This window comes from Microbacterium marinilacus (assembly GCF_019753765.1).
Lineage (GTDB): Bacteria > Actinomycetota > Actinomycetes > Actinomycetales > Microbacteriaceae > Microbacterium > Microbacterium marinilacus.
This window is the reverse complement of sequence record NZ_JAIJZW010000001.1, coordinates 555,787-610,854: the sequence shown is the minus strand read 5'-3', so window position 1 is coordinate 610,854 and position 55,068 is coordinate 555,787. Positions and strand designations below refer to the sequence as shown.

The 55,068-nt window shown below is 72.5% G+C and carries 58 protein-coding genes and 1 tRNA gene (2 of these 59 cut by a window edge); 17 read left to right on the top strand and 42 right to left on the bottom strand.

The annotated features are described in order from the left end of the window. From K5S26_RS02770 to K5S26_RS02760, 3 genes are all read right to left on the bottom strand, one after another. Window positions 1-136, bottom strand: partial view of a hypothetical protein gene (locus K5S26_RS02770; RefSeq protein ID WP_221855733.1) — the 5' portion only. 557 nt of this gene lie to the left of the window's left edge; only the first 136 of its 693 coding nucleotides appear in the window; its start codon is at window positions 134-136; the stop codon falls past the left edge of the window. Then, window positions 133-681 (bottom strand): hypothetical protein, encoded by a 549-nt coding sequence (locus tag K5S26_RS02765; RefSeq protein WP_221855731.1) that lies wholly within the window; start codon window positions 679-681, stop codon window positions 133-135. Before K5S26_RS02765 ends, K5S26_RS02770 begins: the two co-directional genes overlap by 4 nt. A 192-nt stretch (window positions 682-873) precedes the next feature. Beyond that, window positions 874-1,467: a dihydrofolate reductase family protein gene (locus K5S26_RS02760; protein WP_221855729.1), complete on the bottom strand. Its 594-nt coding sequence runs from the start codon at window positions 1,465-1,467 to the stop codon at window positions 874-876. 126 nt (window positions 1,468-1,593) lie between these two features. Between K5S26_RS02760 and K5S26_RS02755 the strand changes: the two genes are divergently transcribed. The 3 genes from K5S26_RS02755 to K5S26_RS02745 are packed head-to-tail and all read left to right on the top strand — an operon-like array spanning window position 1,594 to window position 4,377. After that, window positions 1,594-2,271: a response regulator transcription factor gene (locus K5S26_RS02755; protein ID WP_221855727.1), complete on the top strand. Its 678-nt coding sequence runs from the start codon at window positions 1,594-1,596 to the stop codon at window positions 2,269-2,271. Next, window positions 2,261-3,583: a sensor histidine kinase gene (locus tag K5S26_RS02750; protein ID WP_221855725.1), complete on the top strand. Its 1,323-nt coding sequence runs from the start codon at window positions 2,261-2,263 to the stop codon at window positions 3,581-3,583. Before K5S26_RS02755 ends, K5S26_RS02750 begins: the two co-directional genes overlap by 11 nt. A 56-nt stretch (window positions 3,584-3,639) precedes the next feature. After that, window positions 3,640-4,377: a PepSY domain-containing protein gene (locus tag K5S26_RS02745; RefSeq protein WP_221855723.1), complete on the top strand. Its 738-nt coding sequence runs from the start codon at window positions 3,640-3,642 to the stop codon at window positions 4,375-4,377. A 124-nt stretch (window positions 4,378-4,501) separates the two neighbouring features. On the opposite strand, the gene K5S26_RS02740 is transcribed toward K5S26_RS02745, so the two are convergent. After that, entirely contained in the window at window positions 4,502-5,359 is an 858-nt protein-coding gene (locus K5S26_RS02740; protein WP_281427092.1) for an aldo/keto reductase, read from the bottom strand. A 75-nt stretch (window positions 5,360-5,434) separates the two neighbouring features. On the opposite strand from K5S26_RS02740, the gene K5S26_RS02735 reads away from it, so the two are divergent. Together K5S26_RS02735 and K5S26_RS02730 are read left to right on the top strand one after the other, a co-directional pair. Beyond that, window positions 5,435-5,773 carry a MerR family transcriptional regulator gene (locus K5S26_RS02735; protein ID WP_221855719.1) on the top strand — a complete coding sequence of 113 codons (339 nt, stop codon included), beginning with the start codon at window positions 5,435-5,437 and terminating at the stop codon, window positions 5,771-5,773. Between the two features lie 121 nt (window positions 5,774-5,894). Next, on the top strand, window positions 5,895-6,590 hold the full coding sequence (locus K5S26_RS02730) for a hypothetical protein (protein ID WP_221855717.1): 696 nt from the start codon (window positions 5,895-5,897) through the stop codon (window positions 6,588-6,590). Window positions 6,591-6,626: 36 nt separating this feature from the next. Here the strand turns inward: K5S26_RS02730 and ychF are convergent, their stop codons facing one another. The 4 genes from ychF to K5S26_RS02710 form a co-directional block, all read right to left on the bottom strand. Then, on the bottom strand, window positions 6,627-7,700 hold the full coding sequence (gene ychF / locus K5S26_RS02725) for a redox-regulated ATPase YchF (protein ID WP_221855715.1): 1,074 nt from the start codon (window positions 7,698-7,700) through the stop codon (window positions 6,627-6,629). Between the two features lie 181 nt (window positions 7,701-7,881). Beyond that, on the bottom strand, window positions 7,882-9,813 hold the full coding sequence (locus tag K5S26_RS02720; RefSeq protein WP_221855713.1) for a YhgE/Pip domain-containing protein: 1,932 nt from the start codon (window positions 9,811-9,813) through the stop codon (window positions 7,882-7,884). Beyond that, window positions 9,810-10,682 carry a hypothetical protein gene (locus K5S26_RS02715; protein ID WP_221855711.1) on the bottom strand — a complete coding sequence of 291 codons (873 nt, stop codon included), beginning with the start codon at window positions 10,680-10,682 and terminating at the stop codon, window positions 9,810-9,812. Before K5S26_RS02715 ends, K5S26_RS02720 begins: the two co-directional genes overlap by 4 nt. Next, window positions 10,679-11,323, bottom strand: coding sequence for a TetR/AcrR family transcriptional regulator (locus K5S26_RS02710; protein WP_221855709.1), 645 nt, complete (start codon window positions 11,321-11,323; stop codon window positions 10,679-10,681). Before K5S26_RS02710 ends, K5S26_RS02715 begins: the two co-directional genes overlap by 4 nt. 109 nt (window positions 11,324-11,432) lie before the next feature. Here K5S26_RS02710 and K5S26_RS02705 point away from each other — a divergent pair, with 109 nt between their 5' ends. After that, entirely contained in the window at window positions 11,433-12,017 is a 585-nt protein-coding gene (locus K5S26_RS02705; RefSeq protein WP_221855708.1) for a 3'-5' exonuclease, read from the top strand. 28 nt (window positions 12,018-12,045) lie between these two features. Next, window positions 12,046-13,359 carry a DNA recombination protein RmuC gene (locus K5S26_RS02700; RefSeq protein WP_221855706.1) on the top strand — a complete coding sequence of 438 codons (1,314 nt, stop codon included), beginning with the start codon at window positions 12,046-12,048 and terminating at the stop codon, window positions 13,357-13,359. On the opposite strand, the gene K5S26_RS02695 is transcribed toward K5S26_RS02700, so the two are convergent. Both K5S26_RS02695 and glpX read right to left on the bottom strand, forming a co-directional pair. Then, complete coding sequence (locus tag K5S26_RS02695; protein WP_221855704.1) at window positions 13,340-13,561, bottom strand: UDP-N-acetylmuramyl pentapeptide phosphotransferase; 222 nt, start codon at window positions 13,559-13,561, stop codon at window positions 13,340-13,342. The two genes, K5S26_RS02700 and K5S26_RS02695, sit on opposite strands and share 20 nt — an antisense overlap. 161 nt (window positions 13,562-13,722) lie before the next feature. Further along, window positions 13,723-14,703, bottom strand: a complete 981-nt coding sequence (gene glpX, locus K5S26_RS02690; protein WP_221855702.1) for a class II fructose-bisphosphatase — start codon at window positions 14,701-14,703, stop codon at window positions 13,723-13,725. Window positions 14,704-14,881: 178 nt separating this feature from the next. On the opposite strand from glpX, the gene fbaA reads away from it, so the two are divergent. Further along, the gene (gene fbaA / locus K5S26_RS02685; RefSeq protein WP_221855700.1) at window positions 14,882-15,910 is read left to right on the top strand and encodes a class II fructose-bisphosphate aldolase; all 1,029 of its coding nucleotides are present in this window, start codon (window positions 14,882-14,884) and stop codon (window positions 15,908-15,910) included. Between the two features lie 51 nt (window positions 15,911-15,961). On the opposite strand, the gene K5S26_RS02680 is transcribed toward fbaA, so the two are convergent. The 7 genes from K5S26_RS02680 to K5S26_RS02650 form a co-directional block, all read right to left on the bottom strand. Next, window positions 15,962-16,744, bottom strand: coding sequence for an ABC transporter ATP-binding protein (locus K5S26_RS02680; protein WP_221855699.1), 783 nt, complete (start codon window positions 16,742-16,744; stop codon window positions 15,962-15,964). Next, a complete protein-coding gene (locus K5S26_RS02675) occupies window positions 16,741-17,814 on the bottom strand; it encodes a FecCD family ABC transporter permease (RefSeq protein ID WP_246603416.1) in 1,074 nt (357 codons plus the stop codon). Before K5S26_RS02675 ends, K5S26_RS02680 begins: the two co-directional genes overlap by 4 nt. Further along, window positions 17,811-18,569: a class I SAM-dependent methyltransferase gene (locus K5S26_RS02670; RefSeq protein WP_221855697.1), complete on the bottom strand. Its 759-nt coding sequence runs from the start codon at window positions 18,567-18,569 to the stop codon at window positions 17,811-17,813. Before K5S26_RS02670 ends, K5S26_RS02675 begins: the two co-directional genes overlap by 4 nt. Then, window positions 18,566-19,582, bottom strand: coding sequence for an ABC transporter substrate-binding protein (locus K5S26_RS02665; protein WP_221855695.1), 1,017 nt, complete (start codon window positions 19,580-19,582; stop codon window positions 18,566-18,568). The genes K5S26_RS02670 and K5S26_RS02665 overlap by 4 nt, the downstream gene beginning before the upstream one ends. Window positions 19,583-19,670: 88 nt before the next feature. After that, window positions 19,671-20,615, bottom strand: a complete 945-nt coding sequence (locus K5S26_RS02660; RefSeq protein WP_221855694.1) for a D-alanyl-D-alanine carboxypeptidase family protein — start codon at window positions 20,613-20,615, stop codon at window positions 19,671-19,673. Between the two features lie 107 nt (window positions 20,616-20,722). Further along, a complete protein-coding gene (locus K5S26_RS02655; protein ID WP_221855692.1) occupies window positions 20,723-21,274 on the bottom strand; it encodes a DUF6264 family protein in 552 nt (183 codons plus the stop codon). Continuing rightward, complete coding sequence (locus K5S26_RS02650; protein ID WP_221856033.1) at window positions 21,271-22,296, bottom strand: 4-hydroxy-3-methylbut-2-enyl diphosphate reductase; 1,026 nt, start codon at window positions 22,294-22,296, stop codon at window positions 21,271-21,273. Before K5S26_RS02650 ends, K5S26_RS02655 begins: the two co-directional genes overlap by 4 nt. 128 nt (window positions 22,297-22,424) lie before the next feature. Between K5S26_RS02650 and xseA the strand changes: the two genes are divergently transcribed. The 5 genes from xseA to K5S26_RS02625 are packed head-to-tail and all read left to right on the top strand — an operon-like array spanning window position 22,425 to window position 26,763. Continuing rightward, entirely contained in the window at window positions 22,425-23,744 is a 1,320-nt protein-coding gene (gene xseA, locus K5S26_RS02645; RefSeq protein WP_221855690.1) for an exodeoxyribonuclease VII large subunit, read from the top strand. 10 nt (window positions 23,745-23,754) lie between these two features. After that, window positions 23,755-24,012 carry an exodeoxyribonuclease VII small subunit gene (locus K5S26_RS02640; protein ID WP_221855688.1) on the top strand — a complete coding sequence of 86 codons (258 nt, stop codon included), beginning with the start codon at window positions 23,755-23,757 and terminating at the stop codon, window positions 24,010-24,012. Continuing rightward, window positions 24,012-24,668, top strand: a complete 657-nt coding sequence (locus tag K5S26_RS02635; protein ID WP_221855686.1) for a DUF4245 family protein — start codon at window positions 24,012-24,014, stop codon at window positions 24,666-24,668. The genes K5S26_RS02640 and K5S26_RS02635 overlap by 1 nt, the downstream gene beginning before the upstream one ends. Beyond that, a complete protein-coding gene (locus tag K5S26_RS02630) occupies window positions 24,665-25,318 on the top strand; it encodes a carbonic anhydrase (RefSeq protein WP_221855684.1) in 654 nt (217 codons plus the stop codon). Before K5S26_RS02635 ends, K5S26_RS02630 begins: the two co-directional genes overlap by 4 nt. A 35-nt stretch (window positions 25,319-25,353) precedes the next feature. Beyond that, window positions 25,354-26,763 (top strand): class II fumarate hydratase, encoded by a 1,410-nt coding sequence (locus tag K5S26_RS02625; protein WP_221855682.1) that lies wholly within the window; start codon window positions 25,354-25,356, stop codon window positions 26,761-26,763. 107 nt (window positions 26,764-26,870) lie between these two features. Here K5S26_RS02625 and K5S26_RS02620 read toward each other — a convergent pair whose 3' ends face one another. The 10 genes from K5S26_RS02620 to K5S26_RS02575 all read right to left on the bottom strand — a co-directional run bounded on the left by K5S26_RS02620 (window position 26,871) and on the right by K5S26_RS02575 (window position 38,715). Next, window positions 26,871-27,506 carry a histidine phosphatase family protein gene (locus K5S26_RS02620; protein ID WP_221855680.1) on the bottom strand — a complete coding sequence of 212 codons (636 nt, stop codon included), beginning with the start codon at window positions 27,504-27,506 and terminating at the stop codon, window positions 26,871-26,873. Then, complete coding sequence (locus K5S26_RS02615) at window positions 27,503-28,579, bottom strand: ABC transporter ATP-binding protein (RefSeq protein ID WP_221855678.1); 1,077 nt, start codon at window positions 28,577-28,579, stop codon at window positions 27,503-27,505. Before K5S26_RS02615 ends, K5S26_RS02620 begins: the two co-directional genes overlap by 4 nt. Continuing rightward, window positions 28,576-30,318, bottom strand: coding sequence for an ABC transporter permease (locus tag K5S26_RS02610; protein WP_308122729.1), 1,743 nt, complete (start codon window positions 30,316-30,318; stop codon window positions 28,576-28,578). The genes K5S26_RS02615 and K5S26_RS02610 overlap by 4 nt, the downstream gene beginning before the upstream one ends. Next, window positions 30,315-31,484 carry an extracellular solute-binding protein gene (locus K5S26_RS02605; protein WP_221855676.1) on the bottom strand — a complete coding sequence of 390 codons (1,170 nt, stop codon included), beginning with the start codon at window positions 31,482-31,484 and terminating at the stop codon, window positions 30,315-30,317. The genes K5S26_RS02610 and K5S26_RS02605 overlap by 4 nt, the downstream gene beginning before the upstream one ends. Before the next feature lie 67 nt (window positions 31,485-31,551). Beyond that, window positions 31,552-32,382, bottom strand: coding sequence for a MurR/RpiR family transcriptional regulator (locus K5S26_RS02600; RefSeq protein ID WP_221855674.1), 831 nt, complete (start codon window positions 32,380-32,382; stop codon window positions 31,552-31,554). A 132-nt stretch (window positions 32,383-32,514) separates the two neighbouring features. Continuing rightward, complete coding sequence (locus K5S26_RS02595; RefSeq protein WP_308122728.1) at window positions 32,515-32,745, bottom strand: YbdD/YjiX family protein; 231 nt, start codon at window positions 32,743-32,745, stop codon at window positions 32,515-32,517. Then, window positions 32,735-34,978 carry a carbon starvation CstA family protein gene (locus K5S26_RS02590; RefSeq protein WP_221855672.1) on the bottom strand — a complete coding sequence of 748 codons (2,244 nt, stop codon included), beginning with the start codon at window positions 34,976-34,978 and terminating at the stop codon, window positions 32,735-32,737. Before K5S26_RS02590 ends, K5S26_RS02595 begins: the two co-directional genes overlap by 11 nt. Before the next feature lie 154 nt (window positions 34,979-35,132). After that, window positions 35,133-36,419, bottom strand: coding sequence for an RNA 5'-3' helicase PhoH2 (gene phoH2, locus K5S26_RS02585; RefSeq protein ID WP_246603532.1), 1,287 nt, complete (start codon window positions 36,417-36,419; stop codon window positions 35,133-35,135). 322 nt (window positions 36,420-36,741) lie between these two features. Beyond that, window positions 36,742-37,866: an aminotransferase class V-fold PLP-dependent enzyme gene (locus K5S26_RS02580; RefSeq protein WP_308122727.1), complete on the bottom strand. Its 1,125-nt coding sequence runs from the start codon at window positions 37,864-37,866 to the stop codon at window positions 36,742-36,744. A 63-nt stretch (window positions 37,867-37,929) separates the two neighbouring features. Beyond that, entirely contained in the window at window positions 37,930-38,715 is a 786-nt protein-coding gene (locus tag K5S26_RS02575) for an isoprenyl transferase (RefSeq protein WP_308122726.1), read from the bottom strand. A gap of 125 nt (window positions 38,716-38,840) precedes the next feature. Here K5S26_RS02575 and trhA point away from each other — a divergent pair, with 125 nt between their 5' ends. Continuing rightward, window positions 38,841-39,578: a PAQR family membrane homeostasis protein TrhA gene (trhA, locus tag K5S26_RS02570; protein WP_221855669.1), complete on the top strand. Its 738-nt coding sequence runs from the start codon at window positions 38,841-38,843 to the stop codon at window positions 39,576-39,578. A gap of 13 nt (window positions 39,579-39,591) precedes the next feature. Here the strand turns inward: trhA and K5S26_RS02565 are convergent, their stop codons facing one another. Then, window positions 39,592-39,831: a hypothetical protein gene (locus K5S26_RS02565; protein WP_221855666.1), complete on the bottom strand. Its 240-nt coding sequence runs from the start codon at window positions 39,829-39,831 to the stop codon at window positions 39,592-39,594. A 56-nt stretch (window positions 39,832-39,887) separates the two neighbouring features. Between K5S26_RS02565 and K5S26_RS02560 the strand changes: the two genes are divergently transcribed. Continuing rightward, window positions 39,888-40,283 (top strand): DUF4307 domain-containing protein, encoded by a 396-nt coding sequence (locus K5S26_RS02560; protein ID WP_221855665.1) that lies wholly within the window; start codon window positions 39,888-39,890, stop codon window positions 40,281-40,283. An 82-nt stretch (window positions 40,284-40,365) separates the two neighbouring features. Next, a complete protein-coding gene (greA, locus tag K5S26_RS02555) occupies window positions 40,366-40,869 on the top strand; it encodes a transcription elongation factor GreA (RefSeq protein ID WP_221855663.1) in 504 nt (167 codons plus the stop codon). A gap of 84 nt (window positions 40,870-40,953) precedes the next feature. Here the strand turns inward: greA and ilvA are convergent, their stop codons facing one another. After that, complete coding sequence (ilvA, locus tag K5S26_RS02550; RefSeq protein WP_308122725.1) at window positions 40,954-42,222, bottom strand: threonine ammonia-lyase; 1,269 nt, start codon at window positions 42,220-42,222, stop codon at window positions 40,954-40,956. After that, window positions 42,219-43,463 carry an AI-2E family transporter gene (locus tag K5S26_RS02545; protein ID WP_221855661.1) on the bottom strand — a complete coding sequence of 415 codons (1,245 nt, stop codon included), beginning with the start codon at window positions 43,461-43,463 and terminating at the stop codon, window positions 42,219-42,221. Before K5S26_RS02545 ends, ilvA begins: the two co-directional genes overlap by 4 nt. A gap of 95 nt (window positions 43,464-43,558) precedes the next feature. On the opposite strand from K5S26_RS02545, the gene K5S26_RS02540 reads away from it, so the two are divergent. After that, window positions 43,559-44,824, top strand: coding sequence for a winged helix-turn-helix domain-containing protein (locus K5S26_RS02540; protein ID WP_308122724.1), 1,266 nt, complete (start codon window positions 43,559-43,561; stop codon window positions 44,822-44,824). A 111-nt stretch (window positions 44,825-44,935) separates the two neighbouring features. Here K5S26_RS02540 and K5S26_RS02535 read toward each other — a convergent pair whose 3' ends face one another. The 12 genes from K5S26_RS02535 to K5S26_RS02480 form a co-directional block, all read right to left on the bottom strand. Beyond that, on the bottom strand, window positions 44,936-45,502 hold the full coding sequence (locus tag K5S26_RS02535; RefSeq protein ID WP_221855658.1) for a LemA family protein: 567 nt from the start codon (window positions 45,500-45,502) through the stop codon (window positions 44,936-44,938). A 120-nt stretch (window positions 45,503-45,622) separates the two neighbouring features. Further along, window positions 45,623-45,696: transfer RNA gene (locus K5S26_RS02530), tRNA-Leu, on the bottom strand. Window positions 45,697-45,770: 74 nt separating this feature from the next. Next, on the bottom strand, window positions 45,771-47,177 hold the full coding sequence (locus tag K5S26_RS02525) for an NAD(P)/FAD-dependent oxidoreductase (protein ID WP_221855656.1): 1,407 nt from the start codon (window positions 47,175-47,177) through the stop codon (window positions 45,771-45,773). Between the two features lie 19 nt (window positions 47,178-47,196). Beyond that, the gene (locus K5S26_RS02520) at window positions 47,197-48,537 is read right to left on the bottom strand and encodes a S8 family serine peptidase (RefSeq protein ID WP_221855654.1); all 1,341 of its coding nucleotides are present in this window, start codon (window positions 48,535-48,537) and stop codon (window positions 47,197-47,199) included. After that, entirely contained in the window at window positions 48,534-49,052 is a 519-nt protein-coding gene (locus K5S26_RS02515; protein ID WP_221855652.1) for a DUF501 domain-containing protein, read from the bottom strand. Before K5S26_RS02515 ends, K5S26_RS02520 begins: the two co-directional genes overlap by 4 nt. Window positions 49,053-49,138: 86 nt before the next feature. Next, complete coding sequence (locus K5S26_RS02510; protein ID WP_308122723.1) at window positions 49,139-49,690, bottom strand: FtsB family cell division protein; 552 nt, start codon at window positions 49,688-49,690, stop codon at window positions 49,139-49,141. 88 nt (window positions 49,691-49,778) lie between these two features. Then, the gene (gene eno, locus K5S26_RS02505; RefSeq protein ID WP_221855650.1) at window positions 49,779-51,056 is read right to left on the bottom strand and encodes a phosphopyruvate hydratase; all 1,278 of its coding nucleotides are present in this window, start codon (window positions 51,054-51,056) and stop codon (window positions 49,779-49,781) included. Window positions 51,057-51,110: 54 nt separating this feature from the next. After that, window positions 51,111-51,815: an O-methyltransferase gene (locus tag K5S26_RS02500; RefSeq protein ID WP_221855648.1), complete on the bottom strand. Its 705-nt coding sequence runs from the start codon at window positions 51,813-51,815 to the stop codon at window positions 51,111-51,113. 32 nt (window positions 51,816-51,847) lie between these two features. Beyond that, window positions 51,848-52,882, bottom strand: a complete 1,035-nt coding sequence (locus K5S26_RS02495; protein ID WP_221855646.1) for a DUF1648 domain-containing protein — start codon at window positions 52,880-52,882, stop codon at window positions 51,848-51,850. 25 nt (window positions 52,883-52,907) lie between these two features. Then, complete coding sequence (locus K5S26_RS02490; RefSeq protein WP_221855644.1) at window positions 52,908-53,258, bottom strand: GntR family transcriptional regulator; 351 nt, start codon at window positions 53,256-53,258, stop codon at window positions 52,908-52,910. Window positions 53,259-53,352: 94 nt separating this feature from the next. After that, window positions 53,353-54,639 (bottom strand): histidine--tRNA ligase, encoded by a 1,287-nt coding sequence (gene hisS, locus K5S26_RS02485; RefSeq protein WP_246603415.1) that lies wholly within the window; start codon window positions 54,637-54,639, stop codon window positions 53,353-53,355. A 103-nt stretch (window positions 54,640-54,742) separates the two neighbouring features. Continuing rightward, window positions 54,743-55,068, bottom strand: the 3' portion of a protein-coding gene (locus K5S26_RS02480; protein WP_221855642.1) for a nucleoside triphosphate pyrophosphohydrolase. The gene runs 334 nt beyond the window's last position; the window shows 326 of its 660 coding nt (coding positions 335-660); its start codon lies off the right edge, out of view; it ends in the stop codon at window positions 54,743-54,745.

Genomic DNA, 55,068 nt, shown 5'->3' with positions numbered 1-55,068 from the left:
TCGCGGTGCGGCGGCGCAGCCAGCGCGCCGTCGCGCCGGCGGGTGCGCCGGGCACCGACACTCCCCCGGCGGCCTCCAGCTGCTGCAGGATCCGCCCGACCCGGGGGCCGACCGCTCTCCGATCGTCCGTCGTCATCCGTCCCCCTCCAACGCACGCAGGGAGGTGACGATCTCCGTCAGCTCGTCACGCGACAGCTCGCCCCTGTCGCTGCGCAGCACGAGCGAGGGGTAGGAGGCGTCGTCGGGGTCGTCCAGGGAGATGATCGCGACGGGCTCCTCGAAGTCGCGGCAGAGGTTGGTGCACTCCGTGTACTGCTGCACGAACACCTGGGCGGGGCCGAGCCGGGTCTGCACCTCTGCCGCTTCCCGGGGCTCGGCGACGTCCTCCAGCGACACGTACACGCCGTGGGAGCCGTTCGCTCGAGGCCCCTGCTCGAGGCCGGCGCATGCGGACGAGTGCGCCTCCAGCGTGAGATCGCTGCCGAACGAGTACCTCGCGGTCGCGCACCCGTCGGCATCAGGACGGGCGGAGACCCGCGTGATGGTGAGGCGGTCGGGCACCCTGAGGTCGATCGCGAACCGCGGGTCGCTGATCTCGACATGACGACCGCTCGAGACCCAGAGCCGACCACCCAGCAGAGCGGGAAGGACCAGGGACAGCACGACCAGGAGGACGCCCACGGCGAGCGCTGCGCCGATCCACCACCGACGTCTGTGTGGCGCGGATCGCGGAGGGCCGTCCTGAACGTGCGTCATGGCGACTGATCGGTGTCCTCTCCGCTCGAGAACGTTACGGCGACCCGTGCGGCGGCGGGCCCGCAGAGAGCGTATCGAACGGGCGAGCGTCGGCCGGAGGCGGCAGACGTGCCCGGATCAGGACGCCTCAGGCCACGCGGACGATGCGTCGGCCGATCGGTAGTGGAGCAGGACGGTGCCGTTCTCGAAGGCGCGCCGCTGCGCGAGCTGGAGATCCAGACGCGCACCGTCGGGTATGGCGCGCAGGCCGCCTCCGACGACCTTCGGGACGATCACGAGCCGGTAGTCGCTGACCACGCCGGCGCGGATCGCTGCTGCGGCCGTGGTGGGCCCGAAGATCTCGACCTCGCCGCGCGACTCGTCGACGATGTCGTGGAGCGCGGACAGGCTCAGGTCGCCGACGACGCGCGCACGGTGCGACGCGTCGCCTCGGGCGGCGAGCGTGGAGGACGCCACGACGAGGTCCAGCCCGCGCCATCGCCGCGCGAACTCGTGCTCGTCGTCGCTCCAGGAGCCGTCGTCCGGGTCGGTCTCCCAGTACCGCATGAGCTCGTACGTGCGACGCCCCAGCACCTCGGTCGACACCGCGTCGAGCCGGTCGACGTGGAACCGGAACACGTCGTCGCCCGGCGCCGCCCATTGGAAGTCCCCGTCGGCGTCGGCGGCATAGCCGTCGATCGACATGATCGCGGTGTAGCTGAGAGTGCCCATGCCACATGGTCACGCCGCGCGCCGCCGACCGCAATGGGTCGCGTCACCGGGCCCGTGCGCGGGGCGCGCCCGGTGCTTCAGCCCCGCTTCAGCACGGCTTCAGCGGCGCTCGGCCACACTGGGGGCATGCGGATCCTGGTTGTCGACGACGAGAGACGTCTCGCCGAGGGCGTCCGGCGCGGGCTGGAGGCGGAGGGGTTCGCCGTCGACGTCGCGCACGACGGCGTCGACGGGCTCTGGCGCGCACGCGAGAGGGCGTACGACGCGATCGCCCTCGACCTCATGATGCCGGGCATGAGCGGATGGAAGGTCTGCGCGGCGCTCCGCGCGGAAGGCAACTGGACGCCGGTGCTGATGCTCACCGCCAAGGACGGCGAGTGGGATCAGCTCGAGGCGTTCGAGAGCGGTGCCGACGACTACGTCACCAAGCCGTTCTCCTTCGCCGTGCTCGTCGCCCGCCTGCGCGCGCTGATCCGGCGCGGCGGCGTCGAACGTCCGGTGGTGCTCGAGGCCGGCGACCTCCGCGTCGATCCCGGCGCCCACCGCGTCTGGCGGGGCGATGCCGAGGTGCCCCTCACCGCGCGCGAGTTCGCCGTGCTGGAGCAGCTCGTCCGGCGCCGCGGCGACGTCGTGTCCAAGCGCGAGCTGATCGAGAGCGTGTGGGACGACGACTTCGAGGGCGACCCGAACATCGTCGAGGTCTACGTGGGGCACCTGCGTCGCAAGGTGGACCGCCCGTTCGGGCGATCGGCCATCGAGACGATCCGCGGCGTCGGATACCGTCTGGCGTCCGATGGGGGCTGAGCGGAGGTTCGGCTCCGTCCGGGCGCGCACCACGCTCGGCGCGACGCTGGTCGTGGCCGTGGCGCTGGCCGTCGGTGCGGCGGCGTTCTTCCTCGTGCTGAGGGGCAGCGTGCTCGCCGGTGCGGAGCGGACGGCCGAGGCACGCGCCGAGCAGCTCGCCCAGGCGGTCGAGGCGGACGGCGCCGACGCCGTGTCCGTCCTCGACGACGAGGTCGTCCAGCTCCTCGACGACGCCGGCGACGTGGTGGCGACGTCCGACGAGGCCGAGGGGGTGCGGCTGCCGCCCGGCGATCCGTCGCTGGTCACGGTCGACGAGGAGACCGTGCTGCTCGCCTCGGAGGACGTCGAGTCGGTGCGCGGGCTGGACGGGGACGGTCACGTCGTCGTGGGCGTCCCCATCGACGACGAGCTGGAGACGCTGACGACGGTGGGGGTCATGCTCGCCGTTGCCGTGCCGCTCATCGTCGCGCTCGTCGCGGCCACCACCTGGTTCGTCACGGGACGGGCGCTGCGACCGGTGACGCGCATCCGGCGGGAAGTCGACGGCATCACCGCCGACCGCTTGGACCGGCGTGTCCCCGTGCCGGAGTCGTCGGACGAGATCGCGGCGCTCGCCACCACCATGAACGTCATGCTCGACCGGCTCGACCGCTCCGCGCAGGCGCAGCGCGCCTTCGTCTCCGACGCCTCCCATGAGCTGCGATCGCCGCTCGCGACCATCCGCCAGCATGCGGAGCTCGCGCAGACGTACCCGCAGACCACGTCGGTGTCGGAGCTGGCCGAGGTCGTCCACGAGGAAGGGCTGCGCCTGCAGGGCATCGTGGACGCGCTGCTGCTGCTCGCCCGGCTCAGCGAGGGCGCGGAGGACACCTCCGAGGCCGTGGACGTCGACGATCTGGCCCTCGCGGAGGCCTCCCGGCTGCGGGCGCGGGGTCTCGAGATCGACTCGGCGGGCATCGGGGCCGCACGCGTCTGCGGAAGCGGGCGCCTGCTGGGCCAGGTGCTGCGCAACCTGTGCGACAACGCCGCGCGGCACGCCGCGGGCCGGGTGTCCATCGCCACCCGCGAGGCGGACGGCGAGGTGGTCATCACCGTCGAGGATGACGGGGCGGGCATCCCCGAGGCGGAGCGCGAGCGGGTGTTCGAGCGCTTCGTGCGGCTCGACGAGGCGCGAGCGCGCGACGCGGGCGGCAGCGGGCTCGGTCTCGCGATCGTGCAGGGCATCGCGTCAGCCGGCGGCGGCACGGTCGAGGTCGGCGACTCGCGCTGGGGCGGCGCGCGCTTCACCGTGACGCTGCCCGCGCTTCCCTGAAGACGTCTTCAGGGCGTTTCAGAACCGCTTCAGCACTGTCGGCGCACGATCGGACCATGAGCGATCACGACAGCACCTCCCCCATCACCCCCGAGACCTCGGCCACGGCACCGACCGACGCCGGCACGCAGCAGAGCACGCAGGAGCCGGCGCCACGCCGCCGGCGCGGACTCCTCATCGCGGGGGCCGTCGTCGTGGGTGCGCTGCTCGCGGGCGGCGGCGTCGCCGCCGGCGCGGCCCTCGCCGACCACGATGACGACGACGATCACGTCACGCGCTCGTCCCAGGACGACGATGGCCAGGCGCCCCGCGACGACGATCGCGACGACGACGGTGACGGCGCCGGATCCGCGGGGTCGGCGACCGGCTCGGTGGAGGCGTACGGCGCCGCCTCGGCCGCGGACGTCGTCGACGCGGTCGAGGCCGCCTCGTCGGTCGCCGAGGGCGACCCCGTGAACGTCGAGGCGCAGCGCGACGGCGCGTGGGAGGTCGCGTTCGAGACGACCGCGGGCGACGAGACCGAGGCCCGTGTCTCGGCGGACGGCACGGCCGAGGTCATCGCCACGGAGGCGGCGGACGCCGACGAACGCGCGCCCGAGAACGTGCTCGACGCCGACGCCATCGCGTCCCTCGTCGAAGCGGCCCTCGCGGACACCGACGGCACGGTCGTCGAGGTCGGCAGCGACGACGGCACGACCCCCTGGGATGTCACGGTGCTCACCGCCGACGGTCTTGAGGTCGAGCTCGACCTCGACGCCGACTTCGCGATAACCGCCCGCGACACGGACGACTGACCCGCGGCCTCGTCCTCGGACGAGACCGAACCCGCGCGGCGAGACAGAGACCCCCGCGCGAGACCCCCGCCGTCACGGCCGGTCTCGCGCGGGGGTCTCTGTCTCGCGGCCGGCGGACGCGCGGTCAGCGCGACGACAGCGCCCGCAGCTCGTCGGCGGAGAGCGTCAGGTCGTGCGCTTCGAGGTTGCTGCGCAGGTGCGACTCCGACGTCGTGCCGGGTATCGCGATCACGTGCTCCCCCTGGGCGAGGAGCCAGGCGAGCGCCACCTGCGACGCCTCCGCGCCCCGCGCCGCCGCCACCTCGGCGACCCGCGCGTCCTGCTCGACCGTCCCCATCGCCAGCGGGAAGAAGGCGACGAAGGTGGTCCCCGTGGTCGACGTCGCCCGCAGCACGTCGGCGGACGACCGGTCGCCGACGCTGTATGGGTTCTGCACGGCGTCGATCCGGGTGATCCCGCGGGCGCGGTCCAGCAGCTCCGCGTCGATCCCCGACAGGCCTACCCCGCCGATCGCGCCCGCATCGCGCGCCTCGGCGAGGACGCCCAGCTGGTCCTCCAGCGGGAAGGACTCGTCGACGCGGTGCAGGTAGACGAGGTCGATCCGTTCGCGACGCAACCGTCGCCGACCGAGCTCGAGTTGCTGCCGCAGGTAGGCGGGATGCCCGAGCGGCACCCACTCGGACGCGGACGGTCGCACGTTGCCGATCTTCGTGGCGACGACGACCTCGGGCAGCGTGGCCAGCGCCTCCCCGACGAGCTCCTCCCCCGCGCCCAGCGCATACGCGTCGGCCGTGTCGACGTGGTCGACTCCCACGTCGATGGCATGGCGGAGGAAGCGGATCAGCTCGTGCCTGTCGGTCGGCGGCTGCCACACGGGCGCCGTCGGTCCGCGCCGCTGATCCGGACGGTCAGCCAGGCGCATGGTCCCGAGTCCTATGCGGGAGACGTGCCGTCCGGGAATGAGTTCGTGTCTGTTCGTCATGCGGCAAGCGTCGGCCCTTCACACGGTGTGAAGGTCAAGCGGAATCGTCCGGCTGCGCCCGACGTTGCCGACGACATGCTCATCGGACAGCTCGCCGAACGCACCGGCTCCAGCCGCCGGTCCTTGCGCTATTACGAGGAGCAGGGTCTCATCGCCGCCTCACGGGACCGCAACGGGTACCGCTCTTACCCGGCGGGGACCGAGCAGTCCGTCCGACGCATCCGCGTGCTCCTGGGTGCGGGGATCCCCGTCAGGGTGATCCGCGATGTCCTCGACTGCGTGTGCGGCGGCGACGCGGAGATCGAGCCGTGCATGGAGCCCGCGTTGCGCGAGGAGCTGCGCCGCGCCGACGAGCGGATCGACGAGCACCTCGCACGCCGTGACGAGCTGCGGAAGGTGCTCGAGGCGTTCTGAGCCGGGCGATGAGCCGTCCGTGGATGCGAGGCCTCGTGCCATGCTTGGATCGTCCAGGACGCTGGCGGAGGGTGAGCATGCGACTGTGACGATGAGTCGTGTCGTCGAAGGAGCAGCTCGCGTGTCCCGCAACGCCAAGATCACCACGGCGCTGATCGCCCTGGCCTTCGCCACGGTGGCGCTGACCGGCTGCACCGCCACCGCAGCGCCCGAGTCCGCCGAGGAGTCACCCGCTGCCTCCCCCGCTGCGGCTGCCGCCGCGAGCGAGCCGACTCCCGCGGCTACTCCGACGCCGGAATCCACCGAGCCGGAAACCTGCCTCAGCTTGTCTTCGGTCACGGGCACCGACGATTTGTTCCTGGAGCGAAAGAAGCCCCTCAAGGATCTGGGCGTGCGGGAGTTCGCGCAAGGCGAGGTGACGCTCGACGAGGACGGCGTCCCCGTGACGTACACCGTCGAGCCCGGCGACGTCGAGGCCGTGATCGCTGAGCGGCTCTGCGCGTACCCGGTTCTCGCCTCGATGAACCACGAGCACTACGTCTACCCGGGGCTGGTGCTCTGGCTCAACCCCGACCCCGAAACCCCGTCGCTGGACTTCTACGCGCCGAGGGACGCGGAGGCCGGGTTCAAGCAGATCCCGTACCAGGAGGCCATCACGGCGGCGGGCGTGGCGGCGGACGCGGGCGACATCGACACCGTGCGAGCGATCTGGAACGACACGCCCTTGGGCATGTTCACGGACCAGGAGGCCATCGACACGATCCAGCAGGTGGTCGACTCCGGCGACCCTGACGCCCTGCGCCAGCTGTTCTCCTGAACCCCGCGGGGCTCCCGCCCGACGGCGTAGTTGCCGTCACACGTTGAAGCGGAACTCCACCACGTCGCCGTCGGCCATGACGTAGTCCTTGCCCTCGATGCGCACGCGGCCCTTCGACTTGGCCTCGGCCATCGAGCCCGCCTCGTCGAGGTCGGCGAATGAGACGACCTCGGCCTTGATGAAGCCGCGCTCGAAGTCGGTGTGGATGACGCCGGCGGCCTGCGGGGCGGTCGCGCCCTTGCGGATCGTCCAGGCGCGCGACTCCTTGGGGCCCGCGGTCAGGTAGGTCTGCAGGCCGAGCGTCTCGAAGCCGACGCGGGCGAGCTGGTCGAGGCCCGACTCCTGCTGGCCGAGGGACTGCAGCAGCTCGAGCGCCTCCTCGGCGTCGAGGTCGATCAGCTCCGACTCGACCTTCGCGTCGAGGAAGACCGCCTTGGCGGGGGCGACGAGCTCGGCGAGCTGCGTCATGCGCGCGTCGTCGGTGAGCACGCCCTCGTCGACGTTGAAGACGAACAGGGCGGGCTTGGCGGTCAGCAGGCCCAGCTCGCGGATCGGCGTGACGTCGAAGCCCGCCTGGAAGAGCGTCTTGCCCGAGTCGAGCACGTCCTTCGCCGCCTGCGCCGCCTCGAGCACGGCCGCGTCGGCCTTCTTGCCCTTGACCTCCTTCTCGAGGCGCGGCAGCGCCTTCTCGAGCGTCTGGAGGTCGGCGAGGATCAGCTCGGTGTTGATGGTCTCCATGTCGGAGGCCGGGTCGACCTTGCCGTCGACGTGCACGACGTCCGCGTCGGCGAAGCCGCGCACGACCTGCGCGATCGCGTCGGCCTCGCGGATGTTCGCGAGGAACTGGTTGCCCAGGCCCTCGCCCTCGCTTGCACCGCGCACGATGCCCGCGATGTCGACGAACGACACCGGCGCCGGCAGGACGCGCTGCGACCCGAAGATCTCCGCCAGCCGGGTCAGCCGCGGGTCGGGCAGCTCGACCACGCCGACGTTCGGCTCGATCGTCGCGAACGGGTAGTTCGCGGCGAGCACCGTGTTCTTGGTCAGGGCGTTGAAGAGGGTCGACTTGCCGACGTTCGGGAGTCCGACGATTCCGATGGTGAGAGCCACGGGAGTCCAGTCTACGCGGGCCGCGCCGCCCCTCCCCGCGCCGCTTGCCCCTCGCGAGTGCCATTCGGCACTCGGACCGGATCCGTGAGTGCCATATGGCACTCGGGCAGGCTCGGCGAGTGCCATATGGCACTCACCGACAGGCCGCGCCTCGCGCCCGTGCGCACCTCGGGCGACTGACTCAGCCGATGAGCGACGGCCTCAGGTCGCGCATCGTCCGGGTGCGGGTCATCCGCAGCGTGCTGAGGTAGGCGACCACCAGAGACCCGATCAGCCACACCGCCAGGAACAGCGCATCGGCCTGCGCCCGTTCGAGGTCTCCGCCGTACATCAGCTGGCGGATGCCGTCGACGGCATGGCTCATCGGCAGCGCCTCGTGCAGCGTGCGCAGCAGCGGCGGCAGCGTCTGCCACGGGAACGTGCCGCCCGCGCTGACGAGCTGCAGCACCATGAGCACCAGGCCGAGGAACTGTCCGACGCTGCCCAGCAGCAGGTTGAGGGTCAGGATGATCGCCGCGTACGTCGCCGACGTCAGCGCCATGAACCCCACCATCCCCCACGGGTGCGCCACGGAGTAGCCGAGCGCGACGGTGATGATGCCGAACACGGCCACCATCTGGACGGCGCCCAGCACGGCCGGCGTCGTCCACGCGGCGGCGGCGATCGGCAGCGGCCGGCGCAGCGCCGTCACCGCGCGCTTGGAGTACGGCTTGACGATCAGGAAGAGCGCGTAGATCCCGATCCAGGCGGACAGGCTGATGAAGAACGGGGCCATCCCTGCGCCGTACGACGAGGCCTCGGCGACGTCGGCGTCCTGCACCCGCACCGGATCCGCGATCGCCGCGGCAGCGGTGCTCCGCTCGTCCTCGTCCTGGTCGGGGATGCGGTCGAGCCCCGACGCGAGACCGTCGCGCAGCTCCGCGGCGCCGGAGTCGAGATCCGCGAGACCGCTGGCGAGGGTGTCGCTGCCGTCGGCCAGCTGCCGCGTGCCGCTCGAGAGCGACGCCGCCCCCTGATCGGCGCTCGCGATGCCGTCGGCGAGCGCCGGCGTCGCCGCGGCGAGCTGCGCGGTCCCGTCCGCCACCGCGGCGCTGCCGTCGGCGAGCGCTGCGATATCGTCCGCCGCCGACTGCACGCGATCGTTCGCGCTCTCGAGGTCGTCGCGCACCGGGGTCACGATGCCGAGCACGGCCTTCACCTGGTCGGACGTCAGCCCGACGCCGTCGAGGCGGGAGCGGATGTCGTCGTCGCTGGGCGCGTCGGCGACGGCGCGGGCCACCTCGTCGGCGATGGGCTGCACGGTGCCGGACAGCTGGGCGTTGCCGTCGGCGACCTGGCGAGCGCCGTCGGCGAGCTGCTGCGTCTGCGCGGGCAGGTCGCGGGTGTTGTCGTCCAGCGTGGCGAGCCCCGCGGCGAGCGCGGCGGCGCCGTCGGCCGCGGTGCCCGCGCCGTCGGCGAGCGTGTCGGCGCCGCTCTTGGCCGAGTCGGCCCCGTCGGCGAGCTGACGGGCGCCGTCCGCGGCGTCGGCGATGCTCGACCGGATCGTCGCGATGCCGTCCAGGAGGGTGCGTGCGGCCTCCTCGCCGACCTCGCGGGTCAGGCTCGCCTTCACCGCGGCGGTGACCTGGTCGGCGATCGTTCCCGCGAGGTAGCTGTTGGCGTCGTTGGTGGTCAGCTCGATGACCGCCTGGCGAGGATCGTCGCCGGCGGCGGAGACGAGGTCGTCGGAGAACTCGGGGCCGAGCGTCACGACGAAGTCGTACGTGCCGACGCGCAGCCCGTCGCGGGCGGCGTCCGCCGACACCACGTCCCAGCCGACCGTGCCGTCGTCGAGCAGCTGGTCGCGCACCTCGTCGCCGTAGACGACCAGCTCGTCGTCGGACTCGTCCGATCCGTCGCCGGCGAGCTCGGCGTCGCTGCTCGTGGTGCCCTCGTCCTGCACGACGAGGGCGACCGGCACGTCGTGCAGGTTGCCGTACGGATCGTCGTTGCCCCAGAGGTAGAGGCCGGCGTAGAGGACGGGCACGAGCATGAGCGCCGTCAGCGCGACCGCCGCCATGGGCGTCGCCACGAGGCGCTTGAGCTCGGTACGGACCAGTGTGAGGAACGTCACGATGTCCCCTCCTCGGGGTCGGTGCGCGGCGGTGCGGGGTCGGCGACGCCGTCCGTGCTGTTCTGCTCGATGGGGGCGTCGGCGGCGCGGCCTTCGTCGTCCGGTGCGTCGTCCTCCTCGTCTCGGGCGTCGGGCGCGTCGTCGCCGAGCGCCTCGGGAGCCGCGTCCGGCGCGACCGTCGCCGTGCCGCTCTCCGGCGGGGCCTCCTCGAACGCGACCTCATCCGGGGCGGCCGGCTCACGGCCAGGCGCGTCCAGGTCGAGGGCATGCGGCAACGGCCGGGTGTCGACGTCCACCCCGAGCGCCTCGATCGCCGCCCGTCCCGCGAGCACCAGCACCGCCAGTCCCCGGCTCGCGAGGTCGTCGGCCACTGCGCGCCATGCGACGGGGTCGCCGCCGTGGCGGTCCGGCGAGACGATGACGACCGCCTCGACGCCCGGGCGCAGCGTCGCCGCCTCGGCCAGCACGCGCAGACGCACGGCGGCGGGCACGTCGTGGACGCGTGTGCGGGCCTCGCCCGCCGCGCCCCACTGCGACAGCAGCCGGGCGGTGGCCGCGCGTGCGCCCCGGACTCCGGCGTAGCGCAGCTCCTCGCGCACGACGTCCGCAAGGCGCAGGTCGTCGGGCGGCGCGCTCACGTCGGGCGCGTCCACGAGCGCGACGGCGTTGCGCAGCCGACGGTGGTCGGCCTCGCCGTCGATCGTGACCTCCCCGGTGTCGGGGCTCATCCGCCCGCTCAGCACCAGGCCCAGCACGGTGGGCCGCTGGCCGCCCTCGACGGGCACCACGCGCACCTGACCGCCGCGCACGTGCACGGTGGTCTCGGGCAGCGCGCGCCCCTTGGAGATGCCACGCGCCGAAAGCCTCACGGCCTCCCCCGGCGCACGGACGTGCGCGGCTCCGCGCCGACGGCGTCGGCGACGGCCGCCGCGTCGCGCCACGACAGGCCGGCGATGCCGAGGGCCATCACGATCACGAGGCGACGGGCGGCAGCGTCGTCCGCCTCCTGCCGGACGACCTCGTCCAGCACGTCGAGCGCCTGACGCTCGATGAGCCGCGAGACCGTCTGGACGTCCGCGTCCGCCCGGAAGACGCCCCGCTCGACGCCACGCGAGACCGCCGCGCGCAGGGAGGCTCGGATGGGCTCGAGCCCGCGCGCCACGGTGTGCTCGAGGGGACCGCCGACCACCATGCGCGCGACGAGCTTGACGTGCGCGACCTCGGTCCACAGCGCCGAGCCGATCTTCGCGACGTGGACGGCGGGGTCGTCGTCGCCCACGTCGGCGAGGGCCTCGGCGATCCGCGCCGCTCCGCGGCTCGCCAGCTCGGTCAGAAGCTCGTCGCGCGAGGCGAAGTGCCCGTAGACCGAGCGCCTGCTGAGGCCGGCCGCCGAGGCGACGGCGTCGATCGACGCGTCCGGGTCCCGCCGCATGACGGCGGCGGCGGCCGAAAGGATCGCCTCGCGGTTGGCGAGAGCGTCGCGGCGGGGTCGGCGGGTCGGCGTGGGCACCAGGCCAGCGTAATAACTTGCACACTAACGTGCAACTTCATTCGGCGATCTGCCAGCTGCCGCGGCGCGCCTCCCGCCCGCGGAGCGTCGGCGGACGGACGCTGGGCACATGCCGCTGGACTTCACCGCGATCGACTTCGAGACAGCGAACGGATCGAGGGCCTCGGCGTGCCAGGTGGGCCTGACCCGCGTGCGCGACGGCCGCGTGGTCGAGACGGCCGGGTGGCTCATCCGCCCGCCGGCCGGCCACGACCTGTTCCAGGAGTGGAACACGCGCATCCACGGCATCACAGCCGAGGACGTCGTCGACGCCCTCGGCTGGGACGAGCAGATCGAGGACCTCATCGGCTTCGCCGGAGAGGATGTCCTGGTGGCGCACAACGCCAGCTTCGACATGGGCGTGCTGCGCGCGGCCTGCGAGGTCACCGCCTTCGCGCTGCCCTCCTACCGCTATCTCTGCACGCTGCAGGTCGCGCGCAAGGCGTACACGCTGCCGTCGTACCGCCTGCCGGTGGCGGCCGAGGCCGCTGGCTTCGTCGGCTTCTCCCACCACGACGCGATCGCCGACGCCCTCGCGTGCGCGCACATCGTCATCGACGCCGCACGTCGCGCCGGCGCAGCCGATGTCGGCGCCCTCGCCGCGGCGCTGGGCGTACGCACCTCGCAGCTCGCCCCGGCCGCCGTCGCGGCATGATGTCGGTGGCCCCGGGCATGCTGAGGCCATGGACGCACTCGCACTGATCGCGCTGGCCGTCGCCCTCCTCGCCGGCGGCGCGCTGGGCTGGCTCGCGCGCGCCGCGCGTTCGACCCGCGAGGCCTCCGAGACGCGCGCCGCGCTGGCGGCACGCGACGCCGAGGTGGTCGCGCTGCGCGAGGCTGTCGACCGCCAAGAAGACCTGCGGCGGGATGCCGTCGCGCACGCGCAGGCCGAGCGCGCCTCGGCGGAGGAGCGGGCACGGCGTGAGTCCGCCGTGCTGACGGCCCTCTCCCCCGTGCGCGACAGCCTGCAGCGCATGCAGCAGCGCGTCGACGAGATGGAGCGCGAGCGACACGGCCAGTTCGGCTCGATCGCCGAGCAGCTGCGTCGCGCCCAGGCGTCGGACGAGGCGCTGCGCGCCACCACCGAGTCGCTCGCGGGCGCACTGCGCTCCACCACCGTCCGCGGCGTCTGGGGCGAGGCACAGCTCCGCCGCGTGGTGGAGGCCGCAGGCCTGCTCCGGCACGTCGACTTCGACGTCCAGGCGTCCCTCACTACCGAGGGATCAGCCGGCCGCCCCGACATGGTGGTGCGGCTGCCGGGAGACAAGGCGATCGCGATCGACGCGAAGGCTCCTCTCGACGCGTTCCTCGATGCGGCCGCGATCCCGGACACGGCCACCGGCGACGACGCGCGACGACGGCGGGAGCTGCTGAGCCGTCACGTCAAGGCGGTGCGCGCGCACGTCGACGCCCTCGCCAAGAAGGCCTATTGGGAGGGCCTGCCCTCGAGCCCCGAGTTCGTGGTCTGCTTCCTGCCCAGCGAGTCGATCCTGGCTGTGGCCCTCGATGAGGACCCGACGCTGCTCGAGCACGCGTTCGCCAGGCGCGTCGCCCTCGCCTCTCCCGTGAACCTCTGGGCCGTGCTGAAGACCGTCGCCTACGCCTGGACCCAGCAGGAGGTGTCCGACGAGGCGCGCACGCTGTTCGCCCTCGGCAACGAGCTGTACGGGCGGCTCGGCACGCTCGCTCAGCACGCCGACGATCTGCGTCGCTCGATCGATCGCACGGTCGACGCGTACAACCGCTTCGCCGGATCGCTGGAGTCGCGCGTGCTCGTCACGGCCCGACGCTTCCCCGGGATCGATCAGACGAAGCTCGACGCGGCGGCTGCGCCCTCGCCGATCCACACCTCCACGCGACGCATGGCGGCACCCGAGCTGGTCGAGGGACTGCAGCCGGAGCCGGTCGTCGACACGGCGAACGCGGAGTCGATCGGCGAGCTCCTGGACCCGTCGCGACTCGGCGACGACGAGTCGGTCAGCCGGGGAAGAAGCTGAGCAGGGCGGTCACCGCGCCCGAGAAGACGAGGAAGGCGCCGACGAACCACCAGGCGCTGGCCTCCTGGCCCGGAGGGCGGCGGACGCGCAGCAGCACGTCGGGCCGGCGAGCCGGATCCGTGACCGTCGGCTGAGCGGCAGGTCGCGGCGCCGTCTGGCGCGGCGCCTGAACGCGTTGAACCGGCGCATGCTGTACGGACATGCCTCGCCCCCTGCCGTGTCGGTGCGCCCCGTCCGGGGGCGTTCTCAGCCGGGAACCATTCTTCCAGACCGAACCTCCGAAGTCGGTCACAGGTGCATCACACGGCGCGCCGCGCCGACGCCTCCGATGCGGCGGCGCGGGCGCTCAGGACGCGCGTGGGCTCAGAGCCACTTCGAGACGAGGTGGTCCGAGGAGACACGCCGCATCGTGCCCGAGTGGCTGCGCAGCACGACGCTCTCGGTGTAGACGTAGTCGCCCTGACGGCGCACGCCGGCGACGAGCTGGCCGTCGGTCACGCCCGTGGCGACGAACAGGGTGTTGTTGCCGGCCACGAGCTCCTCGGCCTCGTACACGTAGTCCATCCGCAGACCCGCGTCGATCCCCTTCTGGCGCTCCTCGTCGTCGCGCGGCCAGAGCCGCCCCTGGATGTGCCCGCCGAGGGCCTTGATCGCGCACGCGGTCACGATGCCCTCCGGGCTGCCGCCCACGCCCACGCACATGTCGATGCGCGCGTCGTGCCGCGCCGCGTTGATGCCGCCCGCCACGTCGCCGTCGCTCATCAGGCGCGTGCCCGCCCCGGCCTCGCGGATCTCACGGATGAGCTGCTCGTGACGCGGGCGGTTGAGCACCGAGACGACCAGCTCGTCGACCGGCTTGCCGAGCGCCCCTGCCAGCAGGCGGATGTTCTCGCCGATGGGCAGGCGGATGTCGACGACGCCGACGCCCGCGGGGCCTGTGACGAGCTTGTCCATGTAGAAGACGGTCGAGGCGTCCAGCATCGTGCCGCGGTCGGACATCGCGATCACCGACAGGGCGTTCTGCCGTCCGGCCGCGGTGAGCGACGTGCCGTCGATCGGGTCGACCGCGATGTCGTACGCGCGCCCCTCGCCCGTGCCCACGTGCTCGCCGTTGTAGAGCATGGGGGCGTTGTCCTTCTCGCCCTCACCGATGACGACCACCCCGTCGAAGTCGACCGTCGACAGGAACGCGCGCATGCCGTCCACCGCCGCACCGTCCGCCGCCTCCTTGTCACCGCGGCCGATGAACGGCACCGCGCGGATCGCGGCGGCCTCGGTGGCGCGCACCAGCTCGAGGGCGATGTTGCGATCCGGGTGGAGGGGGGACATGTCAGAGGTCTGCATGGTTCCACGCTAAGCCGGGCGAGCCGGATCGGCCCGGCGCGCCGCCCGGCAGGATTGCCGTTTCTTTCGGAATCGAAAATCTCGTGCCGGGCGGGACGGGGCGCGGCGGCCTCGGTGGAACGCCGGCGCCGCGCCGATAGACTGGCCGGGCTTCATCGACCGAACTCAAGGAGTCGTCATGCCTTTCGCCACCCCGGATCAGTACGCGGAGATGCTCGACCGAGCGAAGGCCGGCGGCTTCGCGTATCCGGCGATCAACGTCTCGAGCTCCCAGACCGTCAACGCCGTGCTGCAGGGGCTGCAGGAGGCCGGCAGCGACGGCATCCTGCAGGTCACGACGGGCGGCGCCGACTACTTCGCCGGCCACACCGTGAAGAACCGCGCGATCGGCGCGATCGCGATGGCCGAGTACGTCAAGCGCGTGGCCGCGTCCTACGACATCACCGTGGCGGTGCACACCGACCACTGCCCGAAGGACGCGCTCGACAGCTTCCTGCTGCCGATCCTCGCGGCCTCCGAGGAGCAGGTGAAGGCGGGCGGCCAGGCGATCTTCCACTCGCACATGTGGGACGGCTCGGCCGTTCCCCTCGACGAGAACATCGAGATCGCCTCCGAGCTGCTGCCGCGGCTGCACAACATCAACGCGATCCTCGAGATCGAGGTCGGCGTCGTCGGCGGCGAGGAGGACGGCGTCAAGCACGAGGGCTCGAACGAGGCCCTGTACACGACCGTCGCGGACGTCGCGAAGGCGGTCGAGGCCCTCGGGCTCGGCGAGAAGGGCCGCTACATCTCCGCCCTCACCTTCGGAAACGTCCACGGCGTGTACAAGCCGGGCGGCGTGAAGCTCCGCCCCGAGCTGCTCGGCGAGATCCAGGAGGGCATCGCCGCACAGTTCGGCACGGACGCCAAGCCGCTCGACCTCGTCTTCCACGGCGGCTCCGGCTCGACCGAGGACGAGATCGCGACCGCCGTCCGCAACGGCGTCGTGAAGATGAACATCGACACCGACACCCAGTACGCCTTCACCCGCTCGATCGCGGGCTACATGCTCACGAACTACGAGGGCGTGCTGAAGGTCGACGGCGAGGTCGGCAACAAGAAGCAGTACGACCCCCGCGCATGGGGCAAGGTCGCCGAGTCGGCCATGGCCGCCCGCGTGGTGGACGCCACGAAGCAGCTCGGCTCGCACGGCAAGTCGCAGGCCTGACGCCGCCACGACGGATGCCCCGGTGCCGCAAGGCCCGGGGCATCCGTCGTCTCATCCCGTGGGGGCGAGGAACGTCGCCGTCGGGGCGCCCGTGTGCGGGGACGTCTCGACCACGGCGCGCACCGCGTAGACGCGCTCGATGAGCCGCGCGTCGAGCGTCTCGGTCGCCGGCCCCGCGGCGACCACTCGCCCGGCCTCCAGCACGGCGACGTCGTGACAGAACCGCGCGGCGAGGTTCAGCTCGTGCAGCGCGGCCACGACGGTGATGCCGAGCCCGCGCAGCAATGCGAGGATCTCGAGCTGGAACCGCACGTCCAGGTGGTTCGTCGGCTCGTCGAGCAGCAGCACGTCCGGCTCCTGGGCCAGGGCGCGCGCGACGTGCACCCGCTGCCGCTCGCCGCCGGAGAGCCCCGACCATCGGCGGGATCGGAGCGACGCGAGCCCCATCGTCTCCAGCGCCGTCTCCACGGCGGCGGAGTCGCTTCTGCTCGCGGCGCCGAACGCGCGCCGGTAGGGAGTCCGCCCCAGCATCACGATCTCGAAGACCGACAGGTCGGTGTGGAGGTCGTGGTGCTGCTCGACGACGGCCACCCGGCGGGCCGTCGCGCGGCGGATGGCGGCGTGGACGGGGCGTCCGTCGAGCGTCACGCGCCCCGCGTCCGGGCGCGTGACGCCCGCGAGGGCGCGCAGCAGCGTCGTCTTGCCGGCGCCGTTCGGGCCGAGCACGCCGAGGAAGCGTCCCGGCCGGATCTCCAGGTCGACCTCGTCGAGCAGGGCGCGTCCCTTCACGGCGACCGTCACCCCGTGGGCGCGCAGCGCCCCGGGCGCCGTCATCGCGCCGCCGCCCCTCGGAGGACGATCGCGAACGCCGGCGCCCCGAGCAGGGCGGTGATCACGCCGACCGGGAGCTCGTGCGGTGCGAACGCCGTGCGGGCGAACGCGTCCACCCAGATGAGGAAGATCGCGCCGGTCAGCGCAGAGAGCGGGATGAGCAGGCGATGCCCGGGCCCGGCGAGGATCCGCACGACGTGCGGGATGAGCAGCCCCACGAACCCGATCGCTCCGGACGCCGCGACGGCGGCGGCGGTGACCAGTGCCGCGGCCGTCATCAGAGTGATCCGCGCGGCCGTCACTCGGATGCCGAGCGCCGCCGCGGCGTCCCAGCCGAGCTCGAAGGCGTCCATGGCGGGGGCGAGCGCCGCGCAGACCGCGCAGCCGGCGAGCACGATCCCGGCCGCGAGCAGGGTCTGCGGCCATCGCGCGCCGCCGAGCGAGCCCAGCAGCCAGAACGTGAAGCCGCGCGTCGAGTCGGCATCGCCCCCGAGCATGAGCACCAGCGAGGTCACCGCGGAGAAGAACTGCGAGACCAGGACGCCCGTGAGCACGACGCGCGCGGGGTTGGCGACGCGCCCGCCGCCGATCAGCACGAGGACGATGCCGAAGGCGAGCACGGCGCCTGCGAAGGCTCCGGTCGACAGCGCGACGGCGCCCGTCCCCCACCCCAGGATCAGGACCGCCACGGCTCCGGTGGACGCGCCGGACGAGACACCGAGCAGGTAGGGCTCCGCCAGCGGGTTGCGCGTGACCGACTGCAGCACCGCGCCGCAGACCGCGAGGCCCGCTCCGACCACGCCCGCGAGCAGCACGCGCGGCACGCGCGACTGCCACACGAGCGAGTCGACGAGCGGAGCGGCGGGCGGGCTCGGCGCCAGCGCCTCCAGCCCGAGGTGCCGCAGGACGATCCCGACGACGTCCAGCGGCCCGATGTCGGCCGTTCCCACGAGCACCGCGGCGACGAGCGTCGCGACGAGGCCCGCCGAGGCCAGCACGGCCACCGCCGGCCCCCTCGCCCGCCGAGGATGCGCGGTCACCGCCTCCGCGGCGACGGCGGTCGCGACGGTCATCGTCGCGCGAGGACGACGTAGTCGTCGTAGAGCTGCCAGACCGTGCCCGTCTCGCGGAACCCGGCGGCGCGCAGCGCTTCCAGGTGCAGGGCGAGCGGGCTGTCGGGCGGGGCGGGCCGGTCGCGGAAACGCCGGTCGCGTTCGTCCGCGTGGGCGGCGAGCTCGGGCACCGTGAGCGCCTCGTACCACCACTCGTCCCACGTCGGCACGCCCGCCGCACGCGCGGCCTCCTGTGTGCGCGCGTCGTCTCCCGCGGCCAGCGCGCTCAGCAACGGCTGGGTCGCCTCGTCGAACCGCAGGTGATCGGCGTCCAGCACGACGCCGTCCTCCCTCACGAGGCCCGCCAGCTCGGCGTACACGGCGACGAGCCCGGCCGGCGGCAGCCAGTGCAGCGCCGTGGACGAGACGGCGGCATCGATCCGCTCGACGGGCAGCGCCGACGACCAGCCGGGCGACGCGAGGTCCGCGTCGACCGGCATGAAGCGATCGCCGAAGGGCTCGAGGGCGATCGCCGCCAGCCGCAGCTGCACCGGGTCGTAGTCCACCCCGACGACCACGGCATCGGGAAAGCGCTCGAGGATGCGCGCCGCAAGGCTGCCCGGTCCGCAGCCGAGGTCGACCACGACGAGGGCGCCGTCCTTGCCCGGGCCGGCGGCGAGGACGTCCAGCATCACCTGGAAGCGCTCGTCCCGATCCGTGATGTAGGCGGCCTGCTGGGCGTCCCACCGGCGCACCAGCGACGAGAAGACGCTCATCGGCCGGCCTCCTGGAGGTCGACGATGCCCTGCGCGACGGCCGGGACCGCCTTGACGCTGTTGATCGACGGGTCCATGTACTGGCCGGGCACCACGATGAACCGCTCCTCGCGCACCGCCTCGAGCTGCGACATCAGCGGGTCGCTCGTGAGGAAATCGACCTTCTCCTCCACCGTGTCACCGGGGTATCCGCGGGTGAGGTCGGCCAGGACGATGTAGTCCGGCTGCCGCGCCGCGACCTCGTCCCAGCTCACCTCGGGCCACTTGTTCGTCGCGTCGTCGAAGAGGTTGCGCACGCCCAGCAGCTCCGAGACGTGCTGCGGCAGGCCGCCCGGCCCGGCGACGGAGGGCGTCGCGGCGGAGGCTGCGGTCGAGTAGAACCAGACGACGGACGGCTCGCCGTCGATCGCCTCGGCGATCTCGAGCCCGTCCTGCACGGTCTGCTCCTGCTGCGCCACGAGCTCGTCGCCCGCCGGCACGACGTCGAGGATGCGCGCGATGTCGCGGATCTCGTCGTTCAGGAGCTCGAAGGAGGCGTCGGCGACGGACGCGTGGTAGGTGCAGTCGAACTCGGTGAGGTACGTCGGGACGCCGAGCTCGTGCAGCTCGGACCGCTCCCCCGCGTTGTCGGCGGTGAGGAAGGACGCGTAGGACGAGTAGACGAAGTCGGGCTGCGCCTCGAGCAGCCCCTCGTGCGTGAGGATGCCGTCGCTCAGCAGCGGGATGGCCTCGTACTCGCTGCGGATGTCGTCGGGCACCGGGTCGGTCTGGTACGCGGTGCCCGCGATGCGGTCTGCCGCTCCCAGGCGGATCAGCAGCTCGGTGGCCGACTGGTTCAGCGACACGACCCGCTGCGGGGCCTGCGGCACCTCGACGGTCTCCCCGCAGTTGTCGTACTCGAGCGGATAGCCGGATGCCGTCGCCGCCGTGTCCCCGTGAGCGTCCGCCGCGGGCGCACAGCCCGCCACGAGGGCTCCGACGGCGAGCGCACCTCCGACACTAATGATTCTCATTCTCATTTGCACGGATGCGAATCTATCACCTCTGCCCTCCCTCGCCCGACGGCCGGCCGGCGCGCACATGCGGCACCGCGCCGGACGCTCAGCGCTCCGCGGTCAGGCTCTCCTCGACCGCCGCGTAGAGGGCGCGCGACTCGGTGAACCGGGCGTCGTCGTCCTCCTGCGCGAGCACGACGACGTAGACCCGCACGACGCCCCCGGCGACCGCGACGTCCTTCGCCGAGAGCAGGTTGCTGCCGTCGAGTGTGCCGGTCTTGATGCCCACCACCCCCGGGTCCGCCAGCAGGTCGTTCGTGTTCTCCACGAGCCCCGCCCCCGGCAGCTCGACCTCCGACGTCGCGACGATCTCCGCGACGACGGGGTTCGCCATCGCCAGCCTGCCGAGCTCGATGAGGGCCGACGGGGTCGCGGTGTTGCCGGGGTCGATCCCGGTCGGCTCGACGACCTCGATCCCGGTCAGGCCCTTCTCGGCGAGGTAGGCCTCGGCCGCCCGCGCGTAGGCGGCGTCGTCGCCCCAGACGTCCGCGACCAGGATGTCGGCGTAGTTGCAGGCAGAGCCCAGCAGCATCCCCTGCAGCAGCTGATGCTGCGTGAGCACACCGCCGACAGGCACCGGCAGCGCCGACTCGTCGCGGGCCAGGTACTCCTCGTACGAGTCGTTCCACCGCTCGACGAAGCGATAGTCCGGCCCGGCCTCGCCCACCGCGAGCGGCTTCTCCTCGAGCACCATGAGCGCGGTGAGCAGCTTGGTGATGCTCGCCATCGCGTGCGGGTCGTCGGCGTGGGTCAGGACGTCGCCGTCGCCGACCGCGATCGCCGCACCGCCCTCGGCGGGCCACGGGATGTCGGAGGACTCGAGCGCAAGAGCGGCGCCCGCCCCGCCGCCTCCCGCCGCCTGCTCCGTGTCCCGGGAGCCGACCGCGGAGTTCGCGAACGTCGCGATGCCGGCGCCGAGCACGACCGCCAGCACGACGAACGAGAGGAAGCGCGCCAGGCGCTGCCGGCGACGACTGCTGAAGGGACTCATGCGACACCCAGTCTCACAGAGTGGGAGCGGTTCGGACGGGACGACTCACCGCCAGGCGCCCAGTCGCCGTGCGCGGACATCCGGACGCCGCGCGCTCCCGGAGGGACTCAGCCGCCGTTCTGACGCAGGATCGCGTCGAAGACGCCCGGGTCTCCGAGCAGTCCCACCGCGACCAGCACGCCCGCGAGGCCGTTGAAGACGATGCCGCCTGCCAGCGGGATCCAGAAGACGATCCATCCGCGACGGTGCGCGAGCCAGGTGAGCCACGCGGTCAGCAGCCATCCCCCGACGAGCAGCACGGCCGACGCGATCCCCCAGCCCCCGGTCGTGGTCACGCCGAGATCGCCCGCGTCGAGCCCCATCGCCGCGAGCAGCGGGGTGGGATCGAGCAGCGCGGGGATGGCGCTCGTCAGGCTGAGCAGGCCGTAGACGAGCAGCGCGACCGCCGCGGCGCGGTCGAACAGGCGCCCGGGCGCGACCGCGCCCGCCTGTCGGCCGGGGCGGCCGGTCGTGGGCGGAGCGGCGGGCGCCGGCGCCACCGGAGGCACGGGCTCGGGCAGCGGCTGGCGGATGCGCGCCCGCTGCTCATCGGGCGTCGCGTACTCGCCGTACTGCGGACGGGGACGCTGCTCCCCCGCAGGCGACGCCGCGTCGCTCATGCCCTGCCCCGTCCTCCGAGCGCCCGCTCGTCGCGACGCCCGGCGGCGTCCTGACGCAGCTCCTTGGGCAGGGAGAACATCAGGTCCTCCTCGGCCGTGCGGACCTGCTCGACGTCACGGTAGCCGGCGCCGGCGAGATCGTTCAGGACCTCCTGCACGAGCACCTCGGGCACGGAGGCGCCGCTCGTGACGCCCACGGTCTCGACGCCCTCCAGCCACTCCTGGCGCACCTCGTCCGCGTAGTCGACGCGGTAGGCGGACTTGGCGCCGTGCTCGAGCGCGACCTCGACGAGGCGCACGCTGTTGGACGAGTTCGCGGAGCCGACGACGATCACGAGGTCCGCGCCCTTGGCGACCTTTTTGATCGCGACCTGCCGGTTCTGCGTGGCGTAGCAGATGTCATCGGAGGGCGGGTCCTGCAGCTGCGGGAAGCGCGTGCGAAGGCGACGCACGGTCTCCATCGTCTCGTCGACGGACAGCGTGGTCTGCGACAGCCACACGACCTTGTTCGGGTCGGCGACCTCGACCCTGTCGGCCTCCTCGGGCGAGTTCACGATCGTCACATGATCGGGCGCCTCGCCCGCCGTGCCCTCGACCTCCTCGTGCCCGTCGTGGCCGATCAGCAGGATCTGGTAGTCGTCGCGGGCGAAGCGCACGGCCTCGCGGTGCACCTTGGTCACCAGCGGGCAGGTCGCGTCGATCGCCTGCAGCCCGCGGTCGGAGGCGGCGTTCACCACCGCGGGCGAGACGCCGTGCGCGCTGAACACGACGTGCGCGCCGGAGGGGACCTCGTCGACCTCCTCGACGAAGATCGCGCCCTGCGCCTCGAGCTCGGTGACCACGTGGATGTTGTGCACGATCTGCTTGCGCACGTACACCGGCGCCCCGTAGCGCTCCAGCGCCTTCTCGACGGCGACGACGGCGCGGTCGACGCCCGCGCAGTACCCGCGCGGCGCCGCCAGCAGCACCCGCTTGTGTCCGGGCACCGGGATATCCTGAAGCGGCTCGGTCCGCGCCGGCAGACGGCGTGCCGGAACGGCCGGGACGGGCAGCGAGATGGCGGTTGCGCTCACATCTCGATTCTACGGTCGGCCCCCTGTACGAGGCCCGAGCGCGACCGGACCGCAACGCACACGAGACCGGAGGTGGCATGACGACGTTCCAGCCGGCCGAGGTGCCCGGCCAGGCACCGCCCCCGGACAGTGTCTCGCCGCGCGACTCCCGCGCCGACGCGCCGACGTCGATCGGCCGCCTCAACCAGACCATCAAGGGCTTCATCGAGCGGTGGGGATCCGTCTGGGTCGAGGGCGAGATCACGTCCTGGAACGTGCGGGCCGGCGCCGTCTACGCGCGCCTGAAGGACCTGCAGGGCGACGCGCAGATCTCGATCCGCATCTGGTCGAGCGCCCGGGGGCGCATCCCCGCCGATCTGAAGGTCGGCGACCACGTGGTCGCCTGCGTGAAGGCCGACTACTACGTCCGCGGCGGCGACTTCTCCTTCCAGGTCTCGGCGATGAAGCACGTCGGCCTCGGCGAGCAGCTCGAGCGCCTGGAGCGGCTGCGCGCCCAGCTGCGGGCCGAGGGCCTGTTCGACGCGGCCCGCAAGAGGCCGCTGCCGTTCCTGCCGCACTGCATCGGCCTCATCACGGGCGAGCGCAGCGACGCCGAGAAGGACGTGCACCGCAACGCCGAGCTGCGCTGGCCGCAGGTGCGCTTCCGCACCGTGCACGCGGCCGTGCAGGGAGACCGCTGCGTGCCCGAGACCCTCGCCGCGCTGCAGCGGCTCGACGCCGACCCGGAGGTCGACGTGATCGTCATCGCCCGCGGCGGCGGCGACCCGCAGACCCTCCTGGGCTTCAGCGACGAGCGTCTGCTGCGTGCGGTCGCCGCGGCGCAGACGCCCGTCGTCAGCGCCATCGGGCACGAGAACGACCATCCGCTGCTCGACGACGTCGCCGACCTGCGCGCGTCCACTCCCACGGACGCCGCCAAGCGGGTCGTGCCCGACGTGGGCGAGCAACGCGCGATCGTGGCGCAGCTCCGATCGCGCCTGACCACGCGCCTCACGCAACGGATCTCCCACGACATCGCGCAGCTCGAGCAGCTGCGCTCGCGCCCGGTGCTGCGCTCGCCCGAGCACATGGTCCGCTCGCGCACGCAGGACGTGTGGCAGCTCGTCTCGCGCGGCCGCGACCTGGTCGAGCGTCGCATCGACCAGGGCCGGCTGCGGGCGGCGGAGCTGCGGGCCTCGTTGCGCGCGCTCTCGCCGGCGGCGACCCTGGCGCGCGGCTACGCGATCGCGCACGCGGACGGAGGCGTCATCCTGCGCGACGCTGCCCAGGCCCCGGAGGGCACGCGCCTCGTGGTGACGCTGGATCGCGGCTCGATCGGCGCCACGTCCACGGGCGAGCTCGCCGAGGCGGGCGGGCACCCCGCCGGGGCGTCGGAGACGTCGGAGCCCGGAAAGTAGGATGGGAGCCGTGACCCCGGAGCCCGACCTTTCCTCCTCGGCGCCTGCAGCGCCGGCGCCGGCCGACGTCGCCTCCCTCTCGTTCGAGGAGGCACGCGACGAGCTGGTCCGCGTCGTCTCCGAGCTCGAGCAGGGCGCACCGACGCTCGAGCACTCGCTCGCGCTCTGGGAGCGTGGCGAGGCGCTGGCGGCACGCTGCGACGAGTGGCTGCTCGGAGCGAAGCGCCGGCTCGAGCAGGCCCAGGCGGAGACCGGGGACGACGACTGATGGCGCGCGAGCCCCGCATCGTCGCCGAGCTCGGCCGGCCGGAGACGCCGGAGGAGACCGCGGCCCGCAAGGCGGCGAACTCGAAGGCCTACCGAGAGAGCCAGAGCTTCCGCAGCCTGATCATCGCTCTGCTCGCGACCGTGGTGGTGGTCGCCGTCATCTTCCTCGCCGTGCCGCGCGGCGGCCCCGCCGCAGAGCAGAGCGTCGACCCGAAGCCCGCGGCCGAGCTCGCGGCGGAGTCGTACGACCGCACGGTGATCGTGCCGGACGTGCCGGAGCCGACGGGCCGCGAGGGCAACGGCTGGTTCGTCAACGCCGCCAAGGTGGTGCCGGGCTCGCCGGCCGCATGGGAGATCCTCTACGTGCCCGGCGACGACAGCTTCCTGCGCTTCGTGCAGGGGTTCGACGCCGACGAGACGTGGGCGTCGCAGCAGCTGGGCGGCACCGCCCCGTCGGGCGAGGTCGTGGTCGACGGCGTCGAATGGCAGGAGTACGAGGTCGACCCCCGCACCAACGCGAACGTGACGTACGCGCTCGGCACGCAGGCCGGCTCGGACCACATCCTGCTGTACGGGACGTCGAGCGCCGAGAAGACCGCCGAGGTCGCCGAGATGATCGCGCCGCAGGTGCGTGCGCTGACGGAGGAGCAGGGATGACGAGGGACGTGACGCCGAGCGAGGCCTGGGCCGAGATGATGGCGGGCAACGCCCGCTTCGTCGCCGGCTCGCCCGAGCATCCCCACCAGGACGTCGAGCGCCGCAACGAGGTCGCGGCGGCGCAGACCCCGCGCGCGGCGCTGTTCGGCTGCTCCGACTCGCGGCTCTCCGCCGAGATCATCTTCGACATGGGCCTCGGAGACCTGTTCGTCGTGCGCAACGCCGGCCAGGTCGCCGGCGACTCGATCGTCGGCAGCCTCGAGTACGCGGTCGAGGTGCTCAAGGTGCCGCTGATCGTCGTGCTCGGGCACGACGAGTGCGGGGCCGTGCGCGCCGCGATCGAGAGCACCCATGCCGACGCGCCGGTCCTGCCGCCGTCGATCTGGCGCCTCATCGCGCCGATCGTGCCCGCGGTGCGGCGCGTGCTGCGCGGCGGCGCCGCCGACGGCGTCACCCCGGAGACCGTGGACGCCGAGCTGGTCGGACGCGAGCACCTGCGCGACACCGTCACGGCCCTGCTCCAGCGCTCCGAGCTCATCAGCACGGCCATCGCCGAGCGGCGCCTGGCGATCGTCGGCGCCAACTACCGCCTGGCCGAGGGCTCCGTCGTGCCCGACGTCATCCTCGGCACCGAGAACGACGCCGCCTGACCCATAGCCCCGATCCCAACCCGGAGGACAACGAAGTGACCGAGATCGAGTACCGCATCGAGCACGACACGATGGGCGAGGTGCGCGTGCCCGCGAGCGCGCTGTACCGCGCGCAGACGCAGCGCGCCGTCGAGAACTTCCCCATCTCCGGCAAGGGCCTCGAGTCCACGCAGATCGCGGCGCTGGCCCGCATCAAGAAGGCCGCTGCCCTCGCCAACAAGCACCTCGGCACGCTCGACGGCGCCATCGCCGACGCCATCGCCGCGGCCGCCGACGACGTGATCACCGGCGAGTACGACACGCACTTCCCGGTGGACACCTACCAGACCGGCTCGGGCACGTCGTCGAACATGAACATGAACGAGGTGCTCGCCACCCTCGCGACGCAGAAGCTCGGCGCCACGGAGTCCCCCGCGGACGTGCACCCGAACGACCACGTCAACGCCTCGCAGTCGTCCAACGACGTGTTCCCGACCTCGGTGCACGTCGCCGTGACGCAGGCGCTCATCGAGGACCTCGTCCCGGCCCTCGACCATCTGGCCCAGGCGTTCGAGACGAAGGCCGAGCTGTGGAAGGACGCCGTCAAGTCGGGCCGCACCCACCTGATGGACGCCACCCCTGTCACGCTCGGCCAGGAGTTCGGCGGCTACGCCCGTCAGATGCGCCTCGGCATCGAGCGCGTCCGGGCGGCGCTCCCCCGCGTCGCCGAGGTGCCGCTCGGCGGCACGGCCGTGGGAACCGGCATCAACACCCCGCTCGGCTTCCCGCAGAAGGTCATCGAGCTGCTCGCCGCCGAGACCGGCCTGCCGATCACCGAGGCCGTGGACCACTTCGAGGCGCAGGCCAACCGCGACGGGCTCGTCGAGGCGTCGGGCGCGCTGCGCACGATCGCCGTGTCGCTCACCAAGATCAACAACGACCTGCGCTGGATGGGGTCGGGTCCGAACACCGGTCTCGGCGAGCTGCACATCCCGGACCTGCAGCCCGGCTCGTCGATCATGCCGGGCAAGGTCAACCCGGTCGTGCCGGAGGCCGTCCTGATGGTCGCGGCGCGCGTGATCGGCAACGACGCCACCGTCGCGTGGGCCGGCGCCTCGGGCTCGTTCGAGCTCAACGTCGCCATCCCCGTGATGGGAACGGCCCTGCTCGAGTCGATCCGGCTGCTCGCGAACGCCTCGCGCGTGCTCGCCGACAAGACCGTCGCGGGCCTGGAGGCGAACGTGGAGCGCGCCGCCGCGTTCGCGGGCATGAGCCCGTCGATCGTGACGCCGCTCAACAAGCTGATCGGCTACGAGGCCGCCGCGAAGATCGCCAAGCACGCGGTCGCCAAGGGCATCACGGTGCGTGAGGCGGTCATCGACCTCGGCTATGTCGAGCGTGGCGACCTCACCGAGGCGCAGCTGGACGAGAAGCTCGATCTCCTCTCCATGACGCACGCCGGCTGAGGCCCTCGGCCACCGCGCACGCGGATCACGGGGCCCGGGGGACGACGTCCTCCGGGCCCCGTCGCGCGCCACGCGAGCGGGGCGGGCGCACCGTCGCCGGGTCGCGCTCAGACGGCGTTGAACTGACGGAGCCGGCCACCGGTGAGGTCGCCGGCGCCGGCGGCCGGCACGTCGAGCACGGTGAGGCTGGGCGCGGCCACGGGATGGATGCGGTCCGCGGTGAGGCCGATGCAGCCGGCGAGGGCCGCGCGGATCGTCCCGCCGTGCGTGACCACCAGCACCGGGCCGCTGAGCGCCGCCGCGCGGCGGACGGCCCGCCCGACCCGGTCGCGCGTCTCGCGGCGCGTCTCCCCTCCCGGCGGCACGATCTCGCCGGCCCGCCACCGCGCGTAGTCCGCCCCGACGGCCTCCGGGGTGAGTCCCTCCCACGTGCCCAGGCCGTGCTCGGCCCAGTCCTCGTCGACGACCGGCCGCGGCGCGGCGATCCCGGCGGCGCCCAGCGCGTCCGCCAGCAGCCCGGCGGTGGTGCGGGCGCGCAGCAGCGGGGAGGCGACGATGCTGCGGGGCCGCCACCGAACGACCGCGCCGCCGAGCTCGACGACGTCGCGACGTCCGGCATCGGACAGGTCGATGTCGGTGCGTCCCTGCAGACGCCGCTCGTGGGTCCACGCCGTGGCGCCGTGACGCACCAGCAGCAGCGTCGTCGGCTCGGGGTCCTGGGCGGCGGGGCGACCGGCCGTCACGACCCGGCCCGCAGACGCTCGCCGTCGGCCCCGAAGAACGCGACGGGCTCGTCCGGCAGGCGGAGCCGGGTGGCACTGCCGGGCTCCGCCTGCGTCCGGCTGACGACCGTGACCCGCGCGCCCGTGCCGGCCCCGCCGCCGATGTGCCCGGTGACGAGATGCGCGCCGGCCGACGGGGTCGACTCGACGACGTCGAAAGGCAGCGCCCCCTCCCCGTCGAGCGCGACCTCCTCGGGTCGATACATCGCGTGCAGCGCGGGAACCCCGGCGGGCACCCGGGCGATCGGCACGCCGGCGTGCACGAGCGCGCCGCGGGCCACGTGCCCGGACAGCAGCACCGCCGGAGGGTTGCCCATGAACGAGGCGACGAACGCCGTCTCCGGGCGTTCGAGCAGTTCGGTGGGCGTGCCGAACTGCTCGACGCTTCCCTCCTTCATGACCGCGATGTGGGTCGCGAGCGCGAGCGCCTCGATCTGATCGTGCGTGACGTACACGCTCGTCGCGCCGCTGGCGCGGTGCACGCGACCGAGCTCGGCACGCGTCTCCACGCGCAGGCGCGCGTCGAGGTTCGACAACGGCTCGTCGAAGAGCACCACCTCGGGGCGCGGGGCGATCGTGCGGGCGATCGCCACCCGCTGCTGCTGGCCTCCGGAGATCTGCGCGGGAGGACGGTCGGCGAGGTGGTCGATCTCGAGCGACTGGAGCACCTCGGACACCCGGGCGGACCGCTGCGACCGCGACCATCCCGCCACTGCCAGGGGCCAGTCGACGTTCTGACGAACGGTCATGTGCGGCCAGAGCGCGTAGCTCTGGAAGACCATCCCCAGGCCGCGCTTCTCGGCGGGGACGCTGTGCCCGCGGTCGCCGTCGGCGACGACGCGGTCGCCGAAGCGGACGACGCCGCTCGAGGGCTCCTCGAGCCCCGCGAGCATGCGCAGCACGGTGGTCTTCCCACAGCCGGAGGGGCCGAGCAGCACGACGAAGGCGCCGGAGGGCACCTCGAGCGTCACGTCGCGGACGGCGGTGGACGAGCCGAACCTCTTGCCGAGGCCCTGGACGCTGATGGTGGTCATGTGCTGCTCCGGTCGATGCGGCCGTCGGGTCTGCGGTCTGCGAGCCGCCGCGCGAGCAGCGTCGCCCCGACCGAGATGACGGCGATGACGAGGGTGATGGCGTTGGCCTGCTGCGCGAAGCCCTCCGACGCGTACCGGAAGGTCATCATCGACAGCAGCGGGGTGGCGGGGGTGACGAGCAGCACCACGACCGAGAGGTCGCGCACCATCGTCACGAACACGAGGACGCCGCCGTTCGCGAGCCCTCGGGACACGAGAGGCACGGTGATCCGCCCGAACCGCCGCACACGCGAGGCCCCGGAGAGCACCGCCGCCTCGTCGAGCTCGACGGACACCTGACCGAAGGCCGCCGAAGCCGCCTGGAAGGCGAACGGCAGGCTCGCCGCGACGCCGGCGAGCGCGATGATCCAGAACGTGCCGTACAACGAGCCGAACGGGCCGACCGGCGCGCCGAACTGCGCGATGAACGCGGCGCCGAGCGCGACGCCCGGGATGAGGAACGGCACGTAGCTGAGCAGCCCGATCGCGGCGTTGGTGCGCCGCGCCCGCGGGCGGTGCCGCACGACGTACGCCGCCAGGGCGCCGATCGTCACCGCGCCGACGGCGACCGCCACGCCGAGCCCGACGGTGCCTCCGAGCGCGCTCAGGAACGTCGGGTCGCGGAGTATCCCGCGCATGCCCTGGGACACCGCCGGATCGGACTCGCCCACCCAGTAGTGCAGCGTCAGCCCGCCGTCGAGCCTGTTGGTGCGGCGCAGCAGGGTGCTCGCCGCGAGCACGATGCCGGGCAGGATCGCCGTGGCGATCACGAGCAGCCAGGCGGCGGCGCCCAACGGCCAGCGCCAGGCGCCCATGCGCGTGACGCGGGCGCGGGTCGCCTTGCCGGTGATCGTCGAGAACGAGCGGCCTCGCGTGACGCGGTTGCCGGCGAAGAGGATGACCCCCGCGACGACGACGAGAAGGATCGACAGCACGTAGCCGCGGGCCTCGTCGCCGGTCGAGATCGCGCCGTAGAGGCGCGTGCTCAGGGTCTGGAAGCGCACCGGGAGGCCGAGCAGCGCGGGCACGGCGAAGTTCGACGCCCCCTCCGCGAACGCGAGCAGGAACCCCGACAGCACGGCCGGGGCGACGGCGGGGATGACGATGCGCGACGCGACCCGGAGCCGGGAGGCGCCCGTCAGCTCCGCGGCGGCGACGAGGTCTCCCCCGACACCGGCCAGCGCGGCGGCGATCACCACGAAGCTGAGCGAGAAGTAGTGTGCGACGAGCGTGAGCACGATCGGCACCGGTCCCCAGGCGAGCCAGTCCGGCACGGGGACGCCGAGGGCGACGAGCAGTCCCGGGCTGCCGCCGATCCGATCGTTGCGGAACACGCTCTCCCAGGCGAGGGCGATGGCGAAGCTCGGCAGGGCGAAGGGGATGGCGGCGAGCGCGCCGATGGCACGCCTGCCCGGCACGTCACTCATCACGACGACCCAGGCGAGGAACGCGCCGAGCACGGTGGCCAGGATCCCGGTGCCGAGGCCGACGAAGAGCGAACCGGCGAGCGGCGACCACAGCACGGCCCCCGACAAGGGGCTCGCGACGACGTCGACCCAGGCGTCGCCGTCGGCGAGCGTCGCACGCACGAGGCCGAGGAGCGGCAGCGCGACGAGCACGATGAGCACCGCGAGCACGGCGGCGGCGAGCCAGGTGAGCGGCCGGCGCGCCGCCGCGCCCGCGCGGGCGAGGAGCGTCACTGGATGGAGAGGAGGAAGTCGGCGACGTCCTTGCGGCGCTCGGCCGACGCCTCCGGGTCGATCTGCCAGGCGCCCAGTTCGTCGAGGGCCAGCGCGCCCTCCGGCGTGACGACGTCCGTGCGCGTCGGGTAGTCGCCGGCGACGTAGAACGGCGCGAAGCCCGCGCCGCCCGTCTCGCTGTCGTCGCCCATCATGTAGTCGATCAGCAGCCGCGCCGCGGCAGGGTTCTGCGCCCCCGCGGTCACGCCGAGGTAGGCCGGGAACACGATGCCGTTCGCCGGCTCCACGCCGTCGGCGACCTGGAGCGCCCATCCCTCGTCCTCGTTGTCGCGGCGGTCCGAGTAGGACGTGAAGCCCACCGGCGGGCTGTCCTGGCCCGTCGCCCCGACGGCGGCGTTCACCGTGTCGGTGTCGTCGACGAGGACCGCGTCGTTGCCGTACAGGTCGGCCAGGAACTGCAGGCCGGCGTCCGCCACGCCCTGGTCGAGGACGAGCTCCTCGCCGAAGTGGTCGGTGTACGCGGCCGCCATCTCGTCGGCACGCAGCGACAGCTCGGTGGCGAGGTCGAGGTAGTCGCCCCGCAGGTTCGGATCGACGAGGACGACCTTGCCAGCCCACTCGGGATCGGTCAGCTCCCAGAGGTTCGACACGGGAGGGCCGTCCGGATGGGCCTCCTCGTTGTACATCAGCACCTTGGTCGACAGCCGGTTCGCCACCAGCGGGGTCTGGTGCTCGGCGGGGAGGACGTCCGCGACACGCGCCGGCAGGTAGGGCACGAGCACGCCCTCGGCGAGCAGGTCGGTGACCACGACCGGCGCATCCGACACGTACGCGACGTCGGCGGTGGCGCTGCCCGCGGCGTGCTCGCTGGACAGGCGGGCGATCAGCTCGGTCGACGAGATGTCCGTGGCGATGACGTCGATCCCGGCGTACTCCGCCTCGAACGACTCCTCGATCGCGGCGATGCGGCTGGTGAACGCGTACACCGAGACCTGCCCCTCCTCCCGGGCGAGCTCGACGAGCTCGTCGTGGCTGAGCGTGTCCCAGTCGGGCTGCGGGGAGTCCGTGCCGTCGGCCAGCGAGGCGCAGCCGGAGAAGCCGAGACCGAGGGCGAGCGGCACCAGCAGTGCGGGCAGGGAACGGAGGCGAGAACGGGCAACGGGCATGGCGGATCCTCTTCTTTCGGGTGGGGGCGAGGCTCGGGGCGGGAGGGGTGGAGCGGGAAGGGCCGGGTCAGGTGTCGAATCTCTCGAGCAACGAGCCGAGGCGGTCGAGTGAGCCGATCGCGCGGTCGGGGGCTTGCCGGGCGATGGTCAGGACGAGCGCGTTGATCAGGGCCATCGGCACCGTGAGAGACAGGTAGTCGTCGCTGCCGCCGCGCGGCGCGGCGAGGATCGCGTCGGGCTGGGGCGACATCGCGAGCAGGACGTCGGTGATCAGGGCCGTGTACGCGCCGCCCTCGGCGGCGATCTCCAGCACGGGCGGCAGCGCCGCGGGCACCCGCCGGAAGGCGCACGCCAGCAGCAGGTCTCCCGGCTCGAGGGTCGACAGCCGCTCGGCCAGATCCCGGCGCGGCCCGGTCAGCAGCGTCGACCGCATGCCGAAGCGGCGGAGCCGCCGCGAGAGCAGGTCGGTGAGGACGGTCGCGTTGCCCTGGGCGAAGAGGTGCACGTGCCCCGCTGCGGCGATGCGCGCGGCCAGGTCATCGATCTCGGACTGCGTCACGTGGGCGGGCAGCGCCGAGAGCGCCGCCAGCTCGTCGTCGACGAACCCGCCCAGAACGTCGTCCGGGTGCCGCTGCAGCCGGCCGCGCACCCGCTGCGACGGACCGTCCCCGGCGAGGTAGTCCTGCCGCAGCGCGTCGCGCAGCTGCGGATACCCCTCGAACCCCAGTCGCTGCGCCATGCGGGTGGCCGCCGACTGATGCAGCCCGAGCGGCTCGGTCAGGTCGGCGGCGTACCAGAAGGCCGCCTCGGCCGGCCGCGCCTGCAGCACGGCGACCAGCCGGCGGTCGGTCGCGGTGAGGCGATCCGCCCGTCCCCTGACGAGTTCTGCGATGAGCACGCCGCCACGCTAGGCGCAATCACGCTTGCAATGAGTGCAAGCCGGGCACGTTCACGTGCCGTTCACCGACGTGTCCCGCACGCGTTGCCGACGGTCCCGTCCGGGCGCACGGAGCGGCCCGGACGGGTGTCGTCAGCAGCAGCGGCTGCCGGGGTTCGCGTCCTGGTCTCGGTAGACGCAGCGCCAGAACTCGCGCGGCGACATCGGCGTCCGGCCGGGGTGGGCGGAGCGCTCGTGGGCGACGTAGGCGTCGTACCGCGCCTCCCCCGTGAGGCCCCTGACGTACCAGCGCAATGCACGCCAGGCCCGGGCCGCCCCCGCCAGGAGGGACGGCCCCGTCGGACGTGCGACGTCAGTGGCCACGGCTCGGCTGCTGATCCTCGGGAAGCGCCGCCCACTCCTTCTCGAGCGCGCGCTCCTCGGCCGTGGCGAACAGCCCCGCCGGGGCGAAGCGCTGCGACGGCACCGCCTCGTCCTCGTTGTCGACGACCTCGGTGGCACGGAACGCCTTCACGACCTGGATGACGGCCGCGGCGATGACGATCGCGGCCAACACCAGGAAGATGATCGACAGCGTGCCCTGGATCGCGGTGTTGCGCACCGTCGCCTCGGCGGCGGCGAGCTTGGCCGCGTCGTCGACGCCCGGCGCGAAGTCGACGTACGTGCCGTCGGCGATCCCGTCGCGGAACTTCACGTGGTTCGCCCAGTACCCCACCGCCGGCGTCGGCGAGAAGATCTTCAGGACCGAGCCGGTGAACGTCACGATCGTGACGAACGTCAGCGGCAGCGCGACGACCCACAGCCCCCGGAACGTGCGGCGGCGGGCGATGATCGTCATGACGATGGCGAGGGCGATCGCCGCCAGCAGCTGGTTGGAGATGCCGAACAGCGGGAACAGGGTGTTGATGCCGCCGAGCGGATCGGTCACGCCCATGATCAGCACGGCACCCCAGCCGGCGACCATGATCGCCGTGCAGATCCAGGCGCCGAGACGCCACGACGTGTCCTTGAACCTCGGGATCACGTTGCCCAGCGTGTCCTGCAGCATGAAGCGCGCCACGCGGGTGCCCGCGTCGACGGCGGTGAGGATGAACAGCGCCTCGAACATGATCGCGAAGTGGTACCAGAAGCCCATCCACGACATGCCGCCGAGCCACTGCTGCAGGATGTGCGCGAGGCCGAACGCGAGCGTCGGCGCGCCTCCCGTCCGCGAGATGATCGACTCCTCGCCGACGTCCGCCGCCGCGCCCGTCAGCTGCTCGGCCGTCACGTTCACGCCGGTGAGGCCCAGGTTGTTGATGAAGGCGACGGCACCCTCGACGGTGCCGCCCGTGGCGGCCGGCGAGGAGTTCATCGCGTAGTAGATGCCCTGGTCGATCGACACGGCGGCCACGAGCGCCATGATCGCCACGAACGACTCCATGAGCATGCCGCCGTAGCCGATGAAGCGCGTCTGCTTCTCCTTCTCGATCATCTTCGGCGTGGTGCCGGAGGAGATCAGCGCGTGGAACCCGGACAGGGCCCCGCACGCGATCGTCACGAACAGGAACGGGAAGAGGCTGCCGGCCCAGACGGGGCCGGTCTCTCCGGAGGCGAACGAGCTGAACGCGGGCGTGGAGACCACGGGCTGCACGAAGACGATCGCCACCGCCAGCAGCAGGATCACGCCGATCTTCATGAAGGTCGACAGGTAGTCGCGCGGCGCGAGCAGGATCCACACGGGCAGGACGGCCGCGATGAAGCCGTAGATGATGATGTACCAGGCGAGCGTCGTGCGGTCGAGCGTGAAGAGCGCCTGCCCCCACTCGGTCGCGGCGACGTACTGCCCGGCGACGATGGCGCCCATCAGCAGCACGAAGCCGATGAGGGAGACCTCGGTGATGCGGCCGGGACGGATCCACCGCAGGTAGGCGCCCATGAAGATGGCGATCGGGATGGTCAGCCCGACGGAGAAGACGCCCCAGGGGCTCTCGCCGAGGGCGTTCACCACGACGAGCGCGAGGATCGCCGTGATGATGATCATGATGAGCAGCGTCGCGAGGATCGCGGCCGCTCCCCCGAAGCGACCCAGCTCGTCCTTCGCCATCTGGCCGAGCGAGCGTCCGCCGCGGCGCATGGAGAAGAACATCACGAGGTAGTCCTGCACCGCGCCCGCGAGCACCACGCCGACGATGATCCAGATCGTGCCCGGGAGGTAGCCCATCTGCGCCGCGAGCACAGGCCCGGTGAGGGGCCCGGCGCCGGCAATGGCGGCGAAGTGGTGGCCGAACAGCACCCGGCGGTCGGTGGCGACATAGTCCTTGCCGTCGGCCTTGTACTCGGCGGGGGTGGCGCGCCGGTCGTCGGGGCGCACGATGAGGCGCTCGATGTACTTGGAGTAGAAGCGGTAGAAGATCAGGTACGTCGCGACGGCGGCGAACACGAACCAGATCGCGTTCACCGTCTCGCCGCGGACGATGGCGAGCATGGTCCAGGCGACGCCGCCGACCAGGGCGACGACCGCCCAGATCACGACCTTCAGCGGCGTCCACTTGGGCTTGTCCTCCACGGCCACGGGCGGCAGCGCCCGTGGTGGGGTGATCGTCTTGTCTGACATGGCTGCGCAGGCTCCTTCGTCGTGCACACGGACGCGGCCGGATCGCGGCCGCCGTTCCTGAGAGTCTACTGAGTGCTCGTGCGACGGCCAGGTCGGCGCGCGAGAGGGCCCGGGGAGTCCTCCCCGGGCCCTCTCTTCGCCGTGCGGATCGCGCCTACGCCAGCTCGCCGACCTCCAGCAGGTCGGTGACGAGCGCGGCGATCGCCGACCGCTCCGATCGGGTGAGCGTGACGTGTCCGAAGAGGCCGTGCCCCTTGAGCGTCTCGATCACGCTGGCGATGCCGTCGTGCCTCCCCACGCGCAGGTTGTCGCGCTGGGCGACGTCGTGCGTCAGGACGACGCGCGAGTTCTGCCCCATGCGGCTGAGCACCGTGAGCAGCACGTTGCGCTCGAGCGACTGCGCCTCGTCGACGATCACGAACGCGTCGTGCAGCGAGCGACCGCGGATGTGCGTGAGGGGCATCACCTCGAGGAGTCCGCGCTCGATGACCTCCTCGAGCACGTTGCCGGAGACGACCGACCCGAGCGTGTCGAACACCGCCTGGCCCCAGGGGTTCATCTTCTCCGCCTGGTCGCCCGGCAGGTAGCCGAGCTCCTGGCCTCCGACCGCGAAGAGGGGACGGAAGACGATGACCTTCTTCTGCTGCTGCCGCTCCAGCACGGCCTCGAGCCCGGCGCACAGCGCCAGCGCCGACTTGCCGGTGCCCGCACGCCCGCCGAGCGAGACGATGCCGACCTCCGGATCCAGCAGCAGATCGATCGCGATGCGCTGCTCGGCCGAGCGACCGTGCAGCCCGAAGACGTCGCGGTCGCCGCGCACGAGGCGCAGCTCTCCGTCGCCCGTGACCCGGCCGAGCGCCGAGCCGCGCTCCGACTGGATCACGAGACCCGTGTTGATCGGGAGCCCCACCACGTCGTCGTGCGACGCGACCTCGCTCTCGTACAGGTCGGACATGTCGTCGCCGGAGAGGGCGAGCGGCGCGATGCCGGTCCAGCCGGAGTCGACCGCCTGCTCGGCGAGGTACTCCTCGGCGGACAGGCCGAGCGACGCGGCCTTGACGCGCATCGGCAGGTCCTTCGAGATGACGGTGACCTCCTGGCCGTCCTGCGCCAGGTGCATCGCGACCGCGAGGATGCGCGTGTCGTTGTCGCCCAGCCGGATGCCGCTGGGCAGCACGCCGGCGTCGGTGTTGTTGAGCTCCACGCGCAGCGTGCCGCCTTCTCCCACGGGCACGGGGAAGTCGAGACGGCCGTGCTCGACGCGCAGCTCGTCGAGATGACGCAGCGCCTGGCGGGCGAAGTACCCGAGCTCGGGATCGTGCCGCTTGCCCTCGAGCTCGGTGATCACCACGACCGGTATCACGACCGAATGCTCGGCGAAGCGGAAGAACGCCCGCGGATCGCTCAGCAGCACCGACGTGTCGAGCACGTAGGTGCGCAGATCCTGCGCGGCGTCCGTGGATGAGGCCTTCCGCTCGTCCGCCTGCTGCCCAGAGCTGTCGACGACGGAGCTCTGAACGACGGTGGTGCTGCGGCGACGGCTGGCCTGCTGAGTTGTGCTGATGGTCACGCCCCACTCCCGACCCGGGAACCTGCCCGGCTTCAGACGAGTCGACCTGGGGGCCACGAGTCGCGATCCTGAATGGCCGACTCGATCGGGCGCCTTGCCCGATGCGGCAAAGCTACGACCCACGGGGCCGGATGCGCGACGAATGACAGGCGTGTCGTTCGTTACGAGCGTGTGAACATTCCCCCGGCGCCGCTCACCGGGTGGAGACCTGCTGCGCGTACGCCGCGCACGCCTCGTCGAACAGCCCGAGGGTGTCGTCCCCGGTGCCGGCGTGCGGGGCGATGCGCAGCATCCCCGAGCGCGCCGTCGCCGTCACGCCGCGGTTGGCGAGCTCGGCCCCGAGCGCGGCGACGTTGTCGGGCACGAGGGAGACGATGCCGGCACGACGGCGCGGGTCCTCCGGCGTCAGCACGCGGATCCCGTGTCCCTGCGCGATCCGCATCACCTCCGTCGTCCGGGCAGCGATGTCGGCCTCGATGGCGGCGACGCCGACACCGGCGATGTCCTCGAGCGCCACGGTCAGCCGGGCGGCCGCGAGCGCATCGGGCCCCGACACCGTGTACGCGCGTGACGACGCTGCGGGCGGCGGCACGGCGTCCATGGTGAGCCCGCCCTCGACGCCCTCGAACCCCGACAGCGCCGGCACGATCGTCGCCCGTGCGTGCGGGCCGAACCACGCGAAACCCGTGCCGCGGCCCGCGCGCAGCCACTTGTAGCCGTTGCCGCACACCACGTCGGCCTGCGACCAGTCGACGTCCGCGATGCCGAAGCCCTGCACCGCGTCGACGATCAGCAGCCGATCCGGTCCCAGCGCCTCCCGCAGCCCGGCGAGGTCGGCGCGGTACCCGGTGCGGAAGTCGACCAGGCTCACCGCGAGCGCGACCGTGTCGTCGTCCACCGCGTCGGCGACGGCCTGCGGGGTCACGAAGCCGTCCTCGGCGTGCAGCCACTGCGGCAGCACACGGCCGAACGCCTCGGACGCGCGCGTCAGCGCCGTGGGGATCGACGGGAACTCCGCCGGAGAGGCGAGCACTCCCCCGCTGATCCCGTAGAGGGCGTGCATGAGGCCGTAGGTCGTCGACGGCTGCAGCGTCACCTCGTCGGGCGAGGCGCCCAGCAGTCCCGCGACGAGCGCGCGGGCCTGCTCCTCCCGCTCGCCGACGTGCGCGATGCTGCTCGCGCGCCCCGTGCCCAGCATCTCGAGGTCGGCGACCACCTCATCGCGGACGGAGGAGGACATCGGGCCGAAGGACGCCCAGTTGAGGTAGCCGGGCTCGCCGTCGAACGTCGCCCGATACTCCTCGATGGTGCTGATCACTCCGCCATTCTGACAGCTGCCCGCGGATCGGGCATGCCGGTCGGACCGGCCTGCCGGGCCCGCTCAGCCGCCGAAGCGCCGGTCCCGGGTGGTGTAGTCGCGGATCGCCCGGAGGAAGTCGACCTCGCGCAGGTCGGGGCCGAGCGCCTCGACGAAGTAGAACTCGCTGTGCGCGCTCTGCCAGACCAGGAAGTCGCTCAGGCGCTGCTCGCCGCTGGTGCGGATCACGAGGTCGGGATCGGGCTGGCCCCCCGTGTAGAGGTGCTCTCCGATCGCCTCGGGGGTCAGGTTCTCCGCCAGCTCCTCCAGCGTGCCGCCCCGCTCGTCGTGCTTCACGATGATGCGCCGCACCGCGTCGACGATCTCGTGCCGGCCGCCGTAGCCGACGGCGAGGTTGACGTGGAGGCCGCCGTGCTCACGCGTGCGCCCCTCGGCGTCGACGAGCGCGGCGGCCAGGTGCTCCGGCAGCAGCTCCGCACGCCCGACGTGCTGCACGCGCCAGTCGCCGCTCGCGGCGAGCTCTCCGGCGAGGTCGGCGATGATCTCGATGAGGTCGGTGAGCTCTCGCTCGTCGCGCTTGCGCAGATTGTCGTGGGACAGCAGGTACAGCGAGACCACCTTGACGCCCAGCTCGTCGCACCAGCCCAGGAACTCGATCATCTTGGCCGCGCCCGCCCGGTGGCCGTGCGCGGCGCTCTCGTAGCCGAGCTGTCTGGCCCAGCGCCTGTTGCCGTCGATCACCATCGCGACGTGGTGCGGGACGCTCGCGGGGTCGATCTGTCGCCTGAGCCGCGAGCTGTACAACCGGTACAGCGGGCCGCGGCCCTCCGTCGATCCCGTGATGCGCACGTGCATACGCTACTCCGGCCGGCACCGAACTCCCTGCCGCGGCAGGCCGCTCGGCGGCAAGCCGGCACCTCGCGCCCCCGTGACGCGTGCCCCGCACGGCATGGGCCGCCGCGTACTCTCGAAGGATGACGCAGACGCCGGACGACGCGCCCGCCTCCGCCGACGGCGTGCCCCAGCTGCCGCTCCTCGACGCCGCCGCGCACGACGCCGCCGTCGACATCAAGCCGACCTGGCGCGGATGGATCCACGCCGGAACGTTCCCGGTAGCGGTCGCGGCCGGCATCGTCCTGATCTGCCTCGCGCAGGGCGCCCCGGCCAAGTGGGCGGCGGCGGTGTTCACGGCCTCGTCGATGCTGCTGTTCGGCAACTCCGCCCTGTACCACCGGATCGACTGGAAGCCCGCGACCAAGGCGGTGTTCCGGCGCATCGACCACGCGAACATCTTCCTGCTGATCGCGGGCACCTACACGCCTCTCGGAGTGCTCGCCCTCCCGTCCGAGAAGGGCGTCCTGCTGCTGTCGCTGGTGTGGGGCGGCGCGCTCGTCGGCATCCTGTTCCGGATCTTCTGGCTCGGCTCGCCGCGATGGCTCTATGTCGCGCTGTACCTGCTGCTCGGCTGGGCCGCCGTGATGTACATCGGCGACCTGGCCGCCGCGAACCTCGCGATGATGGTGCTCGTCATCGTCGGCGGTCTGCTGTACACCGCCGGCGCGGTCGTCTACGCGATGAAGCGGCCGAACCCATGGCCGGGCCGCTTCGGCTTCCACGAGATCTTCCACGTGTGCACCGTGCTGGCGTTCCTCTGCCACTGGGCCGCGGCGCTGCTGATCTCGCTGCAGCCCGCCTTCAACGGCCCCGCCTGAGCCGGAGCCGGCGTCAGCCGGCGGGGCGGTCGTCCTCGGGCGACTCGCCGCGCGCGGCGGCCTCCTCGGCGTCCAGCGCCTCGTTCGCCTCCTCGCGGTAGCGGGCCCGGCGCACGCGACGCAGCATGTCCATGACCAGCAGTGCGACGAGGACCACGAGGATCGCGATGATCGCGAAGCCCCATGGACCGGGCGTGACGAGGCTCGGGGCGACCGTCGGGGTGGGGGTGGGGGTGACGCCAAGAACGCGCATCGCTGGCTCCTGTTCTAGCCTGGAGTTCCCAGCCTAACTTTCGCGAGGAGCCCGACGTGACCACCCAGGCCGAGCTCGACGACCGCTACGGACGCACCGCACGGCCGGGGCGCCGGCGACTGCTGATCGCGGCCGGTGCCGTCATCGCCGCCGTCGTGGTCGGCTGGCTCGGATGGACGACGGTCGCGAACACGATGGACGCCGTGTCCGTCGACGGGCTGGGCTACGAGGTGCGCGACGAGCACACCGTCGTGGTCTCCTTCCAGCTCACCGCTCCCCCCGGTCGGTCCGTCGCCTGCACGGTGCAGGCGCTCGACCAGGAGTTCGGCGTCGTGGGCTGGAAGATCGTCGAGTACGACAGCGACGGCGGCCACGCGATGTCCCGCACCGAGACCGTCCCGACGGTCGCCGAGGCGACCACCGGTTTGGTCGAAACCTGCTGGGTCACGTAGTCTGACCCCCGAGAACTCGCGACGCCCCGGCCGAACGCCGGGGCGTCTTGCACTATCCCCGTCCGATCGAAGGGAGCCCGCAGTGTCCGAGAACACCGCGTCCAAGGACGCTCAGGTCACTTTCCTCACGCAGGAGGCGTACGACCGTCTCGCCGGCGAGCTCGAGGAGCTCTCGACGACCGGTCGCGAGGAGATCGCCAAGCGCATCGAGATCGCCCGCGAGGAGGGCGACCTCAAGGAGAACGGCGGCTATCACGCCGCCAAGGACGAGCAGGGCAAGATCGAGATGCGCATCCGCAACCTGCAGTCGCTGCTGAAGGACGCGGTCGTCGGCGAGGCCCCCGAGTCGGACGGCACCGTCCAGTCGGGCACGGTCGTGACCGCTCTCGTGCTCGGCGACGAGGAGCGCTTCCTGCTCGGCAGCCGCGAGATCGCCGGCGGCACCGACCTCGACGTCTACAGCGAGCAGTCGCCGCTCGGGTCCGCGATCCTCGGACTCAAGGAGGGCGACAAGACGTCCTACAAGGCGCCCAACGGCAAGGACATCGCGGTCGAGATCGTCAAGGTGGAGACCTTCACCGGCTGACGGCCGCCCCGTCGCCGGAACGCATCGGCCGGGCGAGCGCGCACCCTCCCGGGGCGTGCTCGCCCGGCAGATGTCATGAGCGGCTCAGTCCGGCAGCACCTCGGGGCGGAAGCCCGCGTCCCGGAGGATCTGCAGCGTGAGCTCGCGGTGCTCCTGCCCCCGCGTCTCGACCGAGATCTGCAGCGCGACCTGGCTGATCTGCAGGCCCTGGCCGTGCCGCGTGTGCAGCACCTCGACGACGTTGGCCCCGGCCTCGGCGATCAGCTCCGACACGCGCGCGAGCTGTCCCGGGCGGTCGGGCAGCGGGATCTTCACGGTCATGTACCGACCGGACGCCGCCAGGCCGTGCGAGACGACCCGCTGCAGCAGCAGCGGGTCGATGTTGCCGCCCGACAGCACCGCGACCGTCGGCCCCGTCGCGTGCACCTTGCCCGCCAGGATCGCGGCGACGCCGACCGCGCCGGCCGGCTCGACCACGACCTTCGCGCGCTCGAGCAGCACCAGCAGCGCCCGGGCGATGTCGTCGTCGGAGACCGTGACGACATCATCGACGAGCTCCCGGATGACCGAGAAGGGCACGTCGCCCGGGCGGTTGACGAGGATGCCGTCGGCGATCGTCGGCTGCGTGTCGACCTGCACCGGCTGCCCGGCCTCGAGCGACAGCGGCACGGGGGCCGCGTTCTCGGCCTGCACGCCGATCACGCGCACCTCACGGCCCTCCACGGCCGCGCGCGCCTTCGCCGCCGCGGCGACCCCGGCGATGAGCCCTCCCCCGCCGATGCCCAGCACGATCGTCGTGACGTCGGGCGCGTCGTCCATGATCTCGAGACCGAGGGTCCCCTGGCCGATCACGATGTCGCGGTGGTCGTACGGGTGGATCAGCACGGCCCCGGTGCGCTCCGCGTGCTCCGCGGCGCGGCGCAGGCCGACATCGACCGTCGCACCCTCCAGCACGACCTCGGCGCCGTAGCCGCGGGTGGCGAGCAGCTTCGGCACCGGCACCCCGAGCGGCATGTAGATGGTCGCCGGGACGCCGAGCTGCTGCGCGGCGAGGGCGACCCCCTGCGCGTGGTTGCCCGCCGAGGCGGCCACCACGCCCCGGGCGCGCTCCTCGGCCGTCAGCTGAGCGAGGCGGTAGGTGGCGCCCCGCACCTTGAACGAGCCGGTGCGCTGCAGGTTCTCGAGCTTGAGGCTGACGGGCGCGCCGAGGACCTCGCTGAGGTGCAGCGAGTACTCCATCGGCGTGTGCTCGACCACGTCGCGCAGGCTGAGCGCGGCCGCCTCGATCTCCGCGAGCGTCGGGATGGCCGGTGTCTGCGCGGGCGCCGGCTGTGCGGGGTCGAGAGTGGTCACTGTGCACTTCCGTTCTGGGGAGGCGTCGCTTCCGGCGCGCTCCGGGAGAGTCTGATGTTGCGGGGCACGGTGTCCCAGATGAGGTCGCCGTGAAGCGGCGCGCCGGTGCGCCAGGATCCGGACGCGAGGGTGACCGCCACCACGTTCACGAACGCCGCCAGCGGCACGGCGAACAGGGCACCCGGGATCCCGGCGATCATCGACCCGCCGGCGACGACCATCACGACGGCGAGCGGATGGACCTTCACCGCGGAGCCCATCAGGATCGGCTGCAGGATGTGGCTCTCGACCTGCTGCACGGCCAGCACCACCGCCAGCATCGCGATGGCGATGATGGGGCCGTTGTAGACGAGGGCGATGAACACCGCGACCGCTCCCGTGACGATCGCGCCGACCAGCGGCACGAACGAGCCGAGGAAGACCATCACGCCGATCGGGATCGCCAGCGGCACGCCGAGGGCCCATGCGCCCACGCCGATGCCGACGGCGTCGATCGTGGCGACCAGGAGCTGCGTGCGCGCGTAGTTCACGACCGTCCGCCAGCCGTTGCGGGCCGCGGCGTCGACAGCCGTGCGGGCCTGCTTCGGGAAGAGCCGCACGGTCCAGCGCCAGATGCCGCCGCCGTCGGCGAGGATGCAGATGAGCGCGAACAGGGTCAGCAGCAGCCCCGCGCCGAGATGGCCGACGGTCGAGCCCACTGCGAGCGCGCCGGTCCACAGCGAGCCGGCCTGCTGCTGCAGCAGCTCGACGCCCTGGTTGAGGTATCCGTTGATCTCGGCCTCGGAGATGCCCACCCCCACGAGGAAGCCGCGCAGCGAGTCGACCGCGCCCACGACGCGCTCCCGCACGCCGCCGAACTCGCGCGTCACCTGCCAGACCACGAGCCAGACCAGGCCGCCGACGATCGCGATGGTCGCGAGCAGCGAGATGATGATCGCCGCCCAGCGCGGCACGCGGTGCCGCAGCAACCAGGACAGCCCCGGCCAGATCAGCGCGGTCAGCAGGATCGCGACGAGCAGCGGGATCACCAGCAGCTTGAACTGGATCACGAGCCACACGACGACCGCGGCGGCGGCCGCGACGACGAGGAACCGCCACGAGTAGGCCGTCGCGATGCGCAGGCCCGGGGGCACGGACGACTCCGCCGGCGCCGCCGGCGGGGCGCTGGCGGCGGGCGCGGGGTCGGCCGGGCGGGGGCGGAACGCGCCCCAGAACCCGGTGCGCGGCTTGTCGTGGCTCATCCCGGTCAGTCTAGAACCGCGTCCATGGCGAGTCAGACATACGTCGCGGCCGGGTCGCGGGTCCGATGTCCGAGCCCGTCGGTAACGTGAGGCCGGTGAAGCAGCACCTGTCCCTGCCCGAGGCCCGTCGCACAGCCCTGGCGGCGCAGGGGTTCGCCCGCGCCCGGCCCGAACGGCCCGGCACCCGGCAGCTCAACGCGACCGTCGCGCGCATGGGCGCGCTGCAGATCGACTCGGTCAACGTGTACGCCCGCTCGCATTACGTGCCGCTGTTCTCGCGACTCGGCGGCTACGACACGGCCGAGCTCGACCGCCTGGTGCTGCGGCACGGTGCCGGCGGGCGTCCCCGCTCGTCCGGCTCGTACATCGAGTACCTGGGTCACGAGGCGACCTTCCTGCCCGCGCTCGACTGGCCGCTGTGGCGGTTCCGGATGGACGACATGCGCGCCCGGTACGGCGCGCCGGGCGGCTGGTACGCCGAGAACGCCGCCACGGTCGAGTGGGTGAGGTCGGAGCTGGCCGCTCGCGGCCCGCTGCGGCCCGCCCAGATCGAGTCCGACGCCCGTCGCGCACGGCGCGGCCCGTGGTGGGACTGGGACGCCGTCAAGCGCGCTCTCGAGATGATGTGGCGCTTCGGAGAGGTCGCGATCGCCGGGCGTCGGGGGTTCGAGCGTCGTTACGGACTCGCCGAGCAGGTGATCCCCGCCCCGGTGCTCGACGCCGAGGTGCCGCGTCAGGACGCGATCCGCGAGCTGATGCGTCGCGCCGCACGCGCCTCGGGCGTCGCCACCGCCTCAGACCTCGCCGACTACTACCGGATCAGGGATCGTCGCGCCGTCCTGACCGCCGTGCAGGACCTCGTCGATGCGGGCGAGCTCGAGCCGGTCACGGTCGACGGCTGGAGCCGGGGGCGCGCGCCCTCGCCCGCCTGGGTGCACCGCGATGCGGCGTTCCCCCGGCGCATCCGGGCGGCGGCCGTGCTGACGCCGTTCGACCCGGTGGTGTGGTTCCGCGAGCGCGCCGAGCGCCTGTTCGACTTCGACTACCGCATCGAGATCTACACGCCGGCCGACAGGCGCCGTTACGGCTACTACTCGCTGCCGGTGCTCGTGGACGACCGCATCGTCGGCCGAGTCGACCTCAAGGCCGATCGCACGACCTCGACGCTTCGCGTCCAGTCGGCCTGGTGGGAGGCCGGGGTGGCGGCCTCGACGGCGGAGCGCGTGGCGGTCGCGCTGCGCGAGGCGGCCTCCTGGCAGGGCCTCGAGCGCGTCTCCATCTCGAGCTGGGGCGACGCCACCTCCGACCTCGCCTTCGTCATGCCGGACGCCGCTCGCCACGAGCGGGCCGTCACCGTCTGACGCCCGTCCCCCTCACCGTGGCGAACCACGCGCCGAGAAGACGACTTCGCGCCGAGAATGCAGCGGGCGGCTGCATTCTCGGCGCGAAAGTGGATTCTCGCTGCGGCGGGGTCAGAACTGGACGCGCGGCGGCTCGGCGATCGCCGCGCCGTCGACGACCTCGAAGAACTCGCGCTCGTGGAAGCCGAGGTTGCGCGCGAAGAGGTTGTTCGGGAACACCTTGATCTTGGTGTTCAGCTCGCGCACGCCACCGTTGTAGAACCGGCGCGACGCCTGGATCTTGTCCTCGGTGTCGACCAGAGAGTGCTGCAGCTGCAGGTAGTTCTGGCTCGCCTGCAGGCCCGGGTACGCCTCCGCCACCGCGAACAGGTTCTTGAGCGCCTGCTGCATGTGCCCCTCGGCCACGCCAGCCTCGGCGGGGCCGCCGGCCGACAGCGTCTCGGCGCGCGCACGCGTCACGTTCTCGAACACCGCCTTCTCGTGCGCCGCGTACCCCTTGACCGCCTCGATGAGGTTCGGGATCAGGTCGGCGCGGCGCTTGAGCTGCACGGTGATGTCGCTCCACGCCTCGTCGACGCGCACGTTGAGCTGCACGAGCGAGTTGTACGTGGCCCACAGATAGATGCCGGCGACGACCACGATCGCGAGCACGATGACAACAGGAATCAGCCATTCCATCGGGAACCCCCTCGGTGATGCACCCATCCTAGACGCGCCAGGTGCAGCCCCGCGTCGGCCGTACGGGGGACTTCTCACCGGGATCGTGCGTCCGCGTCGCGGCAAGGACGCCGCGTCGAGTGCCCCCGCGGGGATTCGAACCCCGACTGAGGCGAGTTTAAGTCGCCTGCCTCTGCCGGTTGGGCTACGGGGGCCGCGCCTCCACGCTACCGGTGAAGACGGCGAGAGCCGCCACCCGTGGGGGTGGCGGCTCTCGTGAGGCTCGCTGTCACTGAGCGGCGGTCTCGACCTTCTCGTTCTCGACCGGGGCCGTCTCGGCGGGCTTGTCCTCGACAGGCGCCTCGACCGGGGGCTTCGGACGCGAGGCGAACGTCTCGAAGAACGTGCGCGGACGCTGCACCCACTCGAGCTGCACCGTGTCGCGGCCGAGCCAGAGGTTGTGCCACCAGCCCCACAGGACACGCCACTTGCGCTCCCACGTCGGCATCGCCAGTCCGTGGTAACCGCGGTGGGCGACCCAGGCGAGGAAGCCCTTGAGGGCGAACTTGCCGGACTGGAAGACGCCGTTGTAGAGGCCGAGGCCCGCGACGGCGCCCAGGTTCTTGTGGAAGTAGTCGATCGGCGCGTCGCCGCGCAGCACCCCCACGAGGTTCTTCGCGAGCCGCTTGGCCTGGCGGACGGCGTGCTGGGCGTTCGGCACGCAGGTGCCGTCGGGCAGCCCGCCCGTCTTGTCCGGCACCGCGGCGATATCACCCGCAGCCCAGGCGCCCTCGACGACGTTCTTGTCGGCGTCGACCACGCGCAGGTCGGCCTGCGTCGTGATGCGGCCGCGCGGCTCGGTAGGCAGGTCGCTGCCGCGCACCACCTGGGGGTTCGCCATCACGCCGGCGGTCCAGACGATCAGGCCGCTCGGGTACGACTCCCCCGTCGAGGTCTCGACGACGCCGTCGACGGCGCTCGTGACCTGCGTCTCGAGGTGCACGTGCGCACCGCGCTGCGCGAGGTCCTTGAGCACCCACTCGCTCGTGGGCAGCGAGACCTCGGGCATGATGCGCCCCATGGCCTCGATGAGGTGGAACCGGGTCTCGTCGAACGAGATCTCGGGGTACGTGCCGACCAGCGAGGACGCCAGCGAGCGCAGCTCCGCGAACGTCTCGATGCCGGCGAAGCCGCCACCGACGACGACGACGGTCAGCAGCCGCTGGCGCAGCGGGTCGCCGACCGGCAGCGCGGACGCCTGCTCGAAGTTCGAGATGAGCGTGTCGCGGACGTAGACGGCCTCTTCGACCGACTTCAGGCCGACCGCGTTCTCGGCGATGCCCGGGATCGGGAACGTCCGCGAGACGGAGCCCGCGGTGACGACGATCTGGTCGTACTCGAGCTCGTAGGGCTCGCCGCCCTCCGGCGTGATCGTCGCGGTCTTGTTCGCGTGGTCGATCCCCGTCACCCTGGCGGTGATCATCTGCGTGCGCTTGAGATGACGACGGTGCGAGACCACGGTGTGGCGGGCCTCGATCGATCCCGCCGCGACCTCGGGCAGGAACGGGAGGTACGTCATGTACGGGAGGGGGTCGACCATGATGATCTCCGCCTCCCCGCGCCGCAGCTGCTTCTCGAGCTTCCACGCGGTGTAGAACCCCGCGTAACCGCCGCCGACGATGAGGATCTTGGGCACGAGTGAAGAACTCCTTGGGTCAGGGTTTGCTCGGCGACCGCCGCACACGGGCCGAACGGACGCGTCGCACAGTCGCGATGACGCCCAGCACCACGAGAATACCAGCGCCGCTGAGCGCGACGAGCGGCAGGGTGCCGTAGCGCAGCTCCTCCTGCGAGGGAAGGTACGAGGCCCCCGCCTCGGTGGGAGCGTCCGCGGGCGGCAGCGGCGCCACCTCGACCGGGGTGACGGTGGGTGTCGGCTGCGGTCCGGCGGCCTCGCGACGGTAGACGTCGATCCATCGCTCGAGGCTGCCCATGGGGTTCTGCGTCACGTGCGCGACGTCCGCGTTGACCGCGGCCTCGGCGTTCACCAGGCCGTAGCCGTAGAAGGCGTCGGGCACGGCGTCGGCGTCGGCCGGCTTGGTCGCGGTCTTCACGATGCGATTGATCACGTCCACCGCGCTGAGCTCGGGGTGCGCCGAGCGCACCAGCGCCGCGACGCCCGCCACGATCGGGGCCGCGCCGCTCGTGCCGTTCCACTCGTCGATCGTGTCGTCGGCGGAGACGCCGAGCAGGTTCTCGCTGGGCGCCGAGACGCCGATCGTGATGCCCTGGGTCGACGCCTTGTCGCTCGCCTTCCCGTCGGGGTCGACGCCGGCGACCGTGAGCACACCGGGGATCGTCGCGGGCGCGCCCACCGACTCGGTCCCGCTGCCGCGGTTCCCCGCCGCCACCACGACGACGACGTCGTTCTGCATGGCGTAGAGGAAGGCGTCGTCCCACGACTCGTCCCAGCTCGGGTCGTTCGTCGTCAGCGACAGGTTGATGATGTCGGCCCCATTGTCGACCGACCAGACGACCGCGTCGGCGATCTGCTGCGCGAACGGCGCGGCGCCCGCCGCCCGGAAGGCGAGGGAGACAGACAGCAGGCTCGCCTCCGGCGCGACTCCGATCATGGCGTCGGGGTCGTCGCCCCCGCGGGCAGCCGCGAGCGACGCGACCCAGCTGCCGTGGCTGCGGTCGAGCACGTCCACCGGCGTGCGCCCGTCGGCGGTGCCGAGACCGGACACGTCCTTGCCGCCGATCACCGCGCCCTCGAACTCCGAAGGCCCGTCGACGATGCCGGTGTCGATCACCGCGATGGTCACGCCGGCGCCGCGCGAGGTCTCCCACGCGTCGCTGATGCCGTAGTCGTCGATCCAGTACTGCCGATCGCGGATCGTCGGCTCCTCGGTCTCCTCCGGCGTCGGCGTCGCGCTCGGCGTCGGCGTGGGAGTGGCCGTCGAGACCGGATCCGGCGTCGCCTCCGGTGTCGGCGCGGCCCCCGTGAGCAGCGCGGCGAGGATCGCGAGCGCCAGGACGCGCGGGGCGCGCGTCATCCGGCCTTCCCCGGCTCTGCGCACTCGCACCTCGCGGGAGACCACGCCGACCGCTCGAGGGCCGCGTCGCCGATGGGGTTCACCCCCGGCCCGGCCGCGAGGGCGTGGCCGGCCAGCGCGTGCAGGCACTTCACGCGCGTGGGCATCCCTCCGGCGGAGATGCCGTCGATCTCCGGCACGTCCCCGAACGCGGCGCGGTCGGCGAGATAGGACTGGTGGGCGCGGGTGTACCGCGCCGCCAGCTCCGGTTCGTCGGCGAGACGGGCTGCGAGCTCGGGCATCAGCTGCCCGGCCTCGAGCCGCGACATCTCCGCCGTCGCGGCCGGATGGGTGAGGTAGTAGAACGTCGGGAACGGCGTGCCGTCGGGCAGCCGCGGCGACGTCGCGACGACCGTCGGGTTGCCGCAGGCGCAGCGCGCCGCGATCCCGACGACGCCCCGCGCCTCGCGGCCGAGCTGGTCGGAGACGACCTCGATGTCGACCGGGCGCACGGGTTCGAAGGGGGGTGTCGTCACCCTTCCAGGCTACCGGCGGGCGATGCGACGCTCCGTCGGGGCACCCCGCTTACCAGGATTCCCGGAGGTCCCGACAGCTCCGCCGATCACGGCGTGGGCGTCTCGCCCGGCTCCGGCTCGTCGGGGATGCCGACCGTCACCTCGACGGCCGACTTCGCGGTGCCGGCGGCGACGAGCGAACGCAGCATGCCGCCCATCCAGTCGGCCTGCTTCTCCTCGACCTCGGCGCTCACGGGCTCCGGCTCACGGGCCACGTCGGTCTGCTCGAGATCGTCGACGATGAGGAACGACACCTCATTGGGATTCGTGTAGTAGAGCCGCTCGCGGGCCTGCGTCATGATGTAGGTCGGGTCGTTCCAGCGGTCGCGCTCGCGCTCCAGCTCGGCGACCTCCTCCTTCGTGACCTGCACCGACTCCTGCAGCGCGGCGATCTTCTGCCGCTGCTCGACGTAGGTCGACACGCTGGGCGCGAGCACCAGGACGCCGAGCACCACGAGCCCCAGCATGATGGCCGCGAACCCCGAGAACCGGATGTCCCCCAGCCACTCGCGGGCGTCGCCCTGCCGCCTCGGGCGTCGCGGACGACCCCGCGGCGCACGGCGCGGGGATGCGGAAGGGGGAGCCGATCCTGACTTCACGACTCCCCCTTCCAGCAGTACGACATCCTTCGCCTACGCGAAGACGCGAGAGCCTCGCACCCGGCGATCCTCCCGCGTCCCTCCGCCGTCAGCTGAAGCGCGGGTAGGCGCTCCGGCCGGCGAACGTCGCGGCGGAGCCGAGCTCCTCCTCGATGCGCAGAAGCTGATTGTACTTCGCGACGCGGTCGCTGCGAGCGGGCGCGCCCGACTTGATCTGGCCCGCGTTGACGGCGACGGCCAGGTCGGCGATCGTGGTGTCCTCGGTCTCGCCCGAGCGGTGCGACATCATGACCGTGTAGCCGGAGTTCTGCGCCAGCGTGACCGCGTCCAGCGTCTCGGTGAGCGAGCCGATCTGGTTGACCTTGCACAGCAGCGAGTTGGCGACGCCCTTGGCGATGCCGTCCGCCAGACGCTGCGGGTTGGTCACGAACAGGTCGTCGCCCACGAGCTGCACCTTCGAGCCGATGCGGTCGGTGAGAGCCTTCCAGCCGTCCCAGTCGTCCTCGGCGAGGGCGTCCTCGATGGTCACGAGCGGGTAGTTCGCCAGCAGCTCCTCGTAGTACGAGGTCAGGTCGTCGCTGGAGAGCTCCTTGCCCTCGAACCGGTAGACGCCGTTCTCGAAGAACTCCGTCGACGCGACGTCGAGGCCCACGGCGATGTCCGTGCCGGGCGTGAAGCCGGCCTTCTCGATCGCCGCCATGAGGAAGTCCAGCGCGCCGCGGTTGCTCGGCAGGTCGGGCGCGAAGCCGCCCTCGTCGCCGAGCCCGGTGGCGTAGCCGCCGGCCTTCAGCTCGCTCTTGAGCACGTGGTAGGTCTCGGTGCCCCACCGCAGCGACTCGCTGAACGACTCGGCGCCGAGCGGCACGAGGAAGAACTCCTGCATGTCGACGCCGGTGTCGGCGTGCGCGCCGCCGTTGATCACGTTGAGCGCCGGGACGGGCAGGATGTGCGCGTTGGGCCCGCCGATGTAGCGGAACAGCGGCAGGTCGGCGCTGTCGGCCGCGGCCTTGGCCACGGCGAGGCTGACGCCGAGGATGGCGTTCGCGCCCGTGCGCTGCTTGTTGGGGGTGCCGTCGGCCTCGATCAGTGCGGCGTCGATCACGCGCTGGTCGCTCGCGTCGAGGCCCTCGATCGCCGGGCCGAGCTCGTCGAGGACCGCGTCGACGGCCTTCAGCACGCCCTTGCCGGCGTAGCGCCCCTTGTCGCCGTCCCGCAGCTCGTACGCCTCGAAGGCGCCGGTGGACGCGCCGGACGGCACGGCCGCGCGCTGGACGATGCCGTCGTCGAGCAGCACCTCCACCTCGACGGTCGGGTTGCCGCGCGAATCCAGGATCTCGCGCGCGCCTACAGCTTCGATCAGTGCCACGGAATGACTCCCTCTCAGTGGACGGTGCGGGCCCCGCACAGGCCCGTCGCCAGTCTATGGCGTGGCGTCGCCCGCCACTGCGCCGGTCCCGGCCTCCCCGGTCAGGATCGCGATGGCGACGCCGTCCCATCCCTTGACGCCGACGGTCTGCAGGGCCGTCGCGTCGAATCGCGGGTCCGAGCCGAGCATCTCGATGGCCTCGCGCGTGCCGCGTACCTTCGGGTCGCTCGAGTCGTCGCGCACGATCTCGCCGTCGCGGCCGATGTTGTCCAGCACCACGAGGCCGCCCGGGCGCCCGAGACGCGCAGCCCAGTCCAGGTAGGCCGTGTTCGACTCCTTGTCGGCGTCGATGAACACCAGGTCGAACGGCCCGGCGAGCGTGGGCAGGACGTCGAGGGCCGGCCCGACGCGCACGTCGACGCGGTCGCCCACCCCGGCCCGGTCGATGCTGCCGCGCGCGACCCCGGCGTGAGCGGGCTCGGCCTCGATCGTCACCAACGTCCCGCCCGCGGGCAGCGCGCGGGCGAGCCAGATGGTGGAGTACCCGCCGAGGGTGCCGATCTCGAGGATGCGCTGCGCGCCGACCAGCCGCGCGAGCAGGTGCAGCAGCTTGCCCGCGACGGGCGCGACCTCGATCTCCGGAAGCGCCGCCTCGCGCTGCGCCGTCACGGCCGCATCGAGCTCGGGATCGTGCGGCAGCAGTGCGGCGGCGAGCCAGCGATCGGCCGCCGCCCAGTTCTCGGGAGTGGATTCGGCCATGCGGCCATCCCACCCGTGCGGAGTGCCCGACGTCAAGCCGAGGGCGACCTCGCCTCGAGCCCGCGCAGCAGCGCGACGCCCGTCTCGGCGTCGTCCACCGTGACCGTGAACGTCTTCCCGCCGCGCCGCGTGACCCGGATCGCCTCGCCGCGCCGCATCACGACGCCCCAGCCCACGCCCACCGCGTACCGCCAGCCCCATCCGCCGTACTCGCCCATCGGGTCGACCGAGACGACCTCCACACGTGCGATGTCGTCGAGCGGGACGCGGATGCGCGGCCAGCCCGCGATGGACCGCACCGTCAGGCCGTGGTCGTCGACACGCACGCGGAACACCGCGCACGCGAGCACCGCGACCACCACGAGCGCCATGCCGCCGAGCCCGACCCAGCTGCCGGCGCTCAGCCGCCCGCCGACGGCGGTGTCGGCGACCGCGACGACGACGACCAGCAGCGTCGTGACAGCGATCAGGGCCGCGACCACGATCGCGCCCCCGCGGGACATCGTCACGGTCTGCAGCCACACAGCGCGCTCCCCCGAGGACACCGCGACGGCGTCGGGGCCGTCGGTGCGCGCACGGTCCTCGGACGGAGCGTCGGTGGTGGACCGCCATGCCGCCCACGCCAGCACGGCCGCCACGACGGCCGAGACGCCGAGCAGGGGCAGGATGTTCGGCGCGTCGCGCCCGTCCGCCAGCCCCAGCTGCAGCGCCAGCGACCCCACCGACAGCGCGCCGACGAAGCCGACGAGCCACCCTGAGGCGGCTGCCGGCAGCCGGAACCGGCGCGCCCCGCCCTCCCGCTCGAAGCCCGCCAGGCTCGCTCCGGCGAGGAGCGCAGGGAGCCCGCCGCAGACCCCCAGGGTGATCAGCGGGAACAGCCACGCCGGACCGAGCCCGTCGGCACCACCGTCGGCTCCCCAGTGCGTGGCGACCGGGTCGGGCAGCCACGGCAGCATGGCGAGCTGGACGAGCGCGAACACGACGGATGCGAGGAGCGGCAGGAGCAGCCCGACCAGCCGGAAACGGCGCCCGGCGGTGCTCCTGAGGGTCGATGTGGATGTCGTCATGCTCTCCTCCTCGGGTTCGGTCGGGTCAGATCGGAAGGTCGCGGATCAGCGCCGCGAGAGCGTCGCGCGGGACGCCGCGGGCCTGGGCGCGGCGCACGAGCTGCGCCGCCTCGTCGTGCAGCTCGGCGAGCGGTGCCGCCGCATCGGTGACGATCGCGCCGCGGCCGCGCCGCATGTCCAGCAGCCCCTCGTCGCGCAGCAGCTGGTAGGCGTGCAGCACCGTGTGGAGGTTCACCCCGAGGGCTCCGGCGACCTCGCGCGCCGAAGGCAGCCGGTCGCCCGGCCTGACGCGCCCCGCGGCGGCGTCTGCGCGGATCGACGCCGCGAGCTGCGCGAACACCGGCTCCTCGCGCGTCGGGTCGATCCGTGCCAGCATGAACTTATTCTATATCAATTAGAACAGTTCGGGAGTGAGAGCCGCCGCGGCCTCCGCGGCCGCGGCACGACGTCTGGCGACGGGATCCGGCGGGTCAGGCGAGGGGCTTGAGCTCGAGACCCTCCCGAGTCGCGCCCGCAGACACGGTCGCGAACGCCGTGAAGCCGTCGGCGGACGCACGGTCCAGCAGCCCCTTGAGGTTCTTGGTGCGCTGCTCGAGGCGGACGCGCGAGCCCTCGGCCACGAGCCGCGCCTTCAGCGCGATCAGCTCGGTCACGGCGACGTCACGGTCGTGCACCAGCACCACCGCCGGGGCCGCGTCGGCCACCTGCAGCGACACGAGGTCGACGATGCGCTCGAACCCGATCGAGAAGCCGACCGCCGGGACGTCCTGTCCGAGGAATCGGCCGATCATGCCGTCGTACCTGCCGCCGCCGCCGAGCGAGTACCCGACATCCGGGTGGGCGAGCTCGAAGATGGTGCCGGTGTAGTAGCCCATCCCGCGCACGAGGAACGGATCGAACTCCAGCGGCACGCGCGTGTCGCCGGGCCGCGCCGCCGCGACCGACTCCCCCACGCCGGTCAGGTGCGCGACGACCTCGTCGGGGACGCCGTCCGGCAGCGCCGCACGGATCTGCCGTTCGCCGTACGCGAGCGGCTCGCCCTCTGCGGGCCGCTCGAGGAACGCCTCGAAGGCGTCGACGGCGGCGGCGCTCGCCCCCCGCTCGCGGAGCTCGGCGCTCACGCCCGCGGGGCCGATCTTGTCGAGCTTGTCGATGGTGATCAGCACGCCGGGACGCTGCTCCGGAGGGAAGCCGAAGACGTCGAGCATGGCGTCGAGCGCGCGGCGATCGTTGATGCGGACGGTGGCGCCCTCGAGCGACAGCGCGGCGAGAGTGTCGAGCGACGCGACGATCAGCTCCGCCTCCGCGCGGGCGGACGCGTCGCCGATGATGTCGATGTCGCACTGCATGAACTGGCGGTAGCGGCCCTTCTGGGGGCGCTCCGCACGCCAGACGGGGGCGATCTGGATCGAGCGGAACACCGCGGGCAGGTCGCCGCGGTTCGTCGCGTAGAAGCGCGCGAGCGGCACCGTCAGGTCGTACCGCAGCCCGAGATCCGTCAGGGCCGAGGGCTCGTCCGCGGCGGCACGGATCGCGTCCGCGTCGAGGCCCCGGCGCAGCACGTTGAAGGCGAGCTTCTCGTTGTCGCCGCCGATGCCGGCGTGCAGGCGCGCGTGCTCCTCCATGACCGGCGTCTCGATCTCGTCGAACCCGTGCGCGCGGTAGCGCTCGCGGATCACGGCGAGCACGCGCTCGCGTCGGGCCTTGTCAGCGGGGAGGAAGTCGCGCATGCCGCGCGGCGCGTTCACGGAAGCCATAGCGCTCCCATTCTTCCATCCCGCGACAATCCCTTTTCGCGCCGACAATGCACCCGCCACACGCATTGTCGGCGCGGGAACGGATTGTCGCGGCGGCGGGTTCTCAGGACTCGGCGTCGCGGATGTCCGACTCGAGAGAGCGCAGACGCTCACGCAGGGCGCGCTCCGCGTCCCAGCCGTTCTGGCGCGCGGCGGCGGTCAGCGTCAGCAGGAGGTCGCCGAGCTCGGCCTCGCTCTCGGGCACCGCGCCGACCTCGGCGGCGTCGTGCACCGCGAGGGCCACCTCCGATCCGACGCCGACCTGCGCGGCCTTGCCGATCAGCTTCTGCGCGAGCGCGAGCGACGGCATCGACCGCGCGACGCCGTCGAGGACGCTCGTGCGCTGCCGCTTCTCGGACGCCTTCGCCGCGTTCCACAGCTCCAGCACGC

What these genes read in the sequence shown, in the direction of transcription:
- K5S26_RS02760 (WP_221855729.1), bottom strand. Translation starts at nt 1,467, where the DNA reads ATGGGCACTCTCAGCTACACCGCGATCATGTCGATCGACGGCTATGCC.
- K5S26_RS02755 (WP_221855727.1), top strand. Translation starts at nt 1,594, where the DNA reads ATGCGGATCCTGGTTGTCGACGACGAGAGACGTCTCGCCGAGGGCGTC.
- K5S26_RS02750 (WP_221855725.1), top strand. Translation starts at nt 2,261, where the DNA reads ATGGGGGCTGAGCGGAGGTTCGGCTCCGTCCGGGCGCGCACCACGCTC.
- K5S26_RS02745 (WP_221855723.1), top strand. Translation starts at nt 3,640, where the DNA reads ATGAGCGATCACGACAGCACCTCCCCCATCACCCCCGAGACCTCGGCC.
- K5S26_RS02740 (WP_281427092.1), bottom strand. Translation starts at nt 5,359, where the DNA reads ATGACGAACAGACACGAACTCATTCCCGGACGGCACGTCTCCCGCATA.
- K5S26_RS02735 (WP_221855719.1), top strand. Translation starts at nt 5,435, where the DNA reads ATGCTCATCGGACAGCTCGCCGAACGCACCGGCTCCAGCCGCCGGTCC.
- K5S26_RS02705 (WP_221855708.1), top strand. Translation starts at nt 11,433, where the DNA reads ATGCCGCTGGACTTCACCGCGATCGACTTCGAGACAGCGAACGGATCG.
- K5S26_RS02700 (WP_221855706.1), top strand. Translation starts at nt 12,046, where the DNA reads ATGGACGCACTCGCACTGATCGCGCTGGCCGTCGCCCTCCTCGCCGGC.
- K5S26_RS02695 (WP_221855704.1), bottom strand. Translation starts at nt 13,561, where the DNA reads ATGTCCGTACAGCATGCGCCGGTTCAACGCGTTCAGGCGCCGCGCCAG.
- glpX (WP_221855702.1), bottom strand. Translation starts at nt 14,703, where the DNA reads ATGCAGACCTCTGACATGTCCCCCCTCCACCCGGATCGCAACATCGCC.
- fbaA (WP_221855700.1), top strand. Translation starts at nt 14,882, where the DNA reads ATGCCTTTCGCCACCCCGGATCAGTACGCGGAGATGCTCGACCGAGCG.
- K5S26_RS02680 (WP_221855699.1), bottom strand. Translation starts at nt 16,744, where the DNA reads ATGACGGCGCCCGGGGCGCTGCGCGCCCACGGGGTGACGGTCGCCGTG.
- K5S26_RS02675 (WP_246603416.1), bottom strand. Translation starts at nt 17,814, where the DNA reads ATGACCGTCGCGACCGCCGTCGCCGCGGAGGCGGTGACCGCGCATCCT.
- K5S26_RS02670 (WP_221855697.1), bottom strand. Translation starts at nt 18,569, where the DNA reads ATGAGCGTCTTCTCGTCGCTGGTGCGCCGGTGGGACGCCCAGCAGGCC.
- K5S26_RS02665 (WP_221855695.1), bottom strand. Translation starts at nt 19,582, where the DNA reads ATGAGAATCATTAGTGTCGGAGGTGCGCTCGCCGTCGGAGCCCTCGTG.
- K5S26_RS02660 (WP_221855694.1), bottom strand. Translation starts at nt 20,615, where the DNA reads ATGAGTCCCTTCAGCAGTCGTCGCCGGCAGCGCCTGGCGCGCTTCCTC.
- K5S26_RS02655 (WP_221855692.1), bottom strand. Translation starts at nt 21,274, where the DNA reads ATGAGCGACGCGGCGTCGCCTGCGGGGGAGCAGCGTCCCCGTCCGCAG.
- xseA (WP_221855690.1), top strand. Translation starts at nt 22,425, where the DNA reads ATGACGACGTTCCAGCCGGCCGAGGTGCCCGGCCAGGCACCGCCCCCG.
- K5S26_RS02635 (WP_221855686.1), top strand. Translation starts at nt 24,012, where the DNA reads ATGGCGCGCGAGCCCCGCATCGTCGCCGAGCTCGGCCGGCCGGAGACG.
- K5S26_RS02630 (WP_221855684.1), top strand. Translation starts at nt 24,665, where the DNA reads ATGACGAGGGACGTGACGCCGAGCGAGGCCTGGGCCGAGATGATGGCG.
- K5S26_RS02615 (WP_221855678.1), bottom strand. Translation starts at nt 28,579, where the DNA reads ATGACCACCATCAGCGTCCAGGGCCTCGGCAAGAGGTTCGGCTCGTCC.
- K5S26_RS02605 (WP_221855676.1), bottom strand. Translation starts at nt 31,484, where the DNA reads ATGCCCGTTGCCCGTTCTCGCCTCCGTTCCCTGCCCGCACTGCTGGTG.
- K5S26_RS02590 (WP_221855672.1), bottom strand. Translation starts at nt 34,978, where the DNA reads ATGTCAGACAAGACGATCACCCCACCACGGGCGCTGCCGCCCGTGGCC.
- trhA (WP_221855669.1), top strand. Translation starts at nt 38,841, where the DNA reads ATGACGCAGACGCCGGACGACGCGCCCGCCTCCGCCGACGGCGTGCCC.
- K5S26_RS02565 (WP_221855666.1), bottom strand. Translation starts at nt 39,831, where the DNA reads ATGCGCGTTCTTGGCGTCACCCCCACCCCCACCCCGACGGTCGCCCCG.
- K5S26_RS02545 (WP_221855661.1), bottom strand. Translation starts at nt 43,463, where the DNA reads ATGAGCCACGACAAGCCGCGCACCGGGTTCTGGGGCGCGTTCCGCCCC.
- K5S26_RS02535 (WP_221855658.1), bottom strand. Translation starts at nt 45,502, where the DNA reads ATGGAATGGCTGATTCCTGTTGTCATCGTGCTCGCGATCGTGGTCGTC.
- K5S26_RS02520 (WP_221855654.1), bottom strand. Translation starts at nt 48,537, where the DNA reads ATGACGCGCGCCCCGCGCGTCCTGGCGCTCGCGATCCTCGCCGCGCTG.
- K5S26_RS02500 (WP_221855648.1), bottom strand. Translation starts at nt 51,815, where the DNA reads ATGGCCGAATCCACTCCCGAGAACTGGGCGGCGGCCGATCGCTGGCTC.
- K5S26_RS02495 (WP_221855646.1), bottom strand. Translation starts at nt 52,882, where the DNA reads ATGACGACATCCACATCGACCCTCAGGAGCACCGCCGGGCGCCGTTTC.
- K5S26_RS02490 (WP_221855644.1), bottom strand. Translation starts at nt 53,258, where the DNA reads ATGCTGGCACGGATCGACCCGACGCGCGAGGAGCCGGTGTTCGCGCAG.
- hisS (WP_246603415.1), bottom strand. Translation starts at nt 54,639, where the DNA reads ATGGCTTCCGTGAACGCGCCGCGCGGCATGCGCGACTTCCTCCCCGCT.